Here is a 57671-nt window from a genome sequence, read left to right as displayed (position 1 = left end):
ACTCGTTCACCTTCCAGTCCAGGACCGGGACCGGACCATGGTCCGCACCGGGGACGGTCACGGTCGGCGTCACGAATGCGCAGCGGCTGGCCGGCAGCTGGGGCATGGACGACGGAACCGGCACGAACGTCGCCGACCAGTCGATATGGCACGACGCCGGAACTCTGAAGGGCAACGGCACCTGGATCACCGGTGTGACCGGCAAGGCGCTGCGCCTGGACGGGGCATCCGGGCAGGTGAGCATCCCCGATGAGCCCGCGCTCAGCCCCAGCAACCTGACCATCTCCGCGTGGGTGAAGCCGGAGAAGACCGGCACCCAGTACATCGTGAAGAAGGCCGAGACGGACGCCACCGACGGGTACGAGCTCAGCCTCGCCTCGACCGGGCAGCCGTTCTTCCGCGTCAACCAGCTGACCTCGGGGAGCACGTACCGGGTGAATGCGGCGGCGGCGATCCCGGCCGATGGGACCACCTGGACGCACCTCGCGGCGACCTTCGACGGCACCACGATGAAGCTCTACGTCAACGGCGTGCTCGCGGCGTCGGGGGCGGGACCTGCCGGCGGCATCGCGACCAATGCGCTGCCGCTCACGATCGGCGGGCAGCCCAGCGGCACCTACGCGTTCCAGGGCGGTGTCGACGACGTCGCCGTGTTCGGCAGTGCGCTGAGCGCGTCGGACGTCGCAGCGCTCGCCGGCGGTCCGACGCCGACCCCGACGCCCACGCCGACGCCGACGCCGACGCCCACTCCGTCGCCGACGCCCACGCCGACTCCGACTCCGACTCCGACGGACCCGGGTGCCGTGGCGCTGTGGGGCATGGATGAGTCGTCGGGCACCGCGGTCGCCGACGCGTCCGGCAGCGGCAACAACGGAACCGCCTCGGGCGGCGTCCAGCACGTCACCGGCAAGTTCGGCGGGGGGCTGTCCTTCGACGGGTCGACGGGCCACGTCACGTTCGCCGACAGTCCGACGCTCGAGGTCACCGGTCCGTTCACGGTCTCCACGTGGGCACGGGCGGGCCAGACGGCGACCCAGTACCTGCTGAAGAAGGCGACGACCGGCGCGACCGACGGCTACGAGCTGTCGCTGTCCTCGACGGGCAAGCCGTTCTTCCGGGTCAACCAGGCGACGTCCGGCGATACGTACCGGGTGAACGCCCCGACGGCGATCGCGGCCGATGGCGCCACCTGGGTGCATCTGGCGGGCGTGTACGACGGCACGACGCTGCGCCTGTACGTCAACGGCGTGCAGGTGGCGACGGCCGCGGGGCCGGGGTCCGTGAAGGCGAACGGGCTGGCGCTCGTGCTCGGGGATCAGGCCGGTGGCGGCTACCCGTTCAAGGGCGCCCTGGACGACGCGCGGGTCTACAACCGGGCGCTCTCCACCGCGGAGATCGCGAACGTCTACGCGGGCAAGCCGGCATCCACATCGCCGACGCCGACTCCGACTCCGACTCCGTCTCCGTCTCCAACTCCGTCTCCGTCTCCGACTCCGACTTCCACGCCGACTCCCACGCCGACTCCGGCCCCGACTCCGACACCGACTCCGACACCGACTCCCACGCCGACGCCGACCCCCACGCCGACGCCGACACCGACTCCCACGCCGACACCGACTCCCACGCCGACTCCGGCCCCGGCATCGCTGCCGGGTGCGGTCGGGCTGTGGGCGTTCGATGAGGCCTCCGGAACCGCGGTGCTCGACACCTCCGGCCAGGGCAACGGCGGCACCATGAGCGGTGGCGTGCAGCGCGTCGCTGGGGTGTCCGGGGGAGCGCTCCTGTTCGACGGCACCGGGCGGGTGTCCGTCCCCGACAGTGCCTCGCTCCGGCTCACCGGTGCGCTCACGGTGTCGGCCTGGGTGCGCCCCGGCGCGGCGAGTACGCAGTACCTGGTGAAGAAGGCGGACTTCGGCGTCACCGACGGATACGAGCTGTCCTTGTCCTCGACGGGCAAGCCGTTCTTTCGCGTGAATCAGGCGACCTCGGGCGACACCTACCGGGTCAATGCCCCCACGGCGGTCGTCGCGGACGGCAGCACATGGGTGCACCTGGCGGCCACCTACGACGGAAGGACGATGATGCTGTACGTGAACGGCGCCCTGGTCGCGCAGGCCGCGGGGCCGGCCTCGGTCGCGGCGAACACCGTTGCGCTGACCCTCGCCGATCAGCCCTCGGGCGGCTATCCGTTCACCGGCGCGCTCGACTCGGTCGGGGTCTACAACCGGGCACTCACCGCATCCGAGATCGCGGGCCTGGCCACGCGATAAGGGCCCACTCGACGCCTCAGATCAGTCCCGAGACATCTCCCGGGACGATCTGAGAGCGCGTCCCGTCGATGCGGCCGAAGCGGTATCCCGCCCAGGATGCGAGTTCGCCGGTCTCGCGGAGCAGCTCGCCGGGATTGCGGAGGATCCGGAGGGCGCGGCGGGGTGCACGCCGCAGCCGACCGAGACGATCGGGTCGCGCCGGGGATCCGGAAGGCTCCGCCACCGTCGGCGCGGCCTCTGCCGCCGGCGCGGCCCCTGCCGCCGCCGCAGCCGCCGCCGACAGGGCGTCGGCGACCAGGGCGTAGTCGTGCTGGAGCTGGCGAACCGCCGTGCCCTTGGCGAAGCCCTGGCGGACGGTCGTACGCACCCCGGTGCGCTTGCGCACGTGCACGACGGCGTCCCAGACCGAGAAGACGGGCTGGCCCGCGAGCTGCAGACGCCAGCTGAGATCCGCGTCCTCCCCGCTCGGCCGGGTCTCGTCGAACCCTCCCACCGAGTCGAAGACGTCCCGGCGCACGCCCATGTTCCCGGATCCGACCGCGGGCAGCCAGGGCAGGAATCCCTCGCGGTACGTGGGCTCCACCCATCCGCCGTCCCAGGGGGCGCGCGGATTGAGCACCGCATGCTCCATGAGGCCGGCGGTGAACCCGTGCTCCACAACGGCCGGCGCCATCCGCGCCACCCAGGAGGCGTCGACCACATCGTCCGCGTCGCAGAACAGCAGCACGTCGGACGCGGCGGCGGCCGCTCCGATGTTGCGGGCGGCCGAGGCGCCGCGCCGTGCCGACGCGTCGATGAGACGCAGTCCGGGCATCGTCGGCAGCCATTCGCGCACCACGTCCGCGGTCCGATCCGTGGAGCCGTTGTCGCAGACCAAGACCTCGAAGCCCTGGTCCGCGTCCTGCCCGCGCAACGCCTCCAGCTGCTCCGCCAGGGTACCGGCGGCGTTGTAGGCGGGGATCACGACCGACGCCGAAGGCGCCGGCGCGGGCTCAGCGGGCACGCGCCGTCAGCCCCTCCCGCAGCGCCTCGAGCCAGCCGTGGCCGAACTCCTGGTCGGGTTCGACGTAGTTCCCCTCCGCCCACTCGTTCCACGACTTCAGCCAGAGCAGCCGCTCCTGCGGCGGGCGGTCCTGGAGCGTGGAGACGGCGGAGGCGACGTTCTGCGCGAACTTGTCCGGACGGGATCCGGTGAGCACGATGCCGCGGCGTCCGGAGCGGGGCGTCGAGTCCCAGTTCGGGACCACCGCGGGAAGCCAGCCCGGGTTGGCCCGCACCTTGTCCCACAACTCCTGCCGCGTCGAGTACGGATACACCTCGAGCTGGCGGAGCTTGCGCATCACCCGCATCGCGAACCCGCGGGGGCCTTGGGTGTCCGCCGGATGCTGCAGGTGCACCCCGGCATCGAAGCCGTCCTCCATCGCCCGGGTGTACGGCATCCACCGCCCGAAGCTGTCGGTGATCTCCGCGACGAGGTAGAGCCCGTCCAGGCCCGCCGCGCGCGCCATCTTCTGCCAGCGGCCCACGAACGCGCTCGCGTCGGGCAGCAGGTGCGGGCGGTAGACGTAGAACACCGGCTTCCCGTCGACGCGGAAGTAGCGGTCGTCGCGGAACGCGGGCAAGATCGCGTCGAAATGGCGCTGATCGTCCTCCGGACCCAGATACTTCTGCTCCCGCAGCACGCGATTGGGGGCGCCGTGCCAGACACCCGACCAGGTCTCGTTGGCCCAGCCCAGGCAGAACGACAGCGAGGGGCTTCCGCTGGCGAGCACCTCGTTGAATGGGCGCTCCAGGATCCGCACGCCGCCGCCGAACCAGTAGTGCCAGTAGCAGAACGCCTCGACGCCGTGCGCGGCGGCGAGCTCTGCCTGGGCCTGGCGCGACTCGGCGAGGCGCAGGTCGTAGAAGCCCAGATCGGCGGGGATGTGCGGCTGGTTGTGCCCGGGGAACATCGGCCGCGCCTTCGCGACGTTGGTCCACTCGGTGAATCCGGGTCCCCACCATTCGTCGTTCTCGGCGATGGGGTGGTACTGCGGCAGGTAGAACGCGATCGCGCGTGCGGCGAGTCGGCCGTCGGTCATGGCGTACGCATCCTTTCTCGGGTCATGCTGTGGACAGGCGGATGGCGGTCGAGGAGGCCCGAGACCGTCTGGGGGAGGAAGCCTTGCTCGTATGCGGCGCAGAGGATCCGATCGAGCACCTCTGCGCGATCGAAGGTCGGCAGTCGTTCGCCGGGCTGCAGCGTCTCCGGGTCTGCACGGGTGTCGTGCAGCAGCAGGATCGAACCGGGGAAGATCCGCGCGATCGCCTTGCGGGCGACGGTTGCCGCCGGCGCATCGATCCAGTCGTCCGCGACACCCGACCAGATCACCATCCGCATGCCGATCCGGTGGATCATCCGCGCCTGGGCCGCCGTGTGCCGGCCATATGGTGGGCGGTAGAGGCGGATCGGGCGGCCCGAGATCTGCTCCACGACGTCGCGCGCCTCGCGGAGCGTGCGCCGGGCCTGCGCCGTGGACATCGTCAGCAGCGACCGGTGGTCGGCGCCGTGCAGTGCCAGTTCGTGGCCATCGGCGACGATCCGGCGCACGATCTCCGGGTGCTGGGCGGCGTGGTCGGAGAGCACGAAGAACGTCGCGGGGGCGCCGTGGCGCTCCAGCATGTCGAGCACGCCCGGCGTCGATGCCGGATCCGGGCCGTCGTCATAGGTGAGCGCCAGGGCCGGAACCGTCGTGTCCGCGCAGTACACCCCACAGGAGCGGTACAGCCACGCGGGGATGCGCCCGCCCGCGACGGCTCGGGAGCGGAAGTCCCCGGCCGGCGGAGCCGCCTGCTCGATGACGCCGGGCCGCACCAGGACGCTCATCGGTCGTACCCGTCGTCGCCGGGGACCGGGCGCACCGCCGTGCTGCGTCCGTCCAGGATGTCCAGGCGCTCGCGTGCGTACGCGGAGTGCTCGGCGGCTCGGACCAGCCGCGCGCGCAATGCCGCCACGGCCTCGTCGCTCGTCACGCCCACCGCGTTCTGGAAGGACCAGCGATCCACCGGGTCGAACGCCGGATCGAAACGGCCCTCGTACGCGGGGTCGTAGCCGCTGAGATCGGCCGACTCCAGGAACGGGACGTCCGCGCTGCGGCGGGCGAACGTCGACCAGTCCGTGACGACGGGGCGGCCGTCCAGGTACCAGACGTTGTGCGGCTGCAGGTCGCCGTGCAGATAGCCCGCGAGGTAGATGTCCAGCAGCACGTCCAGCGCCCAGACCGCGATGTCCAGGCGCTCCTGATCGTTCATGCTGCGGGCCCGGACGTCCAGCCGGGAATCGTCCGGAAGCCGTCGCACCAGCATGCTCCGCCGCCGCCACCGGGCCACCGGCATCCGCCACGGCCGGTCGCGGAACAGCTCCCAGCTGCGTCGCTCCGCACGCAGCTCCGCCCGCGCGCGGGGACTGCCGGTGAAGTACTTGCCGACGAGGGGCTGTCCCTTCACGGTCAGGAACACCGTCGCGCTCGTCTCGGTGTCCTTGGCGAAGTGGCTGAACACGGGCACGCGGTAGCGACGTACCAGCGCGATCCGCCCCCGGACCCGGCTCAGCAGGGTGCGGCCCTCGGTGGTCCGCGGAGGGCGCCCGATCGGAGCCGACGGCGGCTGACCGGTGCTGTCGGCGGGAGGGCTGTCGGCGGGAGGGATGTTGGCGGCGAAGCCGCGCTGCGGCGCGGCTGCGGCGTCGGAAGCGGGACCCCGCCGCAGCCGCCGCAGCCCGCGCATCGCGGCACGCATACGGTCGGACTCCGCCGCCCAGGATCCGACGCGGGAGTAGCGCGCGCGGCGCCACAGCTGCCTGCGCACCAGCTGATCCGCGTCGGGGGCCACGGTGGACATCCGCAGCAGATCGGTGAACGCGGCGTTGCGGTGCACGTCCTCGTCGTCCGGCTGCGGCACGATGAAGCCACTGCCGCTCAGGTACCCGTCCAGCGCCGCCGCGGCCACCCCATCCTCCGTGACGCGGTCGGTGAGGTCCGCGGGCAGGTCAAGTTCCCCGGCGAGGCTCGCGAGGAGCTTCACATAGGCGGGCTTGACCTGGGGCTTCTGGATCTTCGCGTGATACAGCAGGGAGAAGAAGTGGTCGTCGAGGCGGGGCCGCGCAACGGCGTCCTGCGGAACCTCTCTGTGCGCGAGGATCCGGTCCTGCCAGCGGGCGTCCAGATAGCCGTCTCCGACCCATCGCACGTCGAAGACGACGGGACGGCCGCCGACGGTCGTCCGGAAGGCCGCACCGGAGTCCGGGTGCACCTTCGCGGCGTTCACGACCGCCGCGAAGTCGAGCTGATCCCGGGCCAGGACATCGATCTCGGGGTCGGTGTCGAGCAGGCCGGGGAGGCCGTCGAAGTTGCGCAGGACGACGTACTCGACGGTGCGGCGGAGCACCTGTACGACCTCGTCGAAGTCCGCCCAGCCGTCGGCGCCGACAAGATCCGCGTTCAGCTGCTCGATCGGCGGGGGCGTGCCCGGCGCGTCGCGCGCGAGCAGCGCGTCCAGGCGACCGGGGCCGAGCAGCAGCGTCGCGTCGCGGAAGAACTCGGCGAGCCCGTTGCTGGAGTGCACGCTGTACCCGCCCACCAGCTCCCGCGCGGTGCGCTTCACGCGCGCGACGCGCACGTTGGTCACCTCCAGGAAGCCGGACACGTTGCGCCGGTATTGGTAGACCGGATCCAGATCCTCTGCGATCACCAGGATGAACGGACCCACGCCGGCGTCCTCGCCCTTGAACGAGCCGAGCCCCACACCGGTCGCGTAGAGGCGCTCGAAGTTGTTCTCGACGCGCTCCGGCGTCCAATGCACCTCGTAGCGGGCGAGTACCTGGAACTCGTCCGCGACCAGGTCGAGGATCCGCTGCTCCTCGACCCGTGCCCGCGACCAGATGGCGATCAGCTGGAGATCGCGATCGTATCGGTGCTCGAAGACGTGACGGTTCGGGTCCCAGCGGTATCCGGCCACGGACGGCAGGAAGGACGCGACCGGGTCGGATCCGCCGGCGGCATCGGTCTCTCGTATCACGGCTCGTGCGCTCCCCTGCGTGTCCGTCACTGCGCCCGCGCCGCTCTCACCGCTCGTTCCCTCGAGTCGACGGTCGCAGGCCCCCAGACCGTCCATTCTGGCAGAACACCCCATTCTGGCAGAACACCGTCATGATGCGACAACCGCCGACTCGTGCGCCGGACGGCCGTTCCGGTGCCGTCTGCCGGCGACGATCCCCGCGATCAGGCCTGAGATCTCCGCCACGGCATAGCCGAGGGGGAGCGGAGCGTCCAGGCGTCGCCGCAGCGGCCGCCGGGTGCCGTCGGCCCGGCCCCAGTACGGAGTGGTCAGCATCGCGGCCTCGACCAGGCGCATCCGCTGCGCGCGCACGGTCGTCGCGGCGTAGTGCCGGACGATCGGGGCGAACGGGCCCGCCACGCCGGCGAGCATCGCCGCATGGCATCGGCGCCGGAGGTACAGCGCTCGCGGATCCGACCGTCCGTACGGGCGCTTCTCGGCGTCGGGGAGCGAGCCGGCGGCGGCGGGGACGAAGAGCAGCCGTCCGCCGGCCCGCGCCAGGCGCAGCGCCAGATCCGTCTCGGCGAACCGGCCAGCGTCGGGGAATCGCACGTCCAGGCCGCCGACCGCATCCCACGCCGCCCGTCTGACGGCGAAGTTCGCGGTCGGCAGGTGGTCGACCTCGATCGTCCGGCCGGGGTCCGCCGCGAAGTTCCGCGTCAGCTCGCCGTTCGGCAGGAGCCGGCCGATGTCTCCGACGCCGAGCGCCGCCTCGCCGTCACGGCCCTCGCGGACACGGCCGCCCGCGGCCACGACACGCGGGTCGGCGAACGTCTCGCGGAGGTGGTCGAGCCAGTCCGGGTCGACGACGAGCTCATCGTCCACGAGCGCGAGCACGTCGCCGGTCGCGGCGACGGCGCCGGCGAGGCGCGCGTCGGCGAGGGAGGGCGCGGGATCGCGCCGTATGATGCGCACGCCGGGCACGTCGGTGATCCGGGCGGGCGCCGCGAGGCTGCCCCGAGCGTCGACGACGATGACCTCGTCGGCGGTGGTCGCCTGGGAGAACAGCGCCGCCAGACAGGCGGAAAGTCGGGCGGAACCCCGGGTGGCGACGATCACGCTGACCGAGGTCGTGGGCGGGGCGACCGCGGCGGCTGCGGTCAGCTGTTCAGTCGGCATGACGATCCCTGCGGCGCGCGATCGCGGCGGACGGGAATCCGCTTGCGAGCCCGCCGAGCTCCGCCGCGGACCGGGCGAGCGGTCCCACGGCGGTGGCACGGGCGCGCGGCGAGGCGCCCGTGTTCGGATCCCGCCCGAGCAGCCGCCGCCAGGCCAGCGCGAAGTACGGCCGCTGCTCGCGCAGGGCGACGCGCGCATAACGGCCGATGATCGGATCCCGCCAGCCGTACACCCGGGCGAGCATGACGATGTGGTTGCGCCGCGAGTAGTAGAGCCAGCGCCGGTCGAACCGCGCGCCGCCGATCCCGTAGGGCGCCCCCAGGTGGTGCACGAGCGCGCGCGGCGCGAACACCAGGATCCCGCCGTCGCGCTTCAGCCGCAGCGAGATGTCCGACTCCTCGCACAGGCAGGTGCCCGGGTAGTTGCCGTGGATCCCCCCGATCGCCTCGATCGCGCTGCGCCGGAACGACATGTTGGCGCCGAGCAGATGGTCGACCTCGATCACCCGGCCCGGGTCGGCGGCGAAGTTGCCGGTGAGCCGGCCGTCCGGCAGCAGCAGCCCGATCCGGTCGGTCCCGGCGCTCTCCTCGCCGGAGATGCCGTTGAGCGCGCGACCCCCGACGCCGACGACCTGCGGATCCGCATACGGGGCGATCAGCTCGTCGAGCCAGTCGGGCTCTGCGAAGGCGTCGTCGTCGACGAACGCGATGATGTCGCCGGAGGTGGCGGCGAACCCGATCTGCCGGGACTCCGCGGTGGTGCCGCGCCCCAGCTCGTTGCGCAGATACGCGACCTCCGGGAACTCGTCGCGAACGATCCGGGTGGTGCGATCGTCCGGGGACCCGTCGACCACCGCGACCTCGAGCGGCGGCGTATTCAGCGCGGCGAGGCGGGTGAGGCACGTCCGCACGTGTTCCGGCCTGCCATAGGTCGCCACCACGACGCTCACGGACAGGCTCACGACAGCCCCCCCTGTCGCGGGCCGACCTGAGCGATCCGGAACCAGTCGTCGCGGCGGAACGGGGTCGTCGCGATCGTGGGCAGCGGGTGCCGCTGCCGCCACGCCCAGCGCCGGTACACCTCGGGTTTCGAGTAGTCGGCGGTGTGCCCGGACCAGCCGAACTTGCGGCGCATCGTCTCGTCGTCGCGCACCCAGGAGTAGTGGGCCACGCCGGAGCTGAGCGGCACGGTCGCGTGCACCACCGAGTCGCGATGATGCGAGGGGTCGGTGTTCTGCGGTCGGAAGTCCACGCGGTACAGCGGCACCTCGGCCTGCCGCGCGTGCACCAGCCGGGTCCCCGCGCGCACGGCGAGTGGGCCGGGGAAACCGGCGCGGGCCCGCCAGAATCGGGAGCTCGCCTCCAGGAACCGGTCATCGCCGACGCGCGCGTACAGCCAGCGGGCGGGGTAGTCCATGCCCGAGGTCCCGGTGGCGTCCGCGCGTTCCAGAGCGGCGAAGAACCGATCCGGATCCAGCATGACCTCGTCGGTGTCGAGCTGCAGCACCCAGTCCGCGCTCTCGGACGCGACATCCAGTGCGCTCTGGCGCTGGTAGGTGTCGTTGTCGAGCGGGTGCTCATCGGTCCGGGCGAACCGGCCCGGGGCGTGCACGCACTTGCCGTCGGGGTCGACCTCCTCGATGAGGCGCAGGCACTCGGCCACCGGCAGCGGCGTGCCGGTCCAGGACGTCGACGTCTCATCATAGGAGAGCACGATCCGCTCGACCCGGTCGTAATAGGCGCGGATGCTCTCGCGCAGGAACGCCGGGTCGGCGACGAGGACGTAGGCGGTGACGCGCATCAGATGTAGTCCGCGAACTCGCGTTCGTTCTTCTGGAAGATCAGCAGCCCGAGGAAGAAGATGACGGGCGCGGCGATCACAAGGGCGAGCACCTGCCAGGTCGGGGGCGCCTCGGTGCCCAGCAGCGACCACCGGAAGCTCTCCAGGAACCAGGTGGCCGGGTTGATGTCGAACAGCCAGCGGATGCTGTTCGGCACCGCGGACAGGGCGTAGGCGACCGGGCTCGCGTAGAGCAGGATCTGCACGACCCAGGGCAGCACATAGCCGACGTCGCGGTACTTCACCATGTACGCGGCGGCGGCCAGGCCGATCCCGGTGCCGATCAGCAGCATCAGCAGCACCCACACCGGCAGCAGCAGCACCGGCCAGCCCGGGTTGATGCCGAACGCGAACAGCAGGACGATCGCGAGGACCAGGCCGACGGCGAAGTCCACGACGAGGGACGCGAGGCTCGACAGGGGCACGAGCGCGCGCGGGAAGAACACCTTCTGCACCAGCGCCTGGTTGCTCACCATCGACGACGAGGCGCGGTTCAGCGAGCCGCTGAACAGGTTCCAGGCGAGCATCCCCGCCAGGGTGAACAGGAACGTCGGGATCTTGCCGGTCGACAGGCCCGCGATGACGCCGAACACGATCGTGAAGATCCCGGCCCCCACGAGTGGCTGCAGAATGACCCAGGCGAAACCGAAGATCGTCTGCCGGTAGCGCACGATGATGTCGCGCTGCGCCAGCCGCACCGCGACCTCGCGGGCGCGCCACATGTCCCGCCAGGGCGGCATGTTCAGGCGCCCGGGGGGTGTGATGACGATGTGCTCGCGAACGTCGTCCATGTCAGGCCCCCTCATAGTCGAAGTCCACGAAGACCAGACCCTTCTCGGTGCCGGACGACTCCGTGAACTCGGGATACGGCAGATCCGGCAGCACCTCGAAGCGCCAGGCGCCCTCCCAGGCGTCCAGCACGCCCGCCTGGCAGGCGTAGAAGTCCACGGTGTACTCGCCGGGCTTGAGCCAGAGCCCGCGGATGACCAGCCGCCCCCGCTGCGGCTCGTCCGGATCGAACCACTTGCCGACCAGGCGCGAGTCGCACTGCGCGATCACGGATCCCTGATCGTTGTTGATGTGGGCCGAGACGAAGTACGTGCCGATCAGGTCGTCGGCGCGTGGCGCCTCGAAGTCGATCACCAAGTCGTCGCCCGACTTCACGAACTCGTCGCCCATCGACACCGCTCCGATGCGCAGCCGGCCGTTGCCGGGCCGGTTCGCCGGGTCGCTCTGGGCGAGCGCGAACTTCTCGAAGCTGTTGCGGTACGCGTCGAGGGTGCCGTCGACCGTGCCGGAGTACACCAGCGACCCGCGATCGAGCAGCATCGCCGAGGTGCACAGCGCCTGCACGGTCTGCAGCTGGTGGCTGACGTACAGCACGGTGCGTCCGCCGCTGGCGGCCTCCCGCATCTTCGCGATCGAGCGGCGCTGGAACTCGGCGTCGCCGACGGCGAGCACCTCGTCGATCGCGAGGATCTCCGTGTCCAGGTGCGCGGCGACCGAGAACGCCAGGCGCACGTACATGCCCGACGAGTACCGCTTGACCGGGGTGCCGAGAAACTTCTCGATCCCGGAGAACGCGACGATCTCGTCGTAGCGGCGCTGGATCTCCTTGCGGGTCATGCCGAGGATGGCGCCGTTGAGATAGATGTTCTCGCGGCCCGTGAGCTCGGGATGAAAGCCGGTGCCGACCTCGAGCAGGGATCCGATCCGACCGTCCAGCTCGATGCGCCCGCGGCTGGGCGCCGTCACCCGGGTGAGGAGCTTCAGCAGGGTGGACTTGCCGGCGCCGTTGCGTCCGACGATGCCCACGGCTTCGCCGTGCGGGATGTCGAAGTCGACGTCGTTGAGGGCGTCGAAGAGCGTGTACTTCGCCTTGCCGGTGTTGCGCAGCCATTGCACGGCGGCGCCGGCTGCCGTCGACGGGCGTTCGCCCATGGCACCCAGCCGATACGTCTTTCCCAGTCCCCGCACGGAGATCGCGGAATCACCCCACATGTCCACGGGTACGAACATATCGGTTGTGCGCGACCGCCGTCGCGGAATTTCAGCGGACGACGGATCGCCACAGCTCGGCGTGCGCCCGCGCGCTGCGCTCCCAGGTGAATTCGGCCGCGCGGATCCGGCCAGTCTGCACGCGCGCCGCGACACCCGCGTCGTGCTCGAGGGCCCACAGGATCCCCTGGGCGATCTCGTCCGGCGTCGGCTCCACGAGGATGCCGCCCTCGCCGACGACCTCGGGCAGTGCGCTGGTGCGCGCCGCGACGACCGGGGTGCCCGCGGCCATCGCCTCGAGGGCGGGAAGGCCGAACCCCTCGTGCAGCGAGGGCACCACCACCACGGATGCCGCGGCGACCAGCCCGGGAACGTCCTCGGACGGCACCCGGCCGATCAGTGCGGTGCGGGGGAGCGGTGCGAACAGCGCGGTGCGACGCGGGTGGGCGGGGCCGGACAGCACGAGCGTCACGTCGGGGCGGGCCGAGGCGACCCGCTGCCACGCCTGCGCGAGCGCGTCGAGGTTCTTGCGCTTCGAGGCGCCGCCCGCGTGCAGCACGTACGGTCCGGTGACGCCCAGCTCCTGCAGGCGCGCCGCGGAGAGAGCGGGGGCGTCCAGGAAGCGGGAGTCGACGCCGTTCGGGATGGCGTGCACGCGCTGCAGCCCGAGGAACTCCGCCGCATCGTCCGCCGAGAACTGCGACGGCGCGACCACCGCCGCGGCCCGGCGCAGTTCGGCGGCGGCGAACGGCTCGGGCGCGGACTCGTCGTCGAACCGCCAGGCGACCGTGTCGTGGATCGTGATGATCTCCGGCACCCGGGCAGGCGGGAGTCCGAGCCCCATCCGGTGCACGACGTCGGCCCCGGGGTACATCGCGGCCCCCACGACCCGGCGCACCGCGGTCGGCGCCCGGCCGGTGATCCAGGTCGGCAGGCGCACCGTTCCGGGCAGCGGGGAGCGCAGCGATCGCGCGATCGTGCGCCGCACCCGCGCCGCGTCGCCGAGCGCCGCGGGGGCGCGGGCGATGAGCTCCTCCTCGTAGACCTGCTGTCCCATCGGCGCCGCCGTGGCCGAGGTCGCGAATGTGATATTGATGGTGACGCGACCTCCGGTTGCGTGGCGGGGCGGATCGGCCCACGATGAGAGCGTATCGAGAGCTGGGGGCGTCGTGGCAGAAGTCGTGCTGATCGCGAGCTCGTTCCTGCCGCGGGTCGGCGGGGTCGAGGAGCACGTCCGGCACGTGGCCGCGCGACTGCGCGCTCAGGGCGTCGACGTCGCGGTCTGGACGGTCGATCAGGGCGACGAGGTCCCGACGGCCGTCGACGGCGTGCCGGTGCGCGTGCTGCCCTGCCCGATGCCCGCGCGCACGCCGCGTGCGCTGCTCTCCTTCGCCTGGCGCGGCCCCGTCGCCGCCGTCCGCTGGGCCGCCGCACTGGCACGGGATCGTCCGCGGATCCTGCACGTGCAGTGCTTCGGACCGAACGGGGCCTGGGCCCTCCCGGCCTCCCTCGGGCGGCGCCTGATCGTGACCAGCCACGGCGAGACGTCCGCCGACGCCGACGACGTGTTCGCGCGGTCGGCGCTGCTGCGGGCGGCGCTGCGCCGGGCCCTGCGCCGCGCCGACGCCGTCACCGTCGTCTCCGCCCCCGTCGCCCGCGATCTGGTGGACCGGTTCGGGCTGCGCGAGGGGGCCGCGGCGATCATCTCGAACGGCGTGGACCTGGGCGAGGCATCCGGCCCCCGGATTCCCGGTCTCCCGGCGCGCTACGTGCTGGGGATCGGACGCCTGGTCGAGACCAAGGGGTTCGATCTCCTGCTGGAGGCGTTCGCGCAGGCGGGGCTCCCCGCCGACGTGGGCATCGTCCTCGCGGGGGACGGCCCGGCCGGTGCGGACCTGCGGGCGCAGGCCGGGCGTCTCGGCCTCGCGGATCGGGTCGTGTTCACCGGACGGCTGGATCGTGCCGGCATCGTCTCGGTCGCCGCCGATGCCGCGGTCCTCGCGGTTCCGAGCAGGATGGAGTCCTTCGGCATCGTCGTGCTGGAGGGGTGGCGCGCCGGGATCCCGGTGATCGCGACCGACCACGGCGGCCCCGCGGAGCTGATCCGGGACGGCGTGGACGGCATCCTCGTCGATCCCGCCGATACGCCGGGCTTCGCGGCCCGGCTCGCGCAGATCCTGGCCGATCCGGCCCGTGCACGCGCCCTGGGCGCCGCGGGACGGGACCGGGCACCCGACTACACCTGGGAGGGGGTCGCCGCCGGCTACGCACGCCTGTACGCGTCGCTGCAGCGCACCGCCGGATCGGCGCGGAGCGCTCATGGCTGAGTCGTCCGTGCTGGTCAGCGTCGTGATCGCGACGAACCGGGCCGGGGAGTTCCTCCGCGAGGCCCTCGCCTCGGTGCGCGAGCAGACCCACCCCGCCGTCGAGGTGATCGTCGTCGACGACGGATCCCCCCGGCCGGAAGCGGTGGCGGCGGCGGCCGAGGAGGTCCCCGGGGCTCGCATCGTCCGCCTCGACCACTCCGGTGCGAGCGTCGCCCGCAACGTCGGCGCCGCCCTCGCCTCCGGACGCCACCTCGCCTTCCTGGACGACGACGACCGCTGGGATCCCGACCGCATCGCCGCCGCGGTGGCGCGGCTCGAGGCCCGACCCGACGCCGTGCTCGTCTACTGCGGCATGCGCACGATCGATGCCCGCGGCCGGGTGCTCGGCGAGGCCGACCAGGTGGCCGTCGCCGGCCGCCTCGACGTCGCTCGACGTCGCACCGGGATCCTGCTGCCGAACGTCCTGATCCGCGCCGATGCGTTCGCGGCGGTCGGCGGATTCCACTCCCGGATCCGTCTCGCCGAAGACCTCGACCTGGTGCTGCGGCTCGCCGAGCACGGGGCGTTCGTCTTCGAACCGCGTGCGCTCGTGGACTACCGCACGCACGATGCCAACACCACGCGACGGCATCGGGCGCTCGTGCGCGGCATCGACCGCGTGCTGCGGCTGCACCGCGCGGCCGCGCAGGAGGACCACGACGCCGCGCTCGTCGCGGCCCTCCAGGAGAGCCTGCGCAAGAACGACCGGTTCGCCTGGTGGGCGGCCGGCCGAGCCGCCCGGTCGGCGCTCGCCGCAGGGCACCCCGGTACGGCGACCGCGGAGCTGCTCTGGGCCGCCCGCACGGCGCCGCGGGGGTTCGTCGACGGGCTGGCGCGTCGGCTGCGGCGCCGGGAGCGTCCCGCGGGTGCGGGGTCGGCGGGGCAGGATCCGGCGGGTCGGGATCCGGCGGTTCGGGATCCGGCGGGGCAGGATCCGGCGGGTCGGGATCCGAGCGAGGGAGGCGGGCGATGAAGGTGCTGCGGATCGCGCACCACGGCGTGGTGACGCCGTGGCGCGAGCGGGAGCGGCAGCTCCGCCGTCTGGGCGAGGACGTGTCGCTGGTCTCCGCCCGGCGGTGGAACGAGGGCGGCCGCCCGGTGGCCTTCGCGGCGGAGGGCGACGACTTCGTGACCGTGGCGAACACCGTCGGCACGCATCCCAACGCCTTCCTCTACGACCCGCGGCCGCTCTGGCGGGCGCTCGGATCCCGGCCGGATCTCATCGACCTGCATGAGGAGCCGTTCTCCCTGGCGACGGCCGAGGTGCTGCTGCTCCGGGCCGTGCGGCGGGTGCGCGCCCCCTACGTGCTGTACTCGGCGCAGAACCTCGACAAGCGGTATCCGGTGCCGTTCCGCTGGTTCGAGCGCTGGGCGCTGCGCGGGGCGGCGGGGGCGTACGTCTGCAACCGCGAGGCCGGCGAGATCCTGGAGCGGAAGGGACTGCGCGGTCCCGCGGTGCTGATCCCGCTCGGGGTCGACATGGCCGACTTCTCCCCGCGTCCGCGGGACACCCCCTCGGATGTCCCGGTGATCGGCTACGTCGGGCGGCTCGAGCCGAACAAGGGCGTGTCGGTGCTGCTGCGAAGCGCCGCCCTGCGCGACGGATGGCGGGTCGAGATCACCGGGGACGGCCCGCAGCGGCAGGAGTTGCAGCGCCTGGCCGCGGACCTCGGGATCGAGGATCGGGTCTCGTTCCGCGGGTTCGCGCAGGGTGCGGCGCTGGCGGAGGCGTACCGCCGTCTCGACGTCGTCGTGGTCCCCTCGCTGCCCTGGCCGGGGTGGCGCGAGCAGTTCTGCCGGGTGGCGGTGGAGGCGATGGCCTCCGGCGTCCCCGTCGTCGCCAGCAGCACCGGCGCGATCCCCGACGTGGTGGATCGAGCCGGGGTGCTCGTACCGCCGGACGACCCCGACGCCCTCGCCGCCGGGGTGGACGAGGCGCTCGATCCGGACCGGTGGCGGGCGCTGCGCGCCGAGGGCCTGGAGCGCGCCGCGGAGTTCACCTGGGAGCGCGTGGCGGAGCAGCAGCAGCGGTTCTACGCGGACACGACCGCCCGGGACGGCGGCCGCGGCGGTCACCCGCCGCAGGTGGTCGCGGTCGCGTACGGCGACCCGGACATGCTCGCCGGCGCCGTGGACGCGCTGGGCGGGGGGTTCTCCGTCACCATCGTCGACAACTCCTCCTCGGCCCGCACCCGGGAGCTGGCGCAGCGGCACGGCGCGGTCTACCTCGACCCCGGCCGGAACCTCGGCTTCGGCGGAGGCGTGAACGCGGCGCTGCGGTCGCTCGCGGAACGCGGCCTCGCCGGCGACGACGTGCTGCTGCTGAATCCGGACGCGCGGATCCCCGGCCGCGAGGTCGAGCGGATGTGCGCCGTGCTGCGCGCCGACATCGGCATCGCGGCGGTCGGGGCGACGCAGACCGACCCGGACGGACACCCGGCACGGGTGTGGTGGCCGTTCCCGACGCCGTGGCGGGCCTGGATGGATGCGGTCGGTCTCGGCCGGTGGGATCGGGCGCACGGCTTCGCGATCGGATCCGTGCTGCTGCTGCGCGCCGAGGCGATCGCCCGGGTGGGGATGTTCGACGAGCGCTTCTTCCTGTACGCGGAGGAGGTGGACTGGCAAAAGCGCGCCGTCGCGGGAGGATGGCGGATCGAGGTCGCGGCGGTCGAGGCGACCCATGTCGGCGGCGGCACCAGCGGGAACGAACTGCTGCGCGAGGCGCTCTTCTTCGCGAGCACCGAGACCTACCAGCGCAAGCACGCGGGCGCACCGGGCTGGTTCTCGTTCCGCGTCGCGATGATCGTCGGCGCCGCGATCCGGATCCCGCTGCTGCGCGGCGAACGCCGAGCCGGTGCGCGCCGGCGGCTGCGCATCTTCTGGGAGGGACCCGTCCGGTACCGGCGCCGTTTCAGCTGAGGTTCGCGCGCTTCTCCGCGTGCACCTCGCGGTACACGTCGAGCGTCGCTCGCGCGGCGGCGTCCCAGGTGTACGCCGACGCGTCCCTGCGGGCCCGCGCACCCAGGCGCGCGCGCAGCTCCGCGTTCTGCACGACCGGGGTGAGCGCGTGGGCGAGGCCCGCCCCGTCGCGGGCGGCGAAGAACCCGTTCTCTCCGGGGACCACCAGATCCTCCGTCCCGTTCACCCGGGTCGTCACCAGCGCAAGCCCCGCGGCGGCGGCCTCCAGGGTGACCAGGGCGAACGCCTCGTACAGCGTCGGGAACACGAACACGTCACCGGCCTGGAAGTAGTCCTCGACGGCCGCGGAGTGCCCGGCGAACACGACGCGGTCCGCGACGCCGAGCCGTCGCGCCTGCGCGAGGAACGGGTCCTGGTCGTCGCCGCCGACGACGAGCACTCGGACGTGGCTCGGCAGCAGCGCCAGCGCGTCGATGAGCGGCGCGAGTCCCTTGCGGCGGAACTCCTTGCCGACGAAGAGGAGCACGACGTCCTCGTCGCGCAGGCCGTGCCGTGCGCGCACACGGGCGCGGCGGTCGGCGGCGTCCGCCGGCTGGAACTTCGCGGCGTCCACCGCGTTGGGGATCACGGTGATGCGCTCGGGGGTACACCGTAGTGCGTCGCCAGTTCGCGCCCGACGCCGTGCGAGACCGCGATGACGTGCCGATACGCGCCGGGGCGGTAGTTGCGGCGCTCGACGTGCAGCACCGCTTGGTGATGGGGGTTGAGCAGAGCGCGGGCGGCTTCGCCGTTGCGGAACTTCATGCCCCACCAGGCGCGATGACAACTGTGCGCGGTGATGACGTCCTGGCTGCGCAGTGCGCAGGCACCCTGATTGTGGGTGAGGTCGAATCCGTCGGAGCGGATCTGATCGCTCGCCGCCGCCGAATAGGTCATCGGGATGAGGAACCCGGGCCGCGAACGCGCCTCGATCGGTTTCCAGTGCAGCGGCGGTGCCGGAGCAGGGGAGACGTCGGTCGCGACGAGTGTCAAGTCGACCTCGTCGGCGAGACGCGTGGCCAGTTCGTACGAGGCGCGCTCGATTCCGCCTTCGTGGTTGAACCGGTAGGACGACATCGCGACGCGCACGTCGCCATGCTAGAACATCGGAGGCCCCTCCTCGGCGGCGGCTCCGCGCCGTAGGACTCCGGCGGCGAGCCCTCGGCACCGGTCGCCGTCGCCGAGCGCCGGGACGCGCGGATCCCTAGAATGGTGCGACGACGCGGAGCGGGATCCGGGGGCTCCGCGCGGTGATGGGGAGGCGGATGCATGCGCGTCGTCCAGGTCGTGTGCTCGGACGGGTACGGCGGGGTCGAACGCTATCTGCTGAACCTCGGACGCGGTCTCGCCGTGCAGGGGATCGACGTGGTGATCGTCGGCGGAGCCGGATCCGAGATGAGAGGCGCCGCGGATGGCTTCGGAACCTGGCTGCCCGGGGATTCGCCGTGGCAGGCGTGGGCGTCGCTGCGCTCGCTCGGGCACGCGGACATCGTCAACACGCACATGTCGCAGGCCGACGTGGTCGGATGCGTGCACCGGCTGACCGGGCATCGCACGCGTCTGGTGAGCACGCGGCACTTCGCGGCCACCCGGGGCAGCAGTGCGCTCGCACGCGGGGTGCTCCGGCCGCTGGCGCGCGCCTTCTCCGCGCAGATCGCCATCTCCCGGTTCGTGGGGGCGGCGGTGGAGGACGACAGCGTCGTCGTGCACAGCGGCGTCGAGTCCCGGGATCCAGTCGACGACGCCCGCCGGGAACGCATCGTGCTGGTCGCGCAGCGGCTCGAACCCGAGAAGGACACGGCGACCGCCCTGCACGCCTGGGGTGCGTCGACGGCCAGACGGCGGGGCTGGCGGCTGCAGATCGCGGGTGCGGGATCCCAGCGTGCGCTGCTGGAGGCGCAGACGCGGGCGCTCGGCCTGGACGGCGAGGTGGAGTTCCTCGGGTTCCGTGAGGACGTCGATGAGCTCGTGGCACGCGCCGGGCTGGTCCTCGCCCCGACTCCCCGGGAGGGGCTCGGGATCCTCGTCCTGGAAGCGATGGCGGCAGGGACCCCCGTCGTTGCGGCGGCGAGCGGCGGACATCTCGAGACCATCGGCGCCGCGGCGCCCGACCTGATCTTCCCGCCGCAGGACGCGGCTGCCGCAGCGCGGATCATCGACAGCCTCGTCGACGATCCGCTGCGGCGGCTCGAGGCCGGCGCGGCGGTGCGCCGGGCACAGCGCGAGGGCTTCACGATCGAGCGTCAGGTGGCGGGTACCTTGGCCGTGTACCGAGAGGTGCTGGGCGCATGACGGGGCACGAGCTCGTCGTCCTCTCCCTCGAGCCGTGGGACGACGTGTGGCGCCGAAACCAATACCTGGTCGACGGGATGCTCCGCCGGGATCCGCAGACCAGGGTGCTCTTCGTCGAGCCCCCTCGCGACCGGCTGCACGACCTCCTGCACGGCCGCCGCCTCGGGCGGGGGGCGGGACTGCGCGCCGCGGGCGGGTACGACGGAAGGCTCCAGCTCCTGCAGCCGACCAAGCTGCTGCCGCGCCTCGCCGGTGCGATGGCGGACGCCCTGCTGCGCCGCGAGGTTACCGCGGCGATGCGACGGATCGGCCTGCGGCACCCGATCCTCTGGGTCAACGACTCGCACGGCGCCGGCCTCGTGCGGCGCACGGGGCTGCCGTCCCTCTACGACATCACGGACGACTGGCTGGCCGCTGAGCGGCCCGGCCGCGAACTGCGCCGGCTGCGGCACGACGAGGACGTGCTGCTGTCGCGATGCGGTGCAGTCGTGGTGTGCTCCCCGGCGCTGGCGGCATCACGCGGCGCGCGTCGGCCGGTGCACCTCATCCCCAACGCCGTCGACGTGGCGCGCTACCGCACCCCCGCCGAACGCCCCGTGGATCTGCCGGAGCGGTCGGCCGTGTATGTCGGAACACTGCACGAGGACCGGCTGGACGTGGAACTGACCGCCCGCACCGCCCGCGCGCTGGCCTCGGCCGGCGGATCCGTCGTGCTGGTGGGACCGGACGCGCTGGCCGCGTCGAGCCGCGAGGCACTCAGGGAAGCAGGTGTGCGGATCACCGGCGCACGGGAGTCGGGGCGGGTGCCGGGATATCTGCAGCACGCCGACGCGCTGATCGTCCCGCACATCGTGGATCCGTTCACGGAGAGCCTGGATCCGCTGAAGCTGTACGAATACCAGGCCGTGGGGCGTGCGATCGTGAGCACCGCCGTGGCGGGCTTCCGGGATGCGCGCGGCGTCTCGATCTCCACGTCCGCGGAGTTCCCGGACGCCGTGGCGGACGCGGTTCGGGCGTCACAGCCGGCGCGGCCCGTCGAGGGAGTGCCGGACTGGAGCGACCGCGTGGCGGCGATGGCGGGCGTCCTCGATGCGCTGAGCGCGGGCGGGGCGCATTGACGCTGCGACGCCGCTCTCCGAAACCGGTGGGGTGCGCGGCGGAGCTCCGCTCCGAGAAAGGCATCTGCCCGGGTGCCGTCGTCGGCACCCGGGGGCCCAGGGATCCGCGGCCGCGGCGCCGCACCGTGATTGGGGAGGAGTGCGGTCGAGGGGATTTCGACCGCGGTCGCGGATCCGGTCTGGAGTCTGGTTTCGTCCGGGTCAGTAGGCCCCTTCCGGCGCGATCATGACCCGGGCGGTCCGCCAGATGATGAGCAGGTCGTTGGTCACAGACCAGTTCTCCACGTAGCGCAAGTCGAGCCGCACGCTGTCCTCCCAGGACAGGTCGCTGCGACCGCTGATCTGCCACAGTCCGGTGATGCCGGGCTTGATGTACAGGCGGCGACGGACGGTGCCGTCGTAGGTGACCACCTCGGAGGGCAGCGGCGGACGCGGTCCGACCGCGCTCATGTCGCCGATCAGCACGTTCCAGAACTGCGGGAGCTCGTCCAGCGAGTACTTGCTCAGGAATGCACCCACCCGGGTGACCCGGGGGTCGGCCTTGAGCTTGAACAGCGGTCCAGAGCCTTCGTTCTGCGACTGCAGTTCCGCCTTGCGCGCTTCCGCGTCGACGCCCATCGAGCGGAACTTCACCATCCGGAACATCTGCCCGTCGCGGCCGACCCGCTCCTGGCGGAAGAAGATCGGGCCCGCACTGTCGATCTTGATCGCCAACGCGATGAACGGGAAGACCAGGGCGACCCCGATCAGCGCGGTGAACGCGATCGCGACGTCCATGGTGCGCTTGAGGGCGTACCGGCCGCCCTCGAACGTCGGGATCTCCACCTGGATCAGCGGCAGCCCTTCGATGGCCTTGAGCGACATGCGCGGCCCCGCGACGTCCGCGAGCGGGCTGGACAGCACCAGCTCGGCGGCGGTGCCCTCGAGCTGCCAGGCGAGCCGCTTGACGTAGTCGGGGTCGCTGCGCAGCGTGCTCGCCACGATGACGGCATCGGCGCCGAGCCGCTGAGCCACCTGCGCCACCGTGTCGACCGTGCCGTAGGCGCGGATCAGCCTGCCGCCGTCCATGATGCCGTGGGCCTGATCGCCGACCAGGGTCACCCCGACGACCTGATACCCCGCCAGCCCGCTTCCGCGCACGGCGTTCACGACGTACTCGACCTCGTCCAGGCCGCCCACCACGAGGGCCCGCGACACATACTCGCCGGTCTGACGCTGTCGCACGAGCCAGCGCCGGGCCAGCCAGCGTCCGATCAGCAGCGCCGGGATCCCGACCGGCACATCGATCAGCAGCTGCGTGCGGATGCCCTGCGACTGCAGCAGGATGAAGCCGATCGCGAGCACCCCGAACGCCAGCGCGGTCGCCTGGATCACCCGGCGGTACTCCGTGGTGCCGTGGCCGATCACCTTGATGTCGCGCGTCTGGCACAGGGCGAGCAAGACCAGCCAGATCGCGCAGGTGAGCACGAACACGCGGAAGTACTGCCACGGCGAGTCCTGCAGGTAGATCACGTCGACCTGCGCTATCGACGCGATCTGGATCCAGGCCGCCGCCCCCGCGGCGAACAGCACCACCGCGAGATCGGCCAGCACCAGCAGCCGCCGGTAATGGCGCTGCCACTGATTGCGCCGCTCGATTGCCGGGGCAACGTGCGGCGTGATCCCGATCCGCGGCAGCAGCCCCTCGATGCGCGGCATCCCGAATGCCGCCACCGATTCCGATTCGACTGCGCGCGATGACCCGGCCGGGTTGACGGCCGTCATCGTCCTATCGCGGCAACCCGCACGCAGTCAGCGTCCCCATACGCCATGTTTGCTCCCCAGCACACACGGGCACAACGAACATGATCCGTCGTGCTTCCCCAGCGGCAACCGGCCTTCCCACAGGCTGGTCTGGGCATCCCACATGCCCTACCGAAATTCCACCATACCCATCCGGAGCCGCGAGCGGAAGCGCCTCGCAGGAAGTTTTGAGTGGATCCGTCTCGCGGCGCCGATTGGAAGGGCCCCGGGGATCGTGAGACAATTCATAGACTCGGAACCTCATGGACCGGGGCTCTTCGGCAGAAACGGGAAGCCATGACATCCTCTGCTCTCGATGAGAGCGTCGCCTTCAGCGGCGTGATCCCGGGGCCGAAGCGCGGCCGTCGGCAGCTCATCGCGATCGCCGACGGTACAGCGTGGATGATCGCCGTGATCCTGGCGGTGGCGCTCCGCGTCGAGTACCACATGCCGCCGTTCGGCTGGCTCTCCACGTTCCTTCTGGGCCTCGGCGCCGCGGTCCTGCAGGTGACGATCGGCCACATGTGGGCCATGTACCGCGGGCGCTTCCCGTTCGGCTCGTTCGACGAGGTGCGGGCGCTCGCCGCAGTCGTCTCCGGGATCACTCTCCTGCTGTCTCTCGTCATCATTCCCCTCGGTCCGCTCCTGAAGGTGCCGCGGGGCACGGTGCTCCTGTCCGCGCCGATCGCCCTGATCCTCATGTTCGCGCTGCGCTACGTCGGGCGGCTCGCCCTCGACAAGGCGCGCAAGCCGGGCAGCGGCACGGAACCAGCGATCATCATCGGGGCCGGTTACATGGGAGACCGCTTCCTCTATACCGTCCTCACCGACCCCGCATCGCCGATCCGCCCCGTCGCCCTGCTCGACGACGATCCGGCGAAATCGCGGCTGCATCTGAGGGGTGTTCCGGTGCTGGGGCGCACCACCGACATCGCGAGGGTCGCCGATAGGACGGGAGCGAAACTCATCGTCATCGCCATCGGCGGCGCCGACAGCGTCGTGCTGCGCGAACTCACCGACCGCGGTGAGCGGGCCGGGCTACGGGTTGTGGTGACCCGGTCGCTCATGGACTCGATGCTCGGCGAGTCGGACCGGGTGGACGTCCGCGACATCCAGATCGAGGATCTCATCGGCCGCCACCCGGTGGACACGAACGTCGAGCTCATCGCCGGCTACATCACCGGCAAGCGCGTGCTGGTCACCGGCGCCGGCGGATCGATCGGCTCCGAGCTGTGCAGGCAGCTGGCGAAATTCGGTCCGCGCGAGCTCATCATGCTGGACCGCGACGAGACCGGTCTGCAGCTGGCGCAGCTCGGCACGGTCGGGCACGGGCTGCTCGATACCCGCGATGTGGTCCTCGCGGACATCCGCGATGCCGATCTGCTGAACGCGGTCTTCGAGGACCGCCGGCCTGAGGTGGTGTTCCACGCAGCGGCCCTGAAGCACCTGCCGATGCTGGAGCAGTACCCGGACGAGGCGTGGAAGACGAACGTGATCGGGTCGCTGAACGTGCTGAACGCGGCGCTCCGGGTCGGCGTGACGACCTTCGTGAACGTCTCGACGGACAAGGCCGCGAACCCCACGAGCGTCCTCGGGCACTCCAAGCGCGTCGCCGAGAAGCTGACAGCCTGGGCCGGCGACCGGTCGGGCATGCGGTATCTGTCGGTCCGGTTCGGGAACGTCATCGGCAGCCGTGGTTCCATGCTGCCGACCTTCCAGGCGCTCATCGCCGCCGGCGGGCCGATCACCGTCACGCACCCCGAGGCCACCCGGTACTTCATGACCATCCCGGAGGCCTGCCAGCTCGTGATCCAGGCCGGCGGGATCGGTCGAGCCGGCGAGGTGCTCATCCTCGACATGGGCGAGCCCGTCTCGATCCTCGAGGTCGCGAAGCGCATGATCGCCATGTCGGGTGGGAACATCGAGATCGTATTCACCGGGCTGCGCCCTGGAGAGAAGCTGCACGAGGATCTCGTGGGGTCGCGGGAGGACCTGGAGCGGCCGTTCCATCCGCAGATCTCGCACACCCGCGCGAACGCGATCGAGCCGGAACGTCTCGACCATGCGGGCTGGATAGAGCGGATGGTGGCGATCCCACGCGACAACGACACCGCAAAGATTCAACGGATCGGCCTTGACGCCGATGCCCGCACGACGCGATGAACTGGCTCGTCCTGACCGGGCTCGTTCTCGGCCTCCTCGTCGCCGCGGTCGTCCCCGCATTCCTTCGGCCGATCCTGACCCACCTCGGCGTCGTGGACGTTCCCAATGAGCGCTCGTCTCACGCGCGTCCGACGCTTCGCGGCGGGGGAGTCGGTCCGCTCGTCGGCATTCTCGTGGGGGGAGGAGTGGTCGCCGCAGGGCTCATCGACAGCAGGGAGACGGTGCCGTTCGTCGCGGTGGTACTGAGTGCCGCCGTCATGGGTGTCGTCGGGGCCGTCGAGGATCTGCGCGGTCTCGACGTGACGGTGCGCGCAGGGTCACAGCTTCTCGTCGGAGCCTTCGCCACGATTGGGCTCGGCGCCTTCGTCGGCGCACCCGGGTGGGTCATCATCGGTGGCGTCGTGTTCTTCGCCGCGTATGTCAACTTCGCCAACTTCATGGATGGCATCAACGGTATCTCCGGCCTCTGCGGCGGGGTCGCCGGTGGAGCCTTCGCTGTGATCGGCGTGATCCAGGATCACTCCTGGCTGGTTGCCGCGGGGCTGCTGATGGCCGTCGTCTTCGCCGCATTCCTCCCTTGGAACCTGCTTCCGCCGGGAATGTTTCTCGGCGATGTGGGCAGCTACCTGCTCGGCGGTTTCGTGGCGGTCACGGCGATCGCCGCGGCGTTCGCCGGTGTGCCGCTGCTCACCGTGCTCGCACCTCTCTCGATCTGCCTCGTCGACACTGTGTCGGCGCTCGTCCGGCGCGCGAGCCGCGGCGAAGCGGTGCTGAGCGCCCACCGAACCCACGCGTACCAGCGTCTGACCGACACGGGCCTCTCGCATGTGCAAGTCTCGATCCTCGTCGCGGGGCTCTCTGCTCTCAACGCCGGCCTCGGCATTGCCGCGATGCGCGGCGGACCCTGGTTCTGGGGTGCACTTGGCCTCGTCGGCTTCGTCTGCGCGCTTTATCTCCTCTTGCCGCGATTCCGCGGGAATCGCCTCCCCGCACGTCCTGTGCGCCGGATCGGCCCGATCGAGCAGCCTCGCGGAATTGCGCCGCGTGAGGGCTTCCGCCCGCTGCGCTTCGCGGTCGTCGGGGCGACCGGGTTCGTCGGGTCGGCATTGATCGCGCATCTGCGCGCCCAAGATCTCGACGTCGTCGCAGTCCGAGCACCGCGCGTTCGGTTGTCTCCGCAAAGCCACGACCCGTATGAGATCGCTTCGGGATCCGCTGATCCGATCTTCGACGCGGATCTGGCCGCAATGATCGGTCGGGTCGACGTCGTGATCAACGCCGCAGGACTGGCGACACCGGACGCGATCCCCAGCGAAGACCTCTACGGGGCCAACGCGCTCCTCCCGGTGCTGATCGCCCGAGCCGCGGAAGTCGCGGGCGTTCGTCGGGTGATCCATCTCAGCTCCGCGGCGGTCCAAGGCCGCCGCGCGATCCTCGATGAATCGCTCGAGGCATCGCCGTTCTCGCCGTATTCGCGTTCCAAGGCCTTGGGGGAGCGGGCCTTCCTTGTCTCGTGCCGAGGGGATTCCGCCCCGGATCTGATCGTGATCCGGGCGACATCCGTGCAGGGTCCGGGCCGGGGCACGACCGAGTCGCTGCGGAGGATCGCGCGCTCCCCGCTGGCGAGCGTGGCGGGTGCGGGGCGCCAGTCGACCGTGGTGAGCAGCATCGACGGTCTCATCGACTTCGTCACCGGCGTCGCGCAGAGCGAGCGGTCCCTCGGGTCCGTCATGCTACAGCCGTGGGAGGGGCTCTCCGCCGCCGACGTGCTCCGCATCGCTGGCGGTCGGGCGCCGCACCACCTCCCTGTCGTCTTCTGCCGGATGCTCGTGATGATCGTGCGCGCCGTCGGTGTCGTCGTCCCCGAGATCGCCGGCGCGGGGCGCCGCCTGGAGCTGATGTGGATGGGGCAGCGGCAGACGTCGTCCTTCTCCCATGAGTTCCCCGCCGTCGAACGGGAACGGCTGGAGCACATCCTCGCGGGCTGCGTGTACAGCGAAGCGGGATCCGGGGCGGCGGAAGCGTGAGACTCGGCATTCTCAGTCAATGGTTCGACCCCGAACCGGGGCCGGCGTCCCTGCCCGGGGTCTACGCCCGGGAGCTGATCGAACGCGGACACGAGGTCCGCGTGCTCACCGGGTTCCCCAACTATCCCGACGGGGTGCTCTATGACGGCTACCGCATGCGCCCGCGTACGCGTGAGCACGTTCCCGGCATGGGCATCACGCGCGTTGCGCTCTATCCGAATCACGGATCGTCGGCGCTGGGGCGCGTCGCGAACTACGTCTCCTTCGCCGCGTCTGCAACGGCGCTGTCCGGGGCAGCACTGAAGGACGTCGATGCGGTGTGGGTGTACAACTCGCCTCCGACTGTGGGTCTTCCACTGCTCTGGCACACCCGGTGGGGGCGCAAGCCGTTCTTCCTCCATGTTCAGGATCTCTGGCCGGACTCACTGATCGACAGCGGAATGCTGCCCCGAGGGAAGGCGGGCGCGATCGCGGAAGCGGTGATGGCGAAGGTGGTCCGGGTCACCGAAAGGCACGCCGCGGTCATCGGGGTCAGCTCGCGGAGCGTGTGCGACATCATTCTCGAACGGCACCCTGAGGTTGATCCTCGCAAGATCGTGTACGCGCCCAACCCGACGAATGAGGAACTCTTCCGACCGGTCGATGTCGTGCGCGCCGAGAAGACGATCCCGACGCACGCGGACGCGGTAGAGGTCATGTATGCAGGCGCCGTCGGTGACGTTCAAGGCATGGACACGCTTCTCGACGCGGCAGCGCTTCTTCGCGACCGCACGGACATCCGAGTGACGATCGTGGGCGACGGGATCAGCCGACGGCGTCTGGAACGGCGCGCTCAGGAGGAGCGTCTGACGAACGTCAGGTTCCTCGGCCGCGTGCGGCAGGACACCATCCCGGAACTCCTCGCGCGCGCGCAGATACAGCTTGTGAGTCTCTCAGACGCGCCGTTCCTGGCGTACACGACTCCCAGCAAGATCGCATCCCTGCTCGCCTCCGCGGTCCCGATCATCGGGCATCTCGCCGGAGACGGCGCCCGCTTGATCAACGATGCCGGGGCGGGTCTGGTCGTCGGCCCGGGCGATGCCGAGGGCCTCGCGGCTGCGATCGCGCAGATGGCCGATGCCGGCCCCTCCGCGTGGGCAGGCTACGGTGAACGAGGACGTCGCTACTACGACTCCCACCTGTCTGTCGGGTCTACGACGGTGAGGATCGTCGATTCCCTAACAAATGTGATGAAGAGCAATGGAGGCCGAGGGTGAACGACGCTTACACGGGCAAGCGGATACTGGTGACCGGGGGGACGGGGTCCTTCGGGCACACCGTGGCGCGCAAGCTGCTGGAGCGTGACGTCGCAGAGATCCGGATCCTCAGCCGGGACGAGGCGAAGCAGGACCTGATGCGCCACGAGCTGAGCGATCCGCGCCTCCGGTTCTACGTTGGCGATGTCCGCGACTACAGCAGCGTCGAGCGAGCGACGCGCGAAGTCGACTACGTCTTCCATGCCGCGGCGCTCAAGCAGGTCCCCTCGTGCGAGTTCTTCCCGATGGAAGCCGTACGCACGAACGTGATCGGCAGCGAGAACGTGGTCCAAGCGTGCGAGTCGAACGGCGTGACGTCGCTGGTCTGTCTCAGCACCGACAAGGCCGTCTACCCGGTGAACGCCATGGGCATGTCCAAGGCGATGATGGAGAAGGTCGCGCAGTCGCACGGGCTGAACAACCCGCATGCCGCGACCAAGGTGTCGCTGGTGCGGTACGGCAATGTGATGTACTCGCGCGGATCGGTGATCCCGCTCTTCATCCGCCAGCTCAAGGCGGGCAAGGATCTCACTGTCACGAACCCGGACATGACCCGGTTCATGATGTCGCTGGCGAACTCGGTGGAGCTTGTGGAGTTCGCGTTCCGGAACGCCAATCAGGGCGACCTGTTCATCCGCAAGGCCCAGTCGTGCACGATCCGCGATCTGGCCCAGGCGGTGATCAACCTCTTCCGCTCCCGCTCCGCGATCGAGGTGATCGGCACCCGTCATGCGGAGAAGGTCTCGGAGGCCCTCGCCACGCGCGAGGAGCTGGCCCGGGCGCAGGACATGGGCGACTACTTCCGCGTCGTCGCCGACAAACGCGACCTGAACTACAGCGCCTACTTCGAACAGGGCGACGTAACCCAGACCGAGTTCGCCGATTACGACTCGCACACCGTGGAGCGGATGAGCGTCGAAGAGGTCGAGGACCTGCTGCTCACACTGCCCGAGGTGCGTGCGGAGCTCGCGGCGGCCGGGATCGAGGCAGAGGACCGCGTCCGATGACGCGCGTCGCGCTGACCGGCGCGCGCGGATTCCTCGGCTGGCACACAGGGCTCGCGCTACGCGAACAGGGCGCCACCGGTGAGGGGATTGCCGTCGGCGCCGGCTTCAATCTCGCCGCGGCGACGAGCGCGCTCGACGGTGCGAGCCGCGCGATCCACATCGCGGGCGTCAACCGTGCGGATGACCAGGAGGTCCACGACGGCAACGTCCTGTTCGCAGGGCAGTTCGCGCAGGCGCTGCGCGAGGTAGAGGTCCCGCCGCCGGTGGTCGTGTTCGCGAACTCGACGCAGGCAACAAACGGCTCGGTCTATGGCGAGGCGAAGCGGCAGGCAGCGGAGATCGTTGCCGAGGCTGCATCGGCGGTCGGCGCGGAGTTCGTCGACATCGTGCTCCCGAATCTGTTCGGCGAGCACGGGCGCCCGTTCTACAACGCCGCGACGGCGACGTTCTGCCACCTCCTCGCGGAAGGCTCCCAACCCACGGTGGAGAACGACAAGGAACTGACGCTCCTGCACGCGCAGAACGCGGCCGACCTGCTGCTCGGCAACCCGCCCGCCTCTTCGGAGGTTCAAGAGACTGTGTCCGGGCTGCTGCAGCGCCTCGAGGTGATCGCCCAGACGTACTCTCGGGGCGAGATCCCCGATGTCGCCGACCCGTTCCAGCGGGACCTCTTCAACACGTACCGTTCCTACACGATCGAGAAGCTGACTCCGATCGGGCTCACCCGGCACGCCGATGCGCGGGGGTCGTTCTTCGAGGTCCTCCGCTCGCACGGCGGCGCCAGCCAGTCGTCCTTCTCGACCACGGTGCCGGGCATCAGTCGCGGCGACCACTTCCACCGGCGCAAGATCGAACGGTTCACGGTGCTCGCGGGATCGGCGACGATCTCGTTGCGTAAGCTCTCCACGGATCGCGTGCACGAATTCGTCGTGAACGGCGAGGAGCCCGCCGCCGTCGACATGCCGACGGGGTGGTCGCACAAGATCACGAACACCGGCGACGAGACGCTCTACACCTCGTTCTGGACCGACGATCTGTTCGATCCCGAACGTCCCGACACCATCGCAGAGGCAGTGTGACATGAAGAAGCTCAAAGTCGTGACCGTCGTGGGAACGAGACCGGAGATCATCCGGCTCTCGGCGACGATCAAGCTCCTCGATCGTCACACCGATCATGTCCTCGTGCACACCGGCCAGAACTACGATTACGAACTCAACGAGGTCTTCTTCGAAGATCTGAGTCTGCGTCGCCCCGATCACTTCCTCGAAGCAGACACGTCCTCATTGGGGGCCGCGCTCGGCTCGATCCTCGCGAAGACCGAGCAGGTGCTCGCCGCTGAGCGTCCCGACGCGTTCCTCGTGCTCGGCGACACCAACAGCTGCATCTCCGCGGTGATCGCGAAGCGCATGCGCATCCCGGTCTTTCATATGGAGGCCGGCAACCGCTCGTTCGACGAGAACGTGCCTGAGGAGACGAACCGTCGCCTGGTGGACCACGTCTCGGACTACAACCTCGTGTACACCGAGCATGCGCGGCGGAACCTGTTGGCCGAAGGCATTCACCCGTCGCGCATCTTGCTCACGGGATCGCCGATGCGCGAGGTGCTGAACCAGAACGCCGAGCAGATCGCGGCCAGCGACGTCCTGGAACGTCAGGGGCTTCGCCGCGGCGAGTACTTCCTGGTGAGCCTGCATCGCGAGGAGAACGTGGACAGCCTCGATCGGCTCCGCGCCGCGCTCGAGTCGCTCCAGGCGCTCCGGGACGAATACGGGCTGCCGGTGCTCGTGTCGACGCATCCGCGCACTCGGAACCGACTCGAGTCCCTCGACGAGAGCGCGAAGGACGGCACTGTGTTCCACCCGCCGTTCGGCTTCCACGACTACATCAAGCTTCAACAGGAGGCCAAGCTGGTGCTGTCGGACAGCGGAACGATCAGTGAGGAGGCCAGCATCCTCGGCTTCCCCGCGGTGACGATGCGCGATTTCATCGAGAGGCCGGAGTCGCTCGACGCGGGCGCGATCATCACCACGGGAGTCGAGAAGGCGCCGGTGCTGAGTGGCGTCGCGATGGCGCTCGGCGAGCCGCCCAGGAGCATCGCGGCGGAGTACATGATCGAGGACACCGCGCAGAGGGCGGTGTCCTTCATCATCGGTTCGTCCCATTCGCACCGACGCAGGGCCGGCTTGTTCCTCGACCAGCGATGAGCACGCGAACGCTCGGTGAACGCGACCGTCGGCCCGCAGAACCCGTCGGGATCTCGCCGGCGGCGGGGGATGAGCGTCGATACCTGCCGCTGAAGCTCACGGTTGGATGGCTTGGCGGAACCTACCTGCTGTTCCTCCTCACCCCCTACCGGGACAGCGCGCAGAACGTCGGACTGCTGACAGGGTTCATCGCGGCCACCATCGCGGCGTTCGTGCTCGGGTACCTACTCGGGATCTGGCGTTCTCGTCGTTATCCTGCGGTCGTCGATGTCGATCCGCAGGCCTCGGGCGGAGCGCGTACCGTCATCGTCTTCGGAGCGATCTGGTTCGTCCTCTTCGGCGTGGCCTCCCTGCAGCAGTTCGGCGCCACGGGAATCTCCGACATCATCGACGCCGCCCTGCACCCCGGTGATCGGTATCGCGCCAAGTTCGACATCTTCGAGCAACTGCAGACCAGCGGCACGGACTCGCTGCCGCTCCAGCTCACCTCGTGGAGCGGCGTGTTCTTCACCCTTCTCGTGCCCTTCGCCATCTACTACTGGCGTGGGCTGGGGCAAGGCATGCGCACGCTGATCATCGTCTCCCTCATCCCGTACGTGGCCTCCTTCGTCTACATCGGCACGGTGAAGGGCATCGGCGATCTGGCGATCATCGCCGCCGCATCGTTCGTCGGTTGTTATGGGCTGCGCCCGACGCGGCGGGACGATGCCGGCTCGACCGCTCCTGCGGGGCGCATGACATCTTCTCTCGCGCAGCCAGGCGCGGTGGGGTCGATGAAGCGACGGCGTCGCGGCTTGAAGTACTGGCTCATCGCGGGCGGGATCATCTTCGTCGGGGTCATGTCCAACCTGCTCGGCGGGCGCGCCGTCAACGTCGGTCAGACGCCGACGATCCCCGTGATCAGCGACCTGTTCGGCAACAGCTTCGCAGCTGGTCTGATGACGATCTGGCTCTATCCGACGAACGGATATACGGGCCTCTCCCAGGAACTGAACATTCCGTTCGTTTTCTCCGGGGGTGCCAGCATGCCGGTCTTCGCGCAGATCCTGGGCAAGTTCTCCGGCGTCCCGGACCCGACGCTCCTCTCCTATCCCGTGCGCAACGAAGCCATCAACGGCTGGTCCGCGACGATAACGTGGTCAACGGCATACGCCTGGGTCGCCTCCGATCTCACGTTCCTCGGCACGATCGCAGCGATGGTTGTGCTCGGCTGGATGGTCGCGCACTTCTGGATGGGCGCGAGAAGACGACGCGATCCGCTCGCGCTCGCGATCTTCTCGCTTCTCGCTTACGTGGTGGCGTATCTGCCCGCGAACAATCAGATCTTCCTGACGAGGTACACCGCGACTGGGCTCATCACCCTGCTGATGGTCTACGTCCTACGGGGGCTCTTCAGGCCGCACCGAAGCATGGCATGGCGTGCTCCAGTTTCTCCCCAGTCGAAAGGAAACCGGTGATGGGAAATTCACCCGGATCTGACGCGGACCTGACCTGTCCGAAGGTCCTTTTCATGGGCGGCGGGATGAGGATCGGCAACGAGACCGCGACCGGCCAGACTCTGGCGTGCCTGTACGGCTCGTACCCGGTGGATCGCGTCGCGCAGTATGCCAGGCCGGAGTTGCCAGGTGGAGAGTTCGGCGAGATCGTGCCTATGAGCAGGTGGGTCTCTCCGGTCGCGTATTCGTGGCGGATCGTGAGGGTCCTCTCGGCGAGACTCTCGAGGATGCTGCGGCGCTCGGGGGACGGCTCGCAGAAGGTCAGTCACAATGCGATCCGAACCGCGAAGCTGTCGACGCGCAAGCGGATCAGCCTCGATCTGGACGCGGTCGTGGATCTGCGGCGGGTCCGGATACGCCGCCGGAAGTTGAGGGAATTGAAGGCGGCCGCGCCCGATGTGCTCCACGCCGTCGTGTACAACGCCTTCTCCGTGCGGCTCGCGCTCGAGCTCTCCGAGAGACTGAGCGTCCCGATCCTGCCACAGTTCACGGACGACTGGATCACGACGATCTTCACGAATGGCGAACTGCGCGGCCGCGCCCGTACGGCGATGCTGGGCCATCTGGAGAAGCTGATCGAACGCAGCCCCGCGTTGCTCGTCATCGGCGACGCCATGGCGGACGAGTACTCCGCTCGCTACGGTCGTCCCTGCTTTGTCACCGCATACGGGGTCGAGCCCCAGGACTATCGGATCGAACCGGAGCACTCGGACGGGAAGAAGCGTCTGCTCTACATCGGCGGGGGATACATCGGGCGCGCGGAGCAGATCGACCGAGTCGCGGAGTGGGTGCGGGACGGCGGCTGGGAGGTCGTGGTCCACACAGGAACACACAATGCCTGGACCCCCCGGTCCGCGAACGTCAGAATGGCCGACGAACTCCCACTGGCAGAGCTGCCGCGCGCTCTTGTGGATGCGGACGCCGTGCTCTTCGTCGAGTCATTGCGTCCCGAGATCGTCGAATACACCCGGTACTCGGTCTCGACGAAGGTCTCTCAGCTGATCGCCGCGCGGCGCCCGATCTTGGCGATCGGTCCACTCGGCCAGGGATCGATCGAGGAGCTCCGCGCGAACGCTCCCGATGCCCATTTCATCCATACCGATGCGGACGAGGAAGGCGTCGAAGCAGTCCGGTTCCTGTCCGGAGAGGCGCGACGCAGCGACGCCCCGATCCCCCCGAAGTACCATGCGTCGGTCATGCGCCGGAACTTCGAGGATGCGATCCGGTACGCCGCCGAAGCGACCGGCTCGGCTGAACGCTCGCTCCTCTTCGCGGACCGGCGGTCTGAGGGACGGTCAGGCGGATGACCGTCTACATTGCGAGCGAGGTCCGCATGCACGTGGGCTCGGACGGCGTCGTGCGCGCGAAGCACAGCGCGGCGGCTCACGGGGCATGGGCACCGTACGTGCGCGCTTTCGGTGACGTCAAGATCCTCGCCCGAGTCGAGGACGCGCGTTCGGACGAGGGCCTGCCCGTCGAAGGCGAGGGTGTACGGGTCGTGCGTCTGCCCTACTACGCCGGTCTGACGCACGTGCCGCTCGGACAGCTGCGGGTGCGCCGCAAGCTTCGCTCGGTCGGCAAGGCGGGGGACATCTTCATCCTCCGACTCCCCGAACTGATGTCGATCGCGGCCGCTGTGCGTGCGAAGTCGATCGGCGCGACGATCGTGTCACTGCTCGTCGCCGACCCGCGAGACATGGGCCGGACGCTTCCCCGTCCGCTCTCCCTCCTCTCCGGCCGTGTCCTCTGGGTGCTGGCGAGCAGGATCATCCGATCGTCCCGCGGCGTCGTGTACGTCTCGCAGCGGTACCTGCAGGAGGTCTGTCCTCCGCCCCCCGGCGCCGCGGTGCTGGCACGGAGCAACGTCATCCTCGGCGACAGCTGGCTCCAGAAGACGGGGAGGACGGCGCCCCCGACCTCGCAGTGGCGACTCGTCACGGTAGGGACCCTGGAACACCGGGCGAAGGGCATGGACTTCCTGATCGATGTCGTGATCGAGGGGCGGCGACGTGGCATGGACGTCTCCCTGACGATCGTCGGATCGGGCAGAACGCTGCCGGCGCTCCGAGAACGAGCGGCAGGCGTCGGCGAGGCGATCCGCTTCACGGGTCAGATCCACGATCGCGAGGAGCTCGCGAGTCTGCTCGACGCGTCGGACGTGTACGTCTCCGGCTCTCGGTCGGAAGGCCTCCCCCGTGCGACTGTCGAGGCGATGGCCCGGGGGCTGCCGGTGATCACGACCGATGCGGGAGCGTCGAGGGAGCTCGTGGCGCCCGGTGCGGTCGTCGCGGTGGACGACCGCCGGGCTTTCCTCGCCGTGCTGGAGCGCTTGATGTCCGACGACGTGTGGTACCGGGCGCTGTCCGCGGAGAACCTGGTCATGGCGAAAGAGGTCGCCCGGCTCGCCGCGCCGGAGCGGCTCACCGACTTCCTCCGTGCATTCGGTGCCCAGGAAACCGCGCACAGCAGATTGGACATTCGATGATTCGCTTATGGCGCACGCTGCGGCAGGTGCTTACCGTCTTTCCGCCGGGCGCGCGAAGGTTCTTCGTGACGCACTCGATCTTGGCGGGGCTTCTCGCCGTCCTCGACGTCGCGGCATTGAGCGCGATGGCGATCGTTCTTGCAGCCCTGGTCTCGCAGACGGGAATCGGCGGTTCCGCGCTGGGCGGGGTCCTCGAGACCGCCCGCATTCCCGTGCTCGCTGCGGTATGCGGGCTGTTCCTGGTAAAGAGCGTGCTCGGCGCGCTCCTTCACCATCACGCCACCCGACGCTTCGCCGACTATGAGTTCGAACTCGGAGGGCGTGTCTTCGCCGCGTACGCACATGCGCCGTGGGACAAGCGGGCACAGGTCAGTACGGCGGAGATCACGCGCATCGTGGACAGCTCGGTTGCACTGACGACGACGGGGTTCGTCATTCCCCTGATGCAGATCACCGGCCATGCGATCACCGCGTTCGGCGTTCTGGCGGTCATCGTCGTGGCGCAGCCCGCCACAGCGGTCATCGCCGTCGTGTATTTCGCGGGTGTGTTCTATCTGCTCTCCCGGTTCGTCGCGCGACACCTCCGTGCGGCAGGTCAGCAGAATCGCCATCTCTCCTTCCGTGTCGCAGTCATCATGTCCGAGATCGTCGACACCCTGCGCGAACTCACCCTACGGCAGACGCTCGACGAGGCAGGGGGCGAGGTTGCGCGGCAGCGGCGTATCGTCACGAAGGCGCGCGGCACCATGGCGTTCTTCGGGACGCTCCCGAAGTATGCGCTCGAGGCGGCACTCGTGGGAGGAATCGTCTTCGTAGGGGGAGGGGCGTACCTCATTGGCGGCGACCAGGCGGCGATCATGGCGATAGCGATGTTCGGCGCGTCGGCATTCCGCCTCATCCCGTCCATCATCGGCATCCAGAGCAGCCTGAATCAGGCTCAGATGAACGAGGCGTTCGCACAGGACCTCGTCTCGGGGATCGATGACGCGGGGCACTGGATGTCCCAATCGGAGGTGCGAGAGCTCGACCGCTCGACCTTCCCCGAGCGGCCGCGTTCGCTGGTGCTGGAGCAGGTGCGCTACCGCTACTCCGGCGCATCGGAAGACGTTCTCAAAGGGATCAGTCTGGAGATCCCGGTGGGTTCGCGCTGTGCGATCGTCGGGCCGTCCGGGTCGGGGAAGTCGACGATGATCGACGTGATCCTCGGGCTGAGCGAACCCAGCGAGGGAACGGTCCGTCTCGACCGGACGGACATCGCGGACGTCCTCGGAGCGTGGCACAGCCGCGTCGGGTACGTTCCGCAGCGGGTCGCGCTGTTCGATGCTTCGATTGCCCAGAACGTGGCACTGACCTGGGGGCAGGATATCGATCTCGCGAGAGTCGAATGGGCGCTGGAGAAGGCGCAGCTGGGCGATCTGCTGTCGCGTCCCGACGGGGTGCACGCCCATGTGGGCGAACGAGGAGCGTCATTGTCCGGAGGACAGCAGCAGCGCCTCGGGATCGCGCGTGCGCTCTATTCGGATCCCCTCGTCCTCGTGCTCGACGAGGCGACGAGCTCTCTGGACACGGCGACCGAGAGTCAGGTGATGGCGGCACTGAACGCCCTCGCCGGCAGCGTCACCGTGATCACAGTCGCCCACAGGCTCGCGACGATCAAGGATTACGATCAGATCTGCTACGTCTCGGAGGGCCGGCTGGTCAAGGCGGGTACCTTCGATGACGTCGTCCGCACCGTGGAGGACTTCGCCACCCAGGTCGATCTCGCGGGTCTGCGACAAGAGCGATGAAGATCGTCTACGTCACGCCTTGCTCGTTCCGAACGATGAACGCCGGCGCGCTCCGGAACGCGACCGTGGCCGCCGCACTCGTGGCCGCGGGGCATCAGGTCGCGATCGTCACCACCGATGCGGCGAGCGATCCAGTGCACTCGGACTGGTCCGACCTGCTGCCGAGGTCCGTGGATCTCGTCAAGGCGGGGCCGCCTCGCACCAAGGGCGTCAATCAGATCCGCCGCGTCGTCGGCGGAGCCACGCGGCACCAACTGACGCACTACCGAGACTCGGACGCGGTGATCGCGTACAACCCGGACCCGCTGACCTTCTCGCGTCTCGCCAAACGAACGGCCTCTGACGGAAAGAAGTTGTTCGTCGATCTGACCGAGTGGCTGACGTCCGCCGACCTCCCGGGAGGGTGGCTCTCTCCCTACAGCTGGTGGTATTCCGCTTTCATGCGGAGCATTCCGCGTCGTGCCGCAGCGGGATTCGCGGTCTCCACCTCGATGGCCGAGCATCTCTCGGCGCGGGGCGCGCGCTCGATCGTCGTGCCGCCGCTTCACGATCCAGGCAAGCTCGTCACGGAGCCGAAGGAGTCGGTGCAGACCGTCGGTCGAACCCGGATCCTCGTGAGCGGAAGCGGTTTCGTACGCGGAGGAAAGGATCTGAGTTCGATCGTCGCCCTTCACACCGCGCTGGAGGCGGATCCGGACCTGGGAGCACAGCTTTCGGTTCAGGTGGCCGGGCGGATCGACGCCCACGGCGAAGCGGTGATCGATCGACTGCGGAGCGTCACCGAGGTCGTTGAACACGGATGGCTCGACTGGCGCCGTTCGATCGAACTCGTGTCCTCGGCCGACTGGTTGGTGCAGTTCCGTGACCCGTCGAGCCGGCGGGCGCGATTCGGATTCCCGTCGAAGGTCACCGAGTCGCTCTCGCTCGGGACGCCCGTGCTGGCCAACGCGTTCAGCGACATCGCCCTGCACATCCGGGACGGCGTGAACGGAGTCCTGGTCTCGGAGCTGACGGCGACGGAGATATCCCGTGCCTTGCGGCGTGCGCTCCTGATGCGGCCGTCGCGCGAGGACATCGCCGACGCCGCCCGCGGTGCGTATTCCGTCGACGCATTCTCGCCGCGGCTGTCCCGCTTCATCGGCGCCGACGCCGAGGCGAGCTGAATATGCTCGGCTGCGCGGACCGCTCGGCTGCGCTGAGCAGGATGTCATCCTGCCAAGCGCCGCTGTGTCAGACTATGACCTACGTGCCCTCAGACGCGAAACGGAACTCTACATGGCTGACATCGCTCAATCGCTCGTAGTTATCGGCCAGGGATATGTCGGCCTTCCGCTGGCCATGCGGGCGGTCGAGGTTGGCTACCGGGTCGTCGGCATCGACCTCGACGAACGGCGGACGGCAGCCCTGCAGCGAGGCGATTCGTTCGTCGAGGACGTGACGAGCGACACCGTTCGCGATGCACTCGAGACAGGGTGCTATCTTCCAAGCACAGCGTACGAAGCGGCTACGGATTTCGACGTCGCGGTGATCACGGTGCCGACCCCGTTGAGAGAGACGCTGCCGGATCTGTCATTCATCGAAAGCGCCGCCCGATCGCTGGCGCCGTTCGTCACTCCGGGGTCGTGCATCATCCTGGAATCGACGACCTATCCGGGCACGACCGAAGAACTCCTGGCGCCGATCCTCGAAATGGGATCCGGGTTGCGGGCAGGGGCTGATTTCCATGTCGGCTACAGTCCAGAACGGATCGACCCGGGCAACCCCACATGGAAGTTCACCAATACGCCGAAGGTCGTTTCCGGAATCGATCCGGAATCGAGCGCGCGGGTGAAGGACTTCTACGACTCGCTTGTCGATCGAACCGTTCCGGTGTCCACGCCCAAAGAGGCGGAACTCACGAAGCTGCTCGAGAACACGTTCCGGCACGTGAACATCGCGCTGGTGAATGAGCTGGCGATCTTCGCGCAACAGCTCGGCGTGAATGTCTGGGAAGCAATCGATGCCGCCGCGACGAAGCCGTTCGGCTTCATGAAGTTCACCCCTGGGCCCGGAGTGGGAGGCCATCGCCTTCCGGTGGATCCCAGCTACCTCTCCTGGCAGGTGCGCAAGACCCTGGGCCAGAGCTTCCGGTTCGTCGAGCTCGCGAATGATGTCAATGAGCACATGCCTGCATACGTGGTGCAGCGCTGCGTGGAAGCCCTCAACGACGACAAGAAGGCGCTCAACGGTGCCAGGGTGATCGTTCTCGGCATCGCGTACAAGAAGAACTCCAGTGATTGCCGGGAATCGCCCTCGCTTCGGCTGCTCGAGCTCCTGGCCAATTATGGCGCTGAGGTCAGCGCAGTAGACCCCCATGTGGACGCCTCGAACTGGCCGACCGGCGTTCAACGCGTCGATGGCACGCTCGATGAACTCCAGCAGGCCGACCTCGTCGTCCTGGTGACCGATCATGACGCGTTCGACTACGACGAGATCGCGACTTCTGCCGATGCCGGTGGGGTGAAGCTGCTCGACACCAGGAATCGCTTGCCTCACGCGACTGCAATCCGGCTGTAAAGACTCGAGAATAGGGAACCCACGTGCGAGTACTCATCACCGGCGGCGCAGGATTCATCGGGACGAATCTTGCGAAGGCCCTCTGCGATCATCCTCAGGTGACGGACGTCGTCGTCTTCGACGATCTTTCCACTGGTGTGCGACGCGCAGAACTCGACGGGACGCGGTTCATCAGAGGGGATCTTCGTGATCCGGCTGCGATCGAGGCCGCCACTGAAGGTGTGGACCGAATCATCCACCTCGGCGCACTCGGTTCCGTCCCTCGGTCCATCGCCGATCCGGGTACCACCAATGACGTGAACATCCGAGGCACGCTGAATGTGCTCGAGGCCGCGCGGCATCATGAGGTTGGTCATGTGATCGTCGCGTCCTCGTCGTCGGTGTATGGCGCCAACCCCCGGATTCCGAAGGTGGAGTCGATGGCGACCCTTCCGATGAGCCCTTATGCCGTGAGCAAGCTTGCGACTGAGTCGTACGCCAACGCCTTTCAATCGAGCTATGGAATCCGGACACTCGCTTTTCGCTTCTTCAATGTCTTCGGCCCCTATCAACGGGCGGACCATCCCTACGCTGCAGTAGTCCCCAAGTTCCTCGACGCGATCAAGACGTCACGCCCCGTCACGATCCATGGGGACGGGACTCAGTCTCGCGACTTCACCTCGGTTCACTCCGTGGTCGATGCGCTCATGCAGGCGAGCATCGGCCAGATCAGCCACGACACGCCCGTCAATCTTGCTTTTGGGCGGAGATACACACTGCTCGACGTCCTCGACGTTCTCGAAGAGATTCACGGGGCGGAGATCCCGCGTGAGTTTGCGGATCGCAGAGTCGGAGACGTGCCCCATTCGCAAGCGTCGCCTGAGCTTCTGCGCTCCCTGCTTCCGTGTGTGAAACAGCCGTCACTCGAAGATGCGTTGGCGGAGGTCTACGGCTGGTATATGGCTCAGGAATGACGATCGAGTGACAGGTTTCGTCTGGTCGCTCCGGAACCGTCTTGTCAGATTCGTCCCACCTCTGGCTGATTCAATAGCAGGATGATGACCACGCCGTCCACGCGCCGCGAGCTGCGCGTACAGAAGACGGACCCGATGCCGTCAAATGGTGCGCCTCGGCGACCGCCTCGTCGTCTGTGGCTCTGGATGACGCTCGCGCTGCTGCTGATCATTCTCGGCGCGAGCGCTTTCATCGGCAGTCAGATATACGACAGCGCCATGTCAGCCCGTAGCCATCTTGAGGCCGCGATGGTCGGCGTGCAGCACGTGCGGACGGCGGTGCTCGCGGGCGATCTCGTCAAGGCCGACAAGGCAGCCGAGGAGGTGTCCGCGCAGACCGCCGACGCGGTTGCCGCGACCAAGGGCCGGTTGTGGGGGCTAGGGGAGAAGCTCCCGTACGTCGGGGCCAATCTCGTCGCCGTGCGCAAGCTCGCCGAGGTGACGGATGGCCTTTCGCAGAACGTCGTCAAGCCGGCGGCGACAGTGAAACTCAGCGATCTGAAGATCGTTGACGGGCGAGTGGATCCCGGGTCGATCACCGATCTCACGAATACCTTCGAACGTGTCGAACAGGGGCTGCAGAGCGCGACGGACGGCCTGAGCGAGGTCGACAAGTCGCAGCTCGTCGGCCCGATCGCCGACGGCGTCGCCCGTCTTGACGGGGAACTCGCCAAGCTCAAGCCGACCATGGCGACGCTGCACGAGATCCTGAGCGTGCTGCCCGATGCGATAGGGGCGCACGGACCCCGCAACTACCTGCTGGCCTTCCAGGGCAACTCCGAGGCCCGCAGCCTCGGAGGTAACGCGGCGCAGTTTCTTCCGATCACCGTCGACAACGGAAAGATCACACGCGGGGAGGTCGTCGGCAGCGCAGACTTCGAGAATCAGGGCCGCACCGTCCCGGTGATTCCGCTCGATCCGCAGGCTGTCGCCATTTTCGGGGACAAGATCGGCCGGTACACACCAGACTTAACGATGGTGCCGAACTTTCCGTACGCCGTCACGATCTTGCGCGGGTGGTGGTCAGAGCAGATCGGGACTCGGATCGACGGCGTCATCTCGATCGACCCTGTGGCACTCTCATACATCCTCGAGGCGACCGGCCCCGTGACAATGACCACGGGCGGGCAGCTGACGGCCCAGAACGTGGTGCCGCTCGTGCTGAACCAGGTGTACTTCCAGTACCCGGCTCCTCCTCAACAGGACGCATTCTTTGCAGCTGCAGCCGACGCAGTCTTCACAGCGGTGACATCCGGGAAGATCTCATCGCCCGTGAAGCTGATTCAGGCACTCGGGCGAGCGGCGAACGAAGGGCGCTTGCTCTACGCCAGCGACGACCCCAAGGAGACGCAGCTGATCAAATCGTCCCGGATGAGCGGCATCATGCCCGCCACGGACAAGGAGCAGAGCGTGTTCGGAGTTTTCCTGAATGACAACACCGGCTCGAAGAAGAGTTACTACATGGACATGAAGATCGACGCCTGCAGGACGGACCACGTCGTCAAAGGCACGATCACTCTGACGTCGAGCCTGACCGAGGCGGTCGCTGACAACCTGCCGTATTACATCAAGTGGCGCAACTTCGCCCCAGGGGATATCAGCAATTACGTGGCGTTCTACGGGCCCGCCGGCGGCACGCTGAACCGCATCGAGATCGACGGGCATCCGGCGACGATCCTGAGCCAAGGTACCGATCTTGGCCGCCCCGCCGTCAAGATCGAGGTCTTCGATCACTTCGCGGACTCGCATACGGTGAACGTCGAGTTCCAGGCTCCGGGCCCCGGTGGCCCCCTCACCGTCTGGACTACACCGATGTCCCGGGCGACGCCTGTGACGATCGGGAACACCTGCGGGTGAGTGAACGGACGCTTCTCGTCGGGCCGGGGTTACGCCTTGTGTCTGAGAGCGAACGGTTCGGCCCCCGACGTCCATTTCACTCTTCCAGACGGCTCAGGCGGTGGCGCGCTTCCGGCGCTTGGCGTGCTTGTCAGGGCTGCTCGGTCCGGCGGTGGCGATCTCGCCCGTCGCGCTGTGGGTCATCCCCATACGTGTAGGAGGCATAGCCGTAGCTGTCCGGACCCTTGGTCGGGAGCTTCGTCGCGACTACGCCGAGCAGGTCAACCCCTGCCGTCTCGAGTGTGCGGATGGCGCCGACGAACTCCTGCTTCTTCGTCTCGCCGGACGCCGAAATGAGGATCACGCCCCGGGCCTTTTTCCCCAGGACGGCGGCGTCGGTGACGAGGAGCAGCGGCGGGGCATCGATGAGGATGTAGTCGAAGTAGTCGCCGAGCGGCTCCAACACCTGATCCATCGCGGCCGACCCGAGCAGCTCGCTCGGGTTTGGCGGGATGCGCCCGCTGGTCAGCACGAACAGGTTGGTGCCGCCCCATTTCTGCAAAGCGTCGGCGACATCGATCCGGCCGATCAGGACGTCGGTGAGGCCGACGCCGCCCTCGATGCCCATGTAGTCCGCAACACGGGGGAGGCGGAGGTCTCCGTCGATGAGGGCTACCCGGGCGCCCGTTTCGGCGAGAGCGATGGCGAGGTTTGCCGTGGTCGTAGACTTACCCTCGCCCGGTCCAGAGCTCGAGACCACGAAGACGCGTGGCCCGTCGTCGACCGCGAGAAATTGCAGGTTGGTGCGCAGGGCGCGGAACGATTCGGATCGGGGGCTGCGCGGGTCCGCGTGCACTATGAGCGGGCGCTTGGCAGCATCCGGATCCTTGGCGATCCCGCCGAGGATCGGCTTGTCGGTGATCGCCTCTAGGTCGTGCAACGTGTGCACGTGGGTGTCGAGCACGGCGCGGAGCACGGCCACGCCGAAGCCGAGCGCCAGGCCAAGCGCGGCGCCGAGCACCAGCGCAAGAGGGATGTTCGGGCTGGATGGGCGACTGGGCGCGGCTGCTGGCTCTGTCACCGTCACCTGCACGAGGCTGTTGTTCCCACCGGTGGGCTTCTCCAGCGTGCCCTGGATCGCGTCTGTGAAGCTCTTCGCGACGGCGTTCGCGATCTTCGCCGAGCGTTCAGCATCGGTGTCGACCACGGAGATATTGATGAGCACGGTGTTCAACGGCGTCGTCGCCACCACCTGGCTGGCGAGCTGTGCCGACGTGGTGTCGAGATGCAGCTTCTGGATCACAGGGTCGAGGATGAGCGCGGTCCCGACGATGTCCGCATAGCTCGTGACCATCTGCCGCGCGAACGTCTGTCCCTGAACCAGGTCGCCGGTCGCGGCACCCTCAGTGCGCACTGACACGTAAAGCTGCGTCGAAGCCTGGTATTTCGGGTGCTGCAACGCTGCATACCCGCTCCCGCCCGCGATGCCGGCGATCAAGAGCACCAAGATCAGGATCCAGTTCCTCCGCATGATGCGCACGTAGTCGTGAAGATCCATGCCAGCCCCTCTTCAATTCACCGTTTTCCCATGTTACCGAGTGATCGTCGCCTGCTTCGAACGGGTCCCCGACGCCTCACGGCGTGACGAATCGTGGCGCATCCTCCGCATGCCCGTAGGCCGCGTAGGGATTGCGGTCGACTCCGCGCATCGGCTGCTTCGTGAGCACCGCGCCGATCACCCGGCCACCGGCCGCATCGATCTTGTCTGCCGACTCTGCGATGCGGGCAGCGGCGACACCGCGCGACGCGGCCGCCAGAATCACACCGGTGCAGACGCGCGAGATCACGACGGCGTCGGTCACCGGGAGAACGGGCGGCGTATCGACCAGAACGATATCGAACGCGGCGGTCAGCTGTTCGATGAGGTCCTCCATCGCCTTCGATCCGAGCAACTCCGCAGGGTTGGGCGGGATCGCGCCTGCGGGGAGCACGAACAGGGTGCTGGTCTTCCACCGCTGCAGCGCATCGTTGATGTTGATCCGTCCGGCGAGCACATCGCTCAGCCCCACGTCCCCGTTCACGCCGAAGTTCGCGGCCACGCGCGGCTTGCGCATGTCGGCGTCGAGCAGGGCGACGCGGTGACCCGCCTCCGTGAAGCTCAGCGCCAGATTCGCGGTGAGGGTCGACTTGCCCTCCCCGGGAGACGAGCTCGTGACTGCAAAGACCCCGGGCCGGTCCGGTGGGACGAAGAACATGACGTTCGTGCGCAGGACACGGTACGGTTCAGAGCGCGAACTGCGCGGCTCGGCGGCGAGCACGAGGGTGCGCTGCGACGCGGACGGGTCGAACGTCGTCGCCGCGAGAACGGGAAGTCCGAGCGCAGCCTCAAGCTCGTCGCGGGTGTGCACCCGCGTGTCGAGCCGGCTGCGCAGCAGTGCAAGGGCGATGCCCACCGCGAGCCCGGCGAACGCGCCCACGGTTAGCGAAAGAGGTAGATTCGGGGCCACCGGCTTGATCGGCACCAACGCAGATTGCACCGGAATCACGCGGATCTGATAGGTCGCGGACGCCGACGGCTTCTCGAGTCCCTGCTCGACCACAGTGCGGAAGCTGTCGGCGATGGCGTTCGCGATGCGCGCAGACTGCACGGCCACGGGGGCCGTGACCGAGATCGTGATGACGAGGCTGTTCAACGCGGTGGTCGCGCGCACCGTGGGGGCAAGGGCAGGGACCGTCGTCGGAAGCCGCAGGTCGTCGATCACCGGCTGCAAAACCAGCGAGCTGGTGATCAGCATCCGATAGCTCTCCACGGCCTGGCGCGTGTAGGCACTGGCCTGGGTTCGATCCGCCGTGCTCGCCTGAGCGGATGACTGGGCGGAGATGTACACGTCGGTGCTCGCCTCGAACCGTTGCGGAGTCGCCAGGGAGATGAGCAGGCCCGAGGACAGGCCGACGACCGTGCTCGCGATGACGAGGACGAGCTGACGGCGCAGCGTCCGGACAAGGGACGGAAATTCCACGAGGCTCCTGGCGGGCTGACACAATGGCGGAAGGGTGCGGTGATACGAGACTATCGGCGCTCGCACTTTCCTGCCGGTCCACAGCACGAGGAGAGTCCACGCATGTCGAGGCTGCAAGCGCTCTTCCCCGACGGTCCACGTAGCGTTGAGCCGAAGATCGATGACCACCACACGCTCCGTAGGCTCAACGAACTGTTCGGCGGTCAGCGCGCGGGCCTGCGCCGGGCCGCGGCGGTCGCAGACGTGCCGGAGCTGGTGCGAACGGTGCGGGTCGCGCAACAGACAGCGGCTCCCATCGTCCTCCCCGCGCAGAGCGCAAAGGCGGCACGTCGCGGCGCTCGACGGCCGCGCCGCGACATCGTCAACGTCGTCGCCGGTGTGATCGCCGCCGCCGTACTCGGGGCAGCGGGCGTGGCGAGCATGGTGCACTCCGCAAATGCGAACCCGGCGGCCGAGGCATACGCTGCTCTGCAGGCCGACGAAGCCGCCGTCGAAGACCTGGCGCAAAGCGTCCGCAGCTCCCGCGCGCAGACCGAGGGGCGCGGCAAGGACGCGCGCGATGACGTCCAGTCCCTCCAGGCTGCACTTGAGGGCCTTCAGCCGGGACTCGTCGACCGCACCGGCGACACCGTGAAACTCGCCGACGCGACCGTGCTCGCCGATGCGATCGCAGACGCGGACTCCACGGCCGCCGCGATCAAAGCGATTCCGCTGCCTGCTCTGCCCGCCGACGACCCGCCGAACGTCGATGAGCGATCCCTCGATTCCATCGCAAAGGCCGCCGACCGGAATCAGGCGCGCACGCGTGCCTGGCAACAGCTGAAAGCGCCGCTCGCCGACGCGGCGGACACGCTGTCATCGACGGTCGCTGCCTACGATGCGCGATGGGCGGCGACGGCAAGCGGATTCCCGGCTCTGGCACAGAGGATGGTCGACCAGTACTCGAATCGAGATCGCGCGCTGCGGGATTCGGTCACGACTGCCGCGGCGCAGGTCGCGACGACGAAACTCACGCAAGGTGCAGGTGCAGCGGTCGAGGCGTACCGAGCTGCCGTCCAGGCACTTGTGTCAGCACCCCGGCAGTCGGAACCCGGAGGGACAGATACGACCACGACCGGAGGCGAAACTCCTGCCCCTGCGCCGGCGACGCCCGCGGATACCGGCCCGTCCCCGGGCACGCCGCCGACGCCGCTACCCGAGCCGACCCTGCCGACGGGTTGAGGGCGAGTCAGCGCAGGGCGATCGTGACGACGCGCCCCGCCTCGGCCACCGCAGAAGCGATCAGCGCCGCGGCTTCCTCGTACACCTCGCGCGGCCGACGGTATGGGTCGAGCACGTCGTCATCCTCCGGAAGGCTGGGGGTCATGCCGCGATGCTCGCTGAGCACGCGACCGAGTGCCTGCAGCCGGGCACCGCGATCGTTGCCGCGAGCGGATGCGACGGCACGGATCTCGTCGTCTCCGATCGCCTGGGCGAGACGCGCGAACTCGCGAATCGTGAATGCGCGGCGCAGCAGAGACGGCATCATCTGCACGACGTGCGTGCGGTGTTCCCTAGTCATCGTGAGAATCAGATCGGACTCCGCGAGCATCGGGTCGAGGAGATAGCGCGCCGCATGCGCCGCCGCGTCCTGAGGCTCGGCGCCGGCGGCGATCGCGACTTCTCGAGCGAGATCGGTCATCCCCTCGCCAGTGAGACCGTGGGTGCCGGCGCTGTGCACTCGGACTCCGAGACCGGCGAGTTTCGCTCGCAGCAGCACCTCCGCGATCGGTGAGCGGCAGATGTTTCCCGTGCACACCATGAGAATGGTCGGTATCGGTTCTGCGGTCGGCGGCGCTGCGGCCGATCCGGTCGGCGCGCCGACGGACAACGGTTCGCTGGACGTCGTGCGGGTGACATCGGCTATCCCGGCTGTCAGGTGGGCGCTGCGCTTGGTGCGGAGTTCACGTCGAGTCAGAGGGTGCGCGAACGGGGCTTCCGTCGTTCGAGGATCCTTCGGGTCGTCCATCACACCAGGGTATTCACACACAACCGGTCAGGGACGACGGTCGGCAGGAAGAAGCCGTTGTCTCAGCGCCCGCCGTCGTGGGCGCGATCCTCGATGTAGCGCAGCAGCACCCCTTCGCGGAGGGCCCACGGCGACACCTCGAGCTCGTCGACCCGCATCGCCGTCATGGCGGTGTGCAGCGCGACCGCCGCGGCCACGATCTGGAACGTCCGGTCGGGGGTGATCCCGGGCAGCTCCTGCCGCGCCGACGCGGGCAGGCGGGCGAGCCGCGGGATCCAGGATCCGAGCGACGCGCGCGGCAGCAGCATCCGCTCGGATCCCGACCAGCCGGGCGCCGGATAGCCCACGAGGCGCGCGAGCGAGCGGATCGCCTTGGACGAGCCGACCACGTGGTCGGGCCGGGGGAGCGCGGAGAACCGGGCGGCGACCGGGGCGAACACGTCGTCGGCATGCTCGCGCAGCCGCTCCACGGCCTCTTCGCCGGGCGGGTCGTCCGGGAGGAACATGATCGTGGAACGTCCCGCCCCGAGGGGCATGGAGGCGGCGATGTCGGGCAGCTCCTCCGAGCCCGCCGCCATCTCGAACGACCCTCCGCCGATGTCGAACAGCAGAATCTGCCCGGCCGCCCAGCCGAACCAGCGGCGCACGGCGAGGAAGGTGAGCCGGGCCTCGGTCTCGCCGTCGAGCACCTGCAGCGGCTGACCCAGAGCGGTCTCGACGCGGGCGATCACCTCGGGGCCGTTCGCGGCCTCGCGCAACGCGCTCGTCGCCGTCGCGAGCAGCGCGTCGACCCGCTCCTGCGCGGCGATCGCGCGCGCCTGCGCGACGGCGGCGAGCAGCGCCTGCACCCCCTCCTCGCTGATCGCGCCGGACGGCGTGAGGAAGCGCATCAGGCGCAGCACCGTGCGATCGCTGGTCGTCGCCAGCGGCCGGCCGCCGGGATGCACATCGGCGGCGAGCAGGTGGACGGTGTTGGATCCGATGTCGAGCACTCCGAGACGCACTGAGGAAGACTACTCGCGCTCTCCGGTTCGATGGTCGCGGATTGCGTGTTCGCGTGCGGCGGAGATCGGTGACCGGGGCCAAGCGGGTGCCGTGCCGCGAGCGAAACGTGCGCGGATACGATGGAGCGCGTGAGCTCCGAACCCCTCGCGCCGCAGACGCTGCCGTCGCTGTCGCCGTATCGCCGCATCGATCGCGCGGACTGGGCCCGCCTCGCCGCCGGCCTCGACCAGCCGCTCAGCGAGACCGAGCTCGTCGGGATCCGCGGTCTCGGCGACCGCCTCGACCTGCGCGAGGTGCAGGAGGTGTACCTGCCGCTGAGCCGCCTGCTCAGCCTGTACGCGACGTCGACCAAGCGGCTCGGCGAGGCGACGAGCCAGTTCCTCGGCGAGGAGGACGACACGACGCCGTTCGTCGTGGGCGTCGCGGGATCCGTGGCTGTCGGCAAGTCGACCATCGCGCGTCTGCTGCGGGAGCTGATGAGCCGCTGGCCCGGCACCCCCCGGGTCGAGCTCGTCACGACCGACGGCTTCCTCTACCCGAACGCCGAGCTCGAGCGCCGCGGCATCATGGACCGCAAGGGCTTCCCGGAGTCGTACGACCGGCGTGCGCTGATCGAGTTCCTCACGAAGGTGAAGAGCGGCGCCGACGAGGTGCGGGCGCCGTTCTACTCGCACATCCGCTACGACATCGTGCCGGACGCGCACGTGGTGGTGCGCCGCCCCGACGTCGTGATCGTCGAGGGTCTGAACGTGCTGCAGCCGCCGCCCGCGCCCAACGACGTCGCCGTGAGCGACCTCTTCGACTTCTCGATCTACGTGGACGCCGAACTCGATCACATCGCGCAGTGGTACGTCGACCGGTTCCTCGCGCTGCGGCAGGGGGCGTTCACGAATCCGTCCTCGTACTTCAACGTGTTCGCACACCTCACCGACGAGGAGGCCGTGACCACGGCGATGGGGTACTGGAATGAGATCAACCTGCCGAACCTCATCGAGAACGTGATGCCGACCAAGCACCGCGCCACCCTCGTGCTGAACAAGGGCGCCTCGCACGCCGTGGAGTCGGTGCTGCTGCGCAAGCTGTGACCCCCGCCTGGAATACCCTGCTCGCGCGCGGGCCGGTGTCAGGGCCCGACCGCATCCGCCGAGTTCGTCGAGGACATCCACCAGAGCCTGCACGAGGAGATCCCGGCCCAGACGTGAGGCGGCCTGTCGCAGAAGTGATGATCGCCATGACGCGAATCGTCGCGTAACATAGCGACCCTACGGGGTCACCTACGGCTGGGGAGTCGTGCCCGTGGGAGACCTGTGGGAGGTCGACGATGGGGAATGTTCGAGATGCCCGCGCCGTGGCGCCGGGAATGGGCCACGAGTCCGCGCTCGTCGCGCGGTGCTTCCGGGATGTGCTCGTGACGCGCCACGCCCGCGACGCGGTCGATTGGCGCTGGCTCGCGCAAGCCGCCGACGGCGGGGAAATGGCGGTGGTGCTCACCGCGGATGCGCCGTTGCGCGTCATCGGCGCCGACGGGGTGGCCCGGGACGCGCCGCCCGGCGCGGTCTGCTTCCTGCACCCGCATCGCCGCGCGCGGATCGTCACTACCGGAGCCGTCACCTGCGCCTGGGTGCCGTGGCGCGCCCTGGCTGGCATCGAGTCGGAGCTGCGTGCGCCGGAGGAGGTGCTCCCGGTCACCGCGCTCGGGCGCGGACTGCGGGCGTTCCTCGCGTCGCTCGTCACCGCCGACGCGGAGTCGATGCTCACCACCGACCACCTGGTGGAGCGGCTCGTCGCCGAGATGGTGTTCGGGGTGCTGCTCGAGGCCGCGCCGCGCCCCGCCGGCGGGGGAGCGGTCTCCCGGATCGACCGGGCGCGTTCGGTGATGCTCGCCCGTCGCGCCGAGCAGGGATTCGACGTCTCCGCGCTCGCCGGGGACATGCGTCTGTCGGTGCGGCAGCTGCAGCGGCTGTTCGCGGCCGACGGCAGCGCCCCGGCCGACGAACTGCGGCGGATCCGGGTGGATCTGGCCCGTGAGGTCATGCGCGAGGATCGCCGTGGCGGGCTGCGCATCGGCGAGATCGCCGAGCGTGCCGGGTTCGGGGACGCGGCAGCGCTCCGTCGTGCGTTCGCGCTGGCGGGCCTGCCCGCCCCGCGCACGGTGCGCCGGGCTGCTCTGGCGTGATCCGTTCGGCGGGCGGTGCCGCTGCGCCGCCGCTATCGGTGCAGCAGCGCGAAGGACGCGACCCCGATGACGATGAGGCCGAACATCGCCTACACCGGTGCGCCGGGGACCTCGCGCATCACCCCACGGCGTCTTGGCTTCGCCGTCAGAGCGGCGACAACCGGATCCGGTATTCGTACGGAACCCGCGCAAAACTCGGCCCGTACCCTGGAACCATGTGTGGAATCGTCGGATACGTGGGGCCGCGCCCCAGCCAGGACATCCTGCTCGCCGGTCTCGCCCGTCTGGAGTACCGCGGATACGACTCGGCCGGAATCGCCGTGATCGATGATGCCGGATCCCTCGACATGCGCAAGAAGGCCGGCAAGCTGCAGGTGCTGCGCGACTCGCTGAACGACGCCGCGATGCCCGACGGCACCACCGGCATCGGGCACACCCGCTGGGCCACGCACGGCGGGCCGACCGACGCGAACGCGCATCCGCACCTCGCCGATGACGACCGGCTCGCCCTGATCCACAACGGCATCATCGAGAACTTCGCCCCGCTCAAGGCCGAGCTCGAGGCCGAGGGCGTGGAATTCCGCAGCGAGACCGACACCGAGGTCGCCGCGGCACTCATCGGCCGCGAATACCGCCGCACGGGCGACCTGCGCGAGGCGTTCCGCGCGGTCGTCAACCGCCTCGAGGGCGCGTTCACCCTGCTCGCGGTGCATCAGGACGAGCCAGGGCTCGTCGTGGCCGCGCGCCGCAACTCGCCGCTCGTGATCGGCCTCGGCGAGGGGGAGAACTTCCTCGGGTCCGACGTCGCCGCGTTCGTGGAGCACACCCGCCGCGCGCTCGCGATCGGTCAGGACGAGATCGTCGCGATCACGCCGTCCGAGGTCACCGTCACCGACTTCGCCGGCAGCGTCGTCACTCCCGAGCCGTTCGAGGTGTCGTGGGATGCGGCCAGCGCCGAGAAGGGCGGCTGGCCCAGCTTCATGGCCAAGGAGGTCGCCGAGGAGCCCGAGGCGGTCGCGAACACGATCCGCGGCCGGGTGCAGGACGGCGCCGTGGTCATCCCCGAGCTGGACGGATCCGACGAGCTCTTCCGCGGCATCGACCGCATCATCATCACCGCGTGCGGGACGGCCTCGTACGCCGCCATGGTGGGCAAGTACGCGCTCGAGCAGTGGGCGCGGGTGCCCGTCGACGTCGAGCTCGCGCACGAGTTCCGCTACCGCGACCCGGTGATCGGGGAGAACACGCTGGTCGTCTCGATCAGTCAGTCCGGCGAGACCATGGACACGCTCATGGCGGTCAAGTACGCCCGCGAGCGCGGTGCGCGCACCCTGTCGATCTGCAACACCCAGGGCGCGACGATCCCGCGCGAGTCCGACGCCGTCGTGTACACGCACGCCGGCCCGGAGGTCGCCGTCGCCTCGACCAAGGCGTTCGTCGCGCAGATCACGGCGCTGCTGCTGCTCGGTCTGCACGCGGGCCGCGTGCGTGGCACGCTCTCCGCCGCCGACGGCGCCGCCGCGGTGACCGAGCTGGAGACGCTGCCCGCGAAGATCTCCCAGGTGCTCGCGGAGGAGCAGGCGCACGTCACCCAGCTCGCCGGCTGGATGGCCGACACCCGCTCGGTGCTGTTCCTCGGCCGTCACGTAGGCTACCCGATCGCGCTCGAGGGCGCGCTCAAGCTCAAGGAGATCTCCTACATCCACGCCGAGGGCTTCGCCGCGGGCGAGCTCAAGCACGGTCCGATCGCGCTGATCGAGCCCGGCCAGCCGGTGTTCGTGCTCGTGCCGTCGCCGCGGCACTCCTCCCTGCTGCACGCCAAGGTGGTCTCCAACATCCAGGAGATCCGCGCCCGCGGCGCCCGCGTGATCGTCATCGCCGAGGAGGGCGACGCCGCCGTGCTGCCCTTCGCCGACGAGGTCATCCGGATCCCGCTCGCGGGAGCCCTGTTCGAGCCGATCCTGGCCGTCGTGCCGCTGCAGATCTTCGCCATGGCCCTCGCCACCGCGAAGGGCCTCGACGTCGACCAGCCGCGCAACCTCGCCAAGTCCGTCACGGTGGAGTGACACGGATCCTGGGGTCGTCGAGCGAGCACCGACGTGCGTCCTTTCCCCGGGGTCGTTGAGCGAGCACCGACGGAGTCGGAGCGAGACGAAACGCCGTGGCCGGTCCGGCTGCGTCCTTCGTCTCGCTGCGCTCGCTCAGGAACCGGCTCCCCTCGGTTCCTGAGCGAGGAGCGCAGCGGTCGGCTCCCCTCGGTTCCTGAGCGAGGCGCGCAGCGGTCGGCTCCCCCTGGTTCCTGAGCGAGGAGCGCAGCGACGAGACGAAGGACGGCTCGGATCCAGCCCTCCGGATCCTGCCCGGTAGGCTGAATCGGTGATCATCGGCACCGGCATCGACCTCGTGGACATTCCGCGGTTCGAGCGGACCGTCGCCCGCACACCTCGGCTGATGCAGCGCCTGTTCGCCCCGTCGGAGCAGACGCTCCGGCTGGCGTCCCTGGCCGCGCGCTATGCCGCGAAGGAGGCACTCATCAAGGCGCTGGGTGGATCCGACGGCGTGCACTGGACCGAGATCGAGATCGCCTCCGAGCCCTCCGGCCGGCCGTACTTCGTGCTGAGCGGCAGCACCGCCGCCGTGGTCGCCGAGCGCGGCATCAGCACCCTGCACCTCTCGCTCACCCACGACGCGGGGCTCGCCGCCGCCTACGTCGTGGCGGAAGGGCGCGCGGAGGCACCCGCCGGATCCGCCGAAACCCCCTCGGAGCGCCGAGACCCCCGCCCAGCGACGCCTGCAGAGGGGGGTCTCGACGGCGCAGGGGGGTCGCAGCGACACGACGGAGTCACGGACGCGCTCCGCACGGTCGAGGGAGCCGGAACCGAGGGACGCCCATGACCGCGCCGTTCCGCGAGGCGACGATCGACCTCGACGCGATCAGCGACAACGCCCGGCATCTGCGCCGCCTCACCGGCGTCGACGTCATCGGCGTCGTCAAGGCGAACGCGTACGGGCACGGGGCGACCGCGGCCGCGGTCGCCGCGCTGGCCGGGGGTGCGACCCGACTCGGCGTCGCCACGGTCGAGGAGGGACTCGAGCTGCGCCGCGACGGCGTGAACGCGCCGATCCTGGCCTGGCTGCACGCGCCCGGCCGCCGATTCGACGATGCCGCCGAAGCCGGCATCGAGGTCGGCATCTCCAGCCTCGAGCAGCTGAACGCCGCCGCGGAAGCGGGCAGTGGTCCGGATCCGCTCCGCGTGCACCTCAAGTTCGAGACGGGCCTGAGCCGCAACGGCATCGCCCCCGCCGACCGCAGCCGGCTGCTCGCCGAGGCCGCGCGCCTGGAGCGCATCGGGCGGATCCGCATCGTCGGCCTGTTCAGCCATGTCTCCAACACCTCGCCCGAGGACGACCGCGCAGCCCTCGCCGCGTTCGAGACCGCGTGCGCCGAGGCGTCCGCAGCCGGCATCGTCCCGGAGATCCGCCACCTCGCCGCGACCGCCGCGGCCATCGACCTTCCCGAGACGCGCCTGGACGCGGTGCGCATCGGCATCGGCCTGTACGGCGTCAGCCCGTTCGACGACCGCAGCTCGAGCGACCTCGGCCTGCGCCCTGCGATGACGCTGCGCGGCGCGGTCGCCGCGGTGCGCCGGGTGCCCGCGGGCACGGGGGTCTCCTACGGCTACACGCATCGCACGGCGACGGAGACCACGCTCGCGCTGATCCCGCTGGGCTACGCCGACGGCGTGCCGCGGCAGGCGTCCGGACGCGGCCCGGTGCAGATCGGCGGCCGCCGCTACACGGTCGCGGGCCGCATCGCCATGGATCAGTTCCTCGTCGACGTGGGCGACGACCCGGTCGCCGTGGGCGACGAGGTGGTGCTCTTCGGCGATCCCACGCTCGGGGTGCCTTCGGCGCGGGACTGGGCGGATGCGGCCGACACCATCGACTACGAGATCGTGACGCGGATCGGTCCCCGGGTGCCGCGGCGGAGCGTGTCGTGACCGCGCTCGAGGACCTCGCGGGACGCCACGAGATCCGCACGGCCGAGGCCATGGAGGAGCTCGGACGGCGGATCGGATCCGGCCTCGTCGCCGGCGACGTGCTGATCCTCACCGGCCCGCTCGGCGCAGGCAAGACCACGTTCACCCGCGGGCTGGCAGAAGGGCTCGGCGTGCGCGGTCCGGTGCAGAGCCCCACCTTCGTGATCGCGCGGACGCACCCCTCGCTCACCGGCGGCGCGCCGCTCGTGCACATGGATGCGTACCGTCTGGGATCCGCCGCGGAGCTCGACGACCTGGACGTCGACGTGCCCGGATCCGTCGTCGTCGTGGAGTGGGGGCGGGGGATGGCGGAGGAGCTCGCCGACGCCTGGTGGGACATCGAGCTCGAGCGCCCCGTGGGCGGGGGATCCGACGCCGTCGGCGGGGGCTCCGATGACCTCGCCGCCGAGGACCTCGACGCGGATGCGCCGCGCATCGTCACGATCGCCCGCGCCGGACGCCGCTGACCCCTCGAGTTCGCCGAGCGAGGCGCGGTACGTCCTTCGTCTCGCTGGGCTCGCTCAGGAACCCAGGACGGCCTCTGGTCCCTGAGCGAGGAGCGGAGCGACGAGACGAAGGGCGCTCAGGAACCGGGGCGAGATCCGTCATGCCGATATGATGCTCACGACCGACGCGCAGGGATGAGCATGACCGAAGACGCCACGAAGACCGCCGTGATCATCGAGGACGATCCGGACGTCCGATCCCTCCTCGACGAGGTCTTCCGCGCCGCGGGGTTCCGCACGGTGCTCGCCGGCACAGGGCTCGAAGGAGTCGCCGCCGTCGCCGAGCACCGGCCGGTCATCACCACGCTCGACATCAACCTGCCCGGCATCGACGGCTTCGAGGCCGCACGCCGGATCCGCGCCGTGAGCGGGACGTTCATCATCATGCTGTCCGCGCTGGGGGAGGAGTCCGACGTGGTGCTCGGCCTCACCTCCGGCGCCGACGAGTACCTGGTCAAGCCGTTCCGGCCGCGCGAGCTGCGGGCGCGCATCGAGGCGCTGCTGCGCCGCCCTCGCAACCCGGACCCGGCGGCCGCACCCAGTGCGCCCGCCGCGCCTGCTGCGGCGAGCACGGCGTCACCGGTCACCTCCGCGAGTGCACCGGCCGGCGGCTCGATCGCCGCCGCCCGCAACCCCTCCGAGGCCGCGGCCATCCCGTCGCACACCACGGCGGGACAATGGCATTCGCATCGCGACATCAGCCTCGATCTCGACACGCACACCGTGCTGGTGGCGCAGCAGGAGGTCGAGCTGACTCCGACCGAGTTCGACCTTCTGGCGACCCTGCTCGAATCCAAGCGCCGGGTGCGCAGCAAAGCCGACCTCGCCCTGGTGCTGCGCGGGGAGGCCTTCGGATCCGCGTCCTACGTGGGCGAACCGGACAAGCGCGCGATCGAGGCGCACATGGCGAACCTGCGGCGCAAGATCGGAGACAGCACCGCGACGCCGCGCTACATCGAGACGGTGCGCGGGGTGGGCTACCGCCTCACCGCCCACACCGACGGGATCGCGGCCGAGGGCTGAGACTCGGCGGCGCGGACCCCGAGGCGGGTGCTTCCCCTGCAGCGCCACCTCGAGGCCCGCGTCACCTGAGCGGCGGGGCTCCCCAGCCCGCGCCGGCACGGTCCCGGGAGCCGGTCCCCACGGCTCCCGGAACCACGGCCGGATCCCGATATCCCGATCGAGGTCCGGCATCCGCACCCGGGCAGGGTCCCGGGGCGGAGGGGCGCCTCCCGAAGGCGCCTTCCGCGGCGGATCCGGTCACGGGTCCGGCTCCGCCGCGGGTGTCGAAGGCGATGGCGAGGGGGCCGAGGCGGCGTGCGGCGGAGCGTCGGCGGCCGCGCCCCCTCCCCATCCGCGTCCCAGCACGGAGGCGAACGCCCCGTCCTGCTGCGGGATGCCGCTGCAGGACCCCCCGGCGGGATCCGTGGAATCCCCGGCGGCGCAGGCGCGGTCGCGGTTCACCGACCACATGGACAGCCGGGCGAGCCGCTGCTTCTGCGCGAACGCGTTCACCGTCGCCGCATCGTCCAGGGCGAACACCTCGTCATCTCCGCTCGTGCGCCCGATCGTCGGAGTCGCACCCATGGCCGCCCAGGCTCCGTCCGCGGGCAGCGCGATGTTCAGCTCGTCGTACAGGCGCCCGAGCTGATCGTGCACGGCGGTCAGCGCGGTGATGGTCGCGGCGCCCGTGGACGGGCCGGGGGACGCGCCGTCGTCCCCGGTCATAGCGTTGATGCCCGCCAGCTGCACGCCGGCCTGCTGCATCTGACGGACCGACCGCAGACCGTCGGTGCTGAGGCCCTCGCGACCGGCCGGCAGCGTGAGCCAGACGGCGAGCTCGGTCCCGCGGGCGCGATGGCCGGCCTGCAGCTGTGCCACGGCCTGCGCACGACGCTCGCCGGCGGTGGCGTCGCCGAGGGCGTGCCCGCTCAGATCGAGGTCCATCGTCGTCGCCGCATAGCGGTCGAGTACTGCGCCGTAGGTGTCGGCCAGTGCGCCGACCGAGACGCACGCGCCGGCGAGCTCGGTGCCACCCGGGCCGCCGAACGAGATCGCCACCTGACCGCCGCCCTTGCGTGCGCGCTCGACGCGGTGGTCCAGGCCGAGCACACGCCCGGCCTCGGCGAGAGAGTACGCGCCGCCCCACGTGGGTGCGCAGGTCTGCGGATCCGCGGCGACCACGAACGCGAGCACTTCCGCGTCGCCGGCCGGCGGGTCTCCCGCGCCGG

At 69.7% G+C, this 57671-nt stretch carries 45 protein-coding genes and 1 pseudogene (2 of these 46 running past the window's edge); 28 read left to right on the top strand and 18 right to left on the bottom strand.

Translation table 11 applies throughout. The features are described 5' to 3' along the window. On the top strand, positions 1 to 2270 hold the 3' portion of the coding sequence (locus tag ACYQ1L_RS15670; RefSeq protein WP_460004982.1) for a LamG-like jellyroll fold domain-containing protein. Its footprint begins 1855 nt before the window's first position; 2270 of the gene's 4125 nt are visible here — the last part of the coding sequence; its start codon lies off the left edge, out of view; the stop codon is at positions 2268 to 2270. A gap of 16 nt (positions 2271 to 2286) precedes the next feature. On the opposite strand, the gene ACYQ1L_RS15665 is transcribed toward ACYQ1L_RS15670, so the two are convergent. From ACYQ1L_RS15665 to ACYQ1L_RS15620, 10 genes are all read right to left on the bottom strand, one after another. Next, complete coding sequence (locus ACYQ1L_RS15665) at positions 2287 to 3273, bottom strand: glycosyltransferase family 2 protein (protein ID WP_460004981.1); 987 nt, start codon at positions 3271 to 3273, stop codon at positions 2287 to 2289. Next, positions 3263 to 4351 (bottom strand): glycosyltransferase WbsX family protein, encoded by a 1089-nt coding sequence (locus ACYQ1L_RS15660; protein WP_460004980.1) that lies wholly within the window; start codon positions 4349 to 4351, stop codon positions 3263 to 3265. The genes ACYQ1L_RS15665 and ACYQ1L_RS15660 overlap by 11 nt, the downstream gene beginning before the upstream one ends. Further along, on the bottom strand, positions 4348 to 5136 hold the full coding sequence (locus tag ACYQ1L_RS15655; protein ID WP_460004979.1) for a polysaccharide deacetylase family protein: 789 nt from the start codon (positions 5134 to 5136) through the stop codon (positions 4348 to 4350). Before ACYQ1L_RS15655 ends, ACYQ1L_RS15660 begins: the two co-directional genes overlap by 4 nt. Then, entirely contained in the window at positions 5133 to 7325 is a 2193-nt protein-coding gene (locus ACYQ1L_RS15650; protein WP_460004978.1) for an RIO2 family protein, read from the bottom strand. Before ACYQ1L_RS15650 ends, ACYQ1L_RS15655 begins: the two co-directional genes overlap by 4 nt. A gap of 129 nt (positions 7326 to 7454) precedes the next feature. Continuing rightward, positions 7455 to 8483, bottom strand: a complete 1029-nt coding sequence (locus ACYQ1L_RS15645) for a glycosyltransferase family 2 protein (protein WP_460004977.1) — start codon at positions 8481 to 8483, stop codon at positions 7455 to 7457. Further along, a complete protein-coding gene (locus ACYQ1L_RS15640) occupies positions 8473 to 9444 on the bottom strand; it encodes a glycosyltransferase family 2 protein (RefSeq protein WP_460004976.1) in 972 nt (323 codons plus the stop codon). Before ACYQ1L_RS15640 ends, ACYQ1L_RS15645 begins: the two co-directional genes overlap by 11 nt. Beyond that, positions 9441 to 10283, bottom strand: coding sequence for a glycosyltransferase family protein (locus tag ACYQ1L_RS15635; RefSeq protein WP_460004975.1), 843 nt, complete (start codon positions 10281 to 10283; stop codon positions 9441 to 9443). Before ACYQ1L_RS15635 ends, ACYQ1L_RS15640 begins: the two co-directional genes overlap by 4 nt. Next, entirely contained in the window at positions 10283 to 11113 is an 831-nt protein-coding gene (locus ACYQ1L_RS15630) for an ABC transporter permease (protein ID WP_460004974.1), read from the bottom strand. The genes ACYQ1L_RS15635 and ACYQ1L_RS15630 overlap by 1 nt, the downstream gene beginning before the upstream one ends. A gap of 1 nt (position 11114) precedes the next feature. After that, positions 11115 to 12263, bottom strand: a complete 1149-nt coding sequence (locus tag ACYQ1L_RS15625) for an ABC transporter ATP-binding protein (protein ID WP_460004973.1) — start codon at positions 12261 to 12263, stop codon at positions 11115 to 11117. 109 nt (positions 12264 to 12372) lie between these two features. Further along, positions 12373 to 13377, bottom strand: a complete 1005-nt coding sequence (locus ACYQ1L_RS15620) for a glycosyltransferase family 4 protein (protein ID WP_460004972.1) — start codon at positions 13375 to 13377, stop codon at positions 12373 to 12375. Positions 13378 to 13489: 112 nt separating this feature from the next. Here ACYQ1L_RS15620 and ACYQ1L_RS15615 point away from each other — a divergent pair, with 112 nt between their 5' ends. From ACYQ1L_RS15615 to ACYQ1L_RS15605, 3 genes are read left to right on the top strand one after another with little or no spacing between them, the layout of a single operon-like run. Beyond that, entirely contained in the window at positions 13490 to 14647 is a 1158-nt protein-coding gene (locus tag ACYQ1L_RS15615; protein ID WP_460004971.1) for a glycosyltransferase family 4 protein, read from the top strand. Further along, positions 14640 to 15659 carry a glycosyltransferase family 2 protein gene (locus ACYQ1L_RS15610; protein WP_460004970.1) on the top strand — a complete coding sequence of 340 codons (1020 nt, stop codon included), beginning with the start codon at positions 14640 to 14642 and terminating at the stop codon, positions 15657 to 15659. Before ACYQ1L_RS15615 ends, ACYQ1L_RS15610 begins: the two co-directional genes overlap by 8 nt. Then, positions 15656 to 17605 (top strand): glycosyltransferase, encoded by a 1950-nt coding sequence (locus ACYQ1L_RS15605; protein ID WP_460004969.1) that lies wholly within the window; start codon positions 15656 to 15658, stop codon positions 17603 to 17605. The genes ACYQ1L_RS15610 and ACYQ1L_RS15605 overlap by 4 nt, the downstream gene beginning before the upstream one ends. Here ACYQ1L_RS15605 and ACYQ1L_RS15600 read toward each other — a convergent pair. Next, positions 17598 to 18233 carry a glycosyltransferase family 4 protein gene (locus ACYQ1L_RS15600; RefSeq protein ID WP_460004968.1) on the bottom strand — a complete coding sequence of 212 codons (636 nt, stop codon included), beginning with the start codon at positions 18231 to 18233 and terminating at the stop codon, positions 17598 to 17600. The two genes, ACYQ1L_RS15605 and ACYQ1L_RS15600, sit on opposite strands and share 8 nt — an antisense overlap. Next, positions 18230 to 18733: a glycosyltransferase gene (locus tag ACYQ1L_RS15595; RefSeq protein WP_460004967.1), complete on the bottom strand. Its 504-nt coding sequence runs from the start codon at positions 18731 to 18733 to the stop codon at positions 18230 to 18232. The genes ACYQ1L_RS15600 and ACYQ1L_RS15595 overlap by 4 nt, the downstream gene beginning before the upstream one ends. Before the next feature lie 180 nt (positions 18734 to 18913). Between ACYQ1L_RS15595 and ACYQ1L_RS15590 the strand changes: the two genes are divergently transcribed. Both ACYQ1L_RS15590 and ACYQ1L_RS15585 read left to right on the top strand, forming a co-directional pair. Next, positions 18914 to 19936 (top strand): glycosyltransferase family 4 protein, encoded by a 1023-nt coding sequence (locus ACYQ1L_RS15590; RefSeq protein WP_460004966.1) that lies wholly within the window; start codon positions 18914 to 18916, stop codon positions 19934 to 19936. Continuing rightward, positions 19933 to 21054 (top strand): glycosyltransferase, encoded by a 1122-nt coding sequence (locus tag ACYQ1L_RS15585; RefSeq protein ID WP_460004965.1) that lies wholly within the window; start codon positions 19933 to 19935, stop codon positions 21052 to 21054. Before ACYQ1L_RS15590 ends, ACYQ1L_RS15585 begins: the two co-directional genes overlap by 4 nt. Positions 21055 to 21255: 201 nt before the next feature. On the opposite strand, the gene ACYQ1L_RS15580 is transcribed toward ACYQ1L_RS15585, so the two are convergent. Further along, positions 21256 to 22767 (bottom strand): sugar transferase, encoded by a 1512-nt coding sequence (locus tag ACYQ1L_RS15580; protein WP_460004964.1) that lies wholly within the window; start codon positions 22765 to 22767, stop codon positions 21256 to 21258. 366 nt (positions 22768 to 23133) lie between these two features. On the opposite strand from ACYQ1L_RS15580, the gene ACYQ1L_RS15575 reads away from it, so the two are divergent. From ACYQ1L_RS15575 to ACYQ1L_RS15510, 14 genes are all read left to right on the top strand, one after another. Then, on the top strand, positions 23134 to 24999 hold the full coding sequence (locus tag ACYQ1L_RS15575) for a polysaccharide biosynthesis protein (RefSeq protein WP_460004963.1): 1866 nt from the start codon (positions 23134 to 23136) through the stop codon (positions 24997 to 24999). Next, positions 24996 to 27026, top strand: coding sequence for an NAD-dependent epimerase/dehydratase family protein (locus ACYQ1L_RS15570; RefSeq protein WP_460004962.1), 2031 nt, complete (start codon positions 24996 to 24998; stop codon positions 27024 to 27026). The genes ACYQ1L_RS15575 and ACYQ1L_RS15570 overlap by 4 nt, the downstream gene beginning before the upstream one ends. Then, positions 27023 to 28282, top strand: a complete 1260-nt coding sequence (locus tag ACYQ1L_RS15565; RefSeq protein WP_460004961.1) for a glycosyltransferase family 4 protein — start codon at positions 27023 to 27025, stop codon at positions 28280 to 28282. Before ACYQ1L_RS15570 ends, ACYQ1L_RS15565 begins: the two co-directional genes overlap by 4 nt. Next, the gene (locus ACYQ1L_RS15560; RefSeq protein WP_460004960.1) at positions 28279 to 29328 is read left to right on the top strand and encodes a polysaccharide biosynthesis protein; all 1050 of its coding nucleotides are present in this window, start codon (positions 28279 to 28281) and stop codon (positions 29326 to 29328) included. The genes ACYQ1L_RS15565 and ACYQ1L_RS15560 overlap by 4 nt, the downstream gene beginning before the upstream one ends. Next, positions 29325 to 30407: a polysaccharide biosynthesis C-terminal domain-containing protein gene (locus tag ACYQ1L_RS15555; protein WP_460004959.1), complete on the top strand. Its 1083-nt coding sequence runs from the start codon at positions 29325 to 29327 to the stop codon at positions 30405 to 30407. Before ACYQ1L_RS15560 ends, ACYQ1L_RS15555 begins: the two co-directional genes overlap by 4 nt. A 1-nt stretch (position 30408) precedes the next feature. After that, on the top strand, positions 30409 to 31533 hold the full coding sequence (gene wecB, locus ACYQ1L_RS15550; protein WP_460004958.1) for a non-hydrolyzing UDP-N-acetylglucosamine 2-epimerase: 1125 nt from the start codon (positions 30409 to 30411) through the stop codon (positions 31531 to 31533). Positions 31534 to 31874: 341 nt separating this feature from the next. Then, positions 31875 to 32990, top strand: a complete 1116-nt coding sequence (locus ACYQ1L_RS15545; RefSeq protein ID WP_460004957.1) for a hypothetical protein — start codon at positions 31875 to 31877, stop codon at positions 32988 to 32990. A 53-nt stretch (positions 32991 to 33043) separates the two neighbouring features. Next, complete coding sequence (locus ACYQ1L_RS15540) at positions 33044 to 34336, top strand: glycosyltransferase family protein (RefSeq protein ID WP_460004956.1); 1293 nt, start codon at positions 33044 to 33046, stop codon at positions 34334 to 34336. Then, positions 34333 to 35514 carry a glycosyltransferase gene (locus ACYQ1L_RS15535; RefSeq protein WP_460004955.1) on the top strand — a complete coding sequence of 394 codons (1182 nt, stop codon included), beginning with the start codon at positions 34333 to 34335 and terminating at the stop codon, positions 35512 to 35514. Before ACYQ1L_RS15540 ends, ACYQ1L_RS15535 begins: the two co-directional genes overlap by 4 nt. Before the next feature lie 65 nt (positions 35515 to 35579). Continuing rightward, complete coding sequence (locus ACYQ1L_RS15530; RefSeq protein WP_460004954.1) at positions 35580 to 37301, top strand: ABC transporter ATP-binding protein; 1722 nt, start codon at positions 35580 to 35582, stop codon at positions 37299 to 37301. Further along, positions 37298 to 38464 carry a glycosyltransferase gene (locus ACYQ1L_RS15525; RefSeq protein WP_460004953.1) on the top strand — a complete coding sequence of 389 codons (1167 nt, stop codon included), beginning with the start codon at positions 37298 to 37300 and terminating at the stop codon, positions 38462 to 38464. Before ACYQ1L_RS15530 ends, ACYQ1L_RS15525 begins: the two co-directional genes overlap by 4 nt. A 112-nt stretch (positions 38465 to 38576) precedes the next feature. Further along, the gene (locus ACYQ1L_RS15520; protein WP_460004952.1) at positions 38577 to 39857 is read left to right on the top strand and encodes a nucleotide sugar dehydrogenase; all 1281 of its coding nucleotides are present in this window, start codon (positions 38577 to 38579) and stop codon (positions 39855 to 39857) included. Between the two features lie 23 nt (positions 39858 to 39880). Next, on the top strand, positions 39881 to 40810 hold the full coding sequence (locus tag ACYQ1L_RS15515) for an NAD-dependent epimerase/dehydratase family protein (protein ID WP_460004951.1): 930 nt from the start codon (positions 39881 to 39883) through the stop codon (positions 40808 to 40810). 81 nt (positions 40811 to 40891) lie between these two features. Further along, positions 40892 to 42706 (top strand): DUF4012 domain-containing protein, encoded by a 1815-nt coding sequence (locus ACYQ1L_RS15510; RefSeq protein WP_460004950.1) that lies wholly within the window; start codon positions 40892 to 40894, stop codon positions 42704 to 42706. A 130-nt stretch (positions 42707 to 42836) separates the two neighbouring features. Here the strand turns inward: ACYQ1L_RS15510 and ACYQ1L_RS15505 are convergent, their stop codons facing one another. Next, positions 42837 to 44243 carry a tyrosine-protein kinase domain-containing protein gene (locus ACYQ1L_RS15505; protein WP_460004949.1) on the bottom strand — a complete coding sequence of 469 codons (1407 nt, stop codon included), beginning with the start codon at positions 44241 to 44243 and terminating at the stop codon, positions 42837 to 42839. A 76-nt stretch (positions 44244 to 44319) separates the two neighbouring features. Beyond that, positions 44320 to 45705: a tyrosine-protein kinase domain-containing protein gene (locus tag ACYQ1L_RS15500; protein ID WP_460004948.1), complete on the bottom strand. Its 1386-nt coding sequence runs from the start codon at positions 45703 to 45705 to the stop codon at positions 44320 to 44322. Between the two features lie 102 nt (positions 45706 to 45807). Here ACYQ1L_RS15500 and ACYQ1L_RS15495 point away from each other — a divergent pair, with 102 nt between their 5' ends. Further along, positions 45808 to 46926: a hypothetical protein gene (locus ACYQ1L_RS15495; RefSeq protein ID WP_460004947.1), complete on the top strand. Its 1119-nt coding sequence runs from the start codon at positions 45808 to 45810 to the stop codon at positions 46924 to 46926. A 7-nt stretch (positions 46927 to 46933) separates the two neighbouring features. Here the strand turns inward: ACYQ1L_RS15495 and ACYQ1L_RS15490 are convergent, their stop codons facing one another. Next, positions 46934 to 47506 carry an arsenate reductase/protein-tyrosine-phosphatase family protein gene (locus ACYQ1L_RS15490; protein ID WP_460004946.1) on the bottom strand — a complete coding sequence of 191 codons (573 nt, stop codon included), beginning with the start codon at positions 47504 to 47506 and terminating at the stop codon, positions 46934 to 46936. 269 nt (positions 47507 to 47775) lie between these two features. Continuing rightward, a complete protein-coding gene (locus ACYQ1L_RS15485) occupies positions 47776 to 48717 on the bottom strand; it encodes a Ppx/GppA phosphatase family protein (RefSeq protein WP_460004945.1) in 942 nt (313 codons plus the stop codon). A 120-nt stretch (positions 48718 to 48837) separates the two neighbouring features. Between ACYQ1L_RS15485 and coaA the strand changes: the two genes are divergently transcribed. From coaA to ACYQ1L_RS15450, 7 genes and pseudogenes are all read left to right on the top strand, one after another. Then, positions 48838 to 49803: a type I pantothenate kinase gene (gene coaA, locus ACYQ1L_RS15480; RefSeq protein ID WP_460004944.1), complete on the top strand. Its 966-nt coding sequence runs from the start codon at positions 48838 to 48840 to the stop codon at positions 49801 to 49803. A 236-nt stretch (positions 49804 to 50039) separates the two neighbouring features. Further along, entirely contained in the window at positions 50040 to 50894 is an 855-nt protein-coding gene (locus ACYQ1L_RS15475; protein ID WP_460004943.1) for a helix-turn-helix transcriptional regulator, read from the top strand. Positions 50895 to 51109: 215 nt separating this feature from the next. Continuing rightward, on the top strand, positions 51110 to 52960 hold the full coding sequence (gene glmS / locus ACYQ1L_RS15470; RefSeq protein ID WP_460004942.1) for a glutamine--fructose-6-phosphate transaminase (isomerizing): 1851 nt from the start codon (positions 51110 to 51112) through the stop codon (positions 52958 to 52960). 310 nt (positions 52961 to 53270) lie between these two features. Further along, a pseudogene (locus ACYQ1L_RS15465) lies at positions 53271 to 53624 on the top strand (holo-ACP synthase); the annotation flags it as partial. A 161-nt stretch (positions 53625 to 53785) separates the two neighbouring features. Further along, the gene (gene alr, locus ACYQ1L_RS15460; RefSeq protein WP_460004941.1) at positions 53786 to 54895 is read left to right on the top strand and encodes an alanine racemase; all 1110 of its coding nucleotides are present in this window, start codon (positions 53786 to 53788) and stop codon (positions 54893 to 54895) included. A 50-nt stretch (positions 54896 to 54945) separates the two neighbouring features. After that, entirely contained in the window at positions 54946 to 55401 is a 456-nt protein-coding gene (gene tsaE, locus ACYQ1L_RS15455; protein ID WP_460005837.1) for a tRNA (adenosine(37)-N6)-threonylcarbamoyltransferase complex ATPase subunit type 1 TsaE, read from the top strand. A gap of 174 nt (positions 55402 to 55575) precedes the next feature. Beyond that, positions 55576 to 56463, top strand: coding sequence for a response regulator transcription factor (locus ACYQ1L_RS15450; protein ID WP_460004940.1), 888 nt, complete (start codon positions 55576 to 55578; stop codon positions 56461 to 56463). 237 nt (positions 56464 to 56700) lie between these two features. On the opposite strand, the gene ACYQ1L_RS15445 is transcribed toward ACYQ1L_RS15450, so the two are convergent. Next, on the bottom strand, positions 56701 to 57671 hold the 3' portion of the coding sequence (locus tag ACYQ1L_RS15445) for a glycoside hydrolase family 18 protein (RefSeq protein ID WP_460004939.1). It continues 202 nt past the right edge of the window; 971 of the gene's 1173 nt are visible here — the last part of the coding sequence; its start codon lies beyond the right edge, outside the window; its stop codon occupies positions 56701 to 56703.

It is taken from the genome of Microbacterium xylanilyticum, assembly GCF_054654695.1.
This window is presented reverse-complemented; position numbering and strand designations above follow the sequence as displayed.

Coding starts and splice junctions, on each gene's coding strand:
- ACYQ1L_RS15660 (WP_460004980.1), bottom strand. CDS start 4,351: ATGACCGACGGCCGACTCGCCGCACGCGCGATCGCGTTCTACCTGCCG.
- ACYQ1L_RS15655 (WP_460004979.1), bottom strand. CDS start 5,136: ATGAGCGTCCTGGTGCGGCCCGGCGTCATCGAGCAGGCGGCTCCGCCG.
- ACYQ1L_RS15645 (WP_460004977.1), bottom strand. CDS start 8,483: ATGCCGACTGAACAGCTGACCGCAGCCGCCGCGGTCGCCCCGCCCACG.
- ACYQ1L_RS15635 (WP_460004975.1), bottom strand. CDS start 10,283: ATGCGCGTCACCGCCTACGTCCTCGTCGCCGACCCGGCGTTCCTGCGC.
- ACYQ1L_RS15630 (WP_460004974.1), bottom strand. CDS start 11,113: ATGGACGACGTTCGCGAGCACATCGTCATCACACCCCCCGGGCGCCTG.
- ACYQ1L_RS15625 (WP_460004973.1), bottom strand. CDS start 12,263: ATGGGCGAACGCCCGTCGACGGCAGCCGGCGCCGCCGTGCAATGGCTG.
- ACYQ1L_RS15620 (WP_460004972.1), bottom strand. CDS start 13,377: ATGGGACAGCAGGTCTACGAGGAGGAGCTCATCGCCCGCGCCCCCGCG.
- ACYQ1L_RS15610 (WP_460004970.1), top strand. CDS start 14,640: ATGGCTGAGTCGTCCGTGCTGGTCAGCGTCGTGATCGCGACGAACCGG.
- ACYQ1L_RS15605 (WP_460004969.1), top strand. CDS start 15,656: ATGAAGGTGCTGCGGATCGCGCACCACGGCGTGGTGACGCCGTGGCGC.
- ACYQ1L_RS15590 (WP_460004966.1), top strand. CDS start 18,914: ATGCGCGTCGTCCAGGTCGTGTGCTCGGACGGGTACGGCGGGGTCGAA.
- ACYQ1L_RS15585 (WP_460004965.1), top strand. CDS start 19,933: ATGACGGGGCACGAGCTCGTCGTCCTCTCCCTCGAGCCGTGGGACGAC.
- ACYQ1L_RS15575 (WP_460004963.1), top strand. CDS start 23,134: ATGACATCCTCTGCTCTCGATGAGAGCGTCGCCTTCAGCGGCGTGATC.
- ACYQ1L_RS15570 (WP_460004962.1), top strand. CDS start 24,996: ATGAACTGGCTCGTCCTGACCGGGCTCGTTCTCGGCCTCCTCGTCGCC.
- ACYQ1L_RS15555 (WP_460004959.1), top strand. CDS start 29,325: ATGACGCGCGTCGCGCTGACCGGCGCGCGCGGATTCCTCGGCTGGCAC.
- wecB (WP_460004958.1), top strand. CDS start 30,409: ATGAAGAAGCTCAAAGTCGTGACCGTCGTGGGAACGAGACCGGAGATC.
- ACYQ1L_RS15540 (WP_460004956.1), top strand. CDS start 33,044: ATGGGCGGCGGGATGAGGATCGGCAACGAGACCGCGACCGGCCAGACT.
- ACYQ1L_RS15535 (WP_460004955.1), top strand. CDS start 34,333: ATGACCGTCTACATTGCGAGCGAGGTCCGCATGCACGTGGGCTCGGAC.
- ACYQ1L_RS15525 (WP_460004953.1), top strand. CDS start 37,298: ATGAAGATCGTCTACGTCACGCCTTGCTCGTTCCGAACGATGAACGCC.
- ACYQ1L_RS15520 (WP_460004952.1), top strand. CDS start 38,577: ATGGCTGACATCGCTCAATCGCTCGTAGTTATCGGCCAGGGATATGTC.
- ACYQ1L_RS15510 (WP_460004950.1), top strand. CDS start 40,892: ATGATGACCACGCCGTCCACGCGCCGCGAGCTGCGCGTACAGAAGACG.
- ACYQ1L_RS15505 (WP_460004949.1), bottom strand. CDS start 44,243: ATGGATCTTCACGACTACGTGCGCATCATGCGGAGGAACTGGATCCTG.
- ACYQ1L_RS15495 (WP_460004947.1), top strand. CDS start 45,808: ATGTCGAGGCTGCAAGCGCTCTTCCCCGACGGTCCACGTAGCGTTGAG.
- ACYQ1L_RS15490 (WP_460004946.1), bottom strand. CDS start 47,506: ATGGTGTGCACGGGAAACATCTGCCGCTCACCGATCGCGGAGGTGCTG.
- coaA (WP_460004944.1), top strand. CDS start 48,838: ATGGAGCGCGTGAGCTCCGAACCCCTCGCGCCGCAGACGCTGCCGTCG.
- ACYQ1L_RS15475 (WP_460004943.1), top strand. CDS start 50,040: ATGGGGAATGTTCGAGATGCCCGCGCCGTGGCGCCGGGAATGGGCCAC.
- glmS (WP_460004942.1), top strand. CDS start 51,110: ATGTGTGGAATCGTCGGATACGTGGGGCCGCGCCCCAGCCAGGACATC.
- alr (WP_460004941.1), top strand. CDS start 53,786: ATGACCGCGCCGTTCCGCGAGGCGACGATCGACCTCGACGCGATCAGC.
- tsaE (WP_460005837.1), top strand. CDS start 54,946: ATGGAGGAGCTCGGACGGCGGATCGGATCCGGCCTCGTCGCCGGCGAC.
- ACYQ1L_RS15450 (WP_460004940.1), top strand. CDS start 55,576: ATGAGCATGACCGAAGACGCCACGAAGACCGCCGTGATCATCGAGGAC.